Origin of the sequence: Glycomyces buryatensis, assembly GCF_004912275.1 — a bacterium.
GTDB lineage: Bacteria > Actinomycetota > Actinomycetes > Mycobacteriales > Micromonosporaceae > Glycomyces > Glycomyces buryatensis.
On sequence record NZ_STGY01000044.1, the window covers coordinates 1 to 54,973 of the forward strand.

Annotated in this window: 64 protein-coding genes (1 of these 64 cut by a window edge); 24 read left to right on the forward strand and 40 right to left on the reverse strand. The window is 65.9% G+C overall.

Going from position 1 to position 54,973, the window contains the following annotated elements; all coding sequences use genetic code 11:
- Positions 1 to 37 precede the first annotated feature (37 nt).
- The 16 genes from FAB82_RS11350 to FAB82_RS11425 all read right to left on the reverse strand — a co-directional run bounded on the left by FAB82_RS11350 (position 38) and on the right by FAB82_RS11425 (position 11,130).
- Positions 38 to 370, reverse strand: coding sequence for a hypothetical protein (locus FAB82_RS11350; RefSeq protein ID WP_136534659.1), 333 nt, complete (start codon positions 368 to 370; stop codon positions 38 to 40).
- 13 nt (positions 371 to 383) lie between these two features.
- Entirely contained in the window at positions 384 to 1,865 is a 1,482-nt protein-coding gene (locus tag FAB82_RS11355) for a hypothetical protein (protein ID WP_136534660.1), read from the reverse strand.
- Between the two features lie 123 nt (positions 1,866 to 1,988).
- Entirely contained in the window at positions 1,989 to 2,285 is a 297-nt protein-coding gene (locus FAB82_RS11360; protein ID WP_136534661.1) for a YbaB/EbfC family nucleoid-associated protein, read from the reverse strand.
- Complete coding sequence (locus FAB82_RS11365; RefSeq protein ID WP_136534662.1) at positions 2,282 to 2,719, reverse strand: hypothetical protein; 438 nt, start codon at positions 2,717 to 2,719, stop codon at positions 2,282 to 2,284. Before FAB82_RS11365 ends, FAB82_RS11360 begins: the two co-directional genes overlap by 4 nt.
- Positions 2,720 to 2,764: 45 nt before the next feature.
- Positions 2,765 to 3,772, reverse strand: coding sequence for a hypothetical protein (locus FAB82_RS11370; RefSeq protein ID WP_136534663.1), 1,008 nt, complete (start codon positions 3,770 to 3,772; stop codon positions 2,765 to 2,767).
- The gene (locus FAB82_RS11375; protein ID WP_168801549.1) at positions 3,773 to 5,005 is read right to left on the reverse strand and encodes an ATP-grasp domain-containing protein; all 1,233 of its coding nucleotides are present in this window, start codon (positions 5,003 to 5,005) and stop codon (positions 3,773 to 3,775) included.
- Positions 5,006 to 5,503: 498 nt separating this feature from the next.
- A complete protein-coding gene (locus FAB82_RS11380) occupies positions 5,504 to 5,878 on the reverse strand; it encodes a hypothetical protein (protein ID WP_136534665.1) in 375 nt (124 codons plus the stop codon).
- Between the two features lie 33 nt (positions 5,879 to 5,911).
- Positions 5,912 to 6,289 carry a hypothetical protein gene (locus tag FAB82_RS11385; RefSeq protein WP_136534666.1) on the reverse strand — a complete coding sequence of 126 codons (378 nt, stop codon included), beginning with the start codon at positions 6,287 to 6,289 and terminating at the stop codon, positions 5,912 to 5,914.
- A complete protein-coding gene (locus tag FAB82_RS11390; protein WP_136534667.1) occupies positions 6,279 to 6,716 on the reverse strand; it encodes a hypothetical protein in 438 nt (145 codons plus the stop codon). Before FAB82_RS11390 ends, FAB82_RS11385 begins: the two co-directional genes overlap by 11 nt.
- Positions 6,717 to 6,869: 153 nt before the next feature.
- Positions 6,870 to 7,661 (reverse strand): hypothetical protein, encoded by a 792-nt coding sequence (locus FAB82_RS11395; RefSeq protein WP_136534668.1) that lies wholly within the window; start codon positions 7,659 to 7,661, stop codon positions 6,870 to 6,872.
- 1 nt (position 7,662) lies between these two features.
- Positions 7,663 to 8,046: a hypothetical protein gene (locus tag FAB82_RS11400; protein WP_136534669.1), complete on the reverse strand. Its 384-nt coding sequence runs from the start codon at positions 8,044 to 8,046 to the stop codon at positions 7,663 to 7,665.
- A gap of 16 nt (positions 8,047 to 8,062) precedes the next feature.
- On the reverse strand, positions 8,063 to 8,536 hold the full coding sequence (locus FAB82_RS11405) for a toxin-antitoxin system YwqK family antitoxin (RefSeq protein ID WP_136534670.1): 474 nt from the start codon (positions 8,534 to 8,536) through the stop codon (positions 8,063 to 8,065).
- 9 nt (positions 8,537 to 8,545) lie between these two features.
- On the reverse strand, positions 8,546 to 9,271 hold the full coding sequence (locus tag FAB82_RS11410; protein ID WP_136534671.1) for a YwqJ-related putative deaminase: 726 nt from the start codon (positions 9,269 to 9,271) through the stop codon (positions 8,546 to 8,548).
- A 34-nt stretch (positions 9,272 to 9,305) separates the two neighbouring features.
- The gene (locus FAB82_RS11415) at positions 9,306 to 9,836 is read right to left on the reverse strand and encodes a hypothetical protein (protein WP_136534672.1); all 531 of its coding nucleotides are present in this window, start codon (positions 9,834 to 9,836) and stop codon (positions 9,306 to 9,308) included.
- Between the two features lies 1 nt (position 9,837).
- Positions 9,838 to 10,197 carry a hypothetical protein gene (locus tag FAB82_RS11420; protein WP_136534673.1) on the reverse strand — a complete coding sequence of 120 codons (360 nt, stop codon included), beginning with the start codon at positions 10,195 to 10,197 and terminating at the stop codon, positions 9,838 to 9,840.
- 78 nt (positions 10,198 to 10,275) lie between these two features.
- Positions 10,276 to 11,130 carry a hypothetical protein gene (locus FAB82_RS11425; RefSeq protein ID WP_136534674.1) on the reverse strand — a complete coding sequence of 285 codons (855 nt, stop codon included), beginning with the start codon at positions 11,128 to 11,130 and terminating at the stop codon, positions 10,276 to 10,278.
- A gap of 291 nt (positions 11,131 to 11,421) precedes the next feature.
- Between FAB82_RS11425 and FAB82_RS11430 the strand changes: the two genes are divergently transcribed.
- The 6 genes from FAB82_RS11430 to FAB82_RS11455 all read left to right on the forward strand — a co-directional run bounded on the left by FAB82_RS11430 (position 11,422) and on the right by FAB82_RS11455 (position 18,942).
- Positions 11,422 to 11,703, forward strand: a complete 282-nt coding sequence (locus FAB82_RS11430; protein ID WP_136534675.1) for a hypothetical protein — start codon at positions 11,422 to 11,424, stop codon at positions 11,701 to 11,703.
- 84 nt (positions 11,704 to 11,787) lie between these two features.
- A complete protein-coding gene (locus FAB82_RS11435; RefSeq protein ID WP_136534676.1) occupies positions 11,788 to 12,177 on the forward strand; it encodes a hypothetical protein in 390 nt (129 codons plus the stop codon).
- Positions 12,174 to 15,314, forward strand: a complete 3,141-nt coding sequence (locus FAB82_RS11440; RefSeq protein ID WP_136534677.1) for an ATP-binding protein — start codon at positions 12,174 to 12,176, stop codon at positions 15,312 to 15,314. The genes FAB82_RS11435 and FAB82_RS11440 overlap by 4 nt, the downstream gene beginning before the upstream one ends.
- Entirely contained in the window at positions 15,311 to 17,224 is a 1,914-nt protein-coding gene (locus FAB82_RS11445) for a hypothetical protein (RefSeq protein WP_136534678.1), read from the forward strand. Before FAB82_RS11440 ends, FAB82_RS11445 begins: the two co-directional genes overlap by 4 nt.
- Before the next feature lie 3 nt (positions 17,225 to 17,227).
- Positions 17,228 to 17,770, forward strand: a complete 543-nt coding sequence (locus FAB82_RS11450; protein WP_136534679.1) for a hypothetical protein — start codon at positions 17,228 to 17,230, stop codon at positions 17,768 to 17,770.
- Positions 17,771 to 17,865: 95 nt separating this feature from the next.
- Positions 17,866 to 18,942 (forward strand): M23 family metallopeptidase, encoded by a 1,077-nt coding sequence (locus FAB82_RS11455; protein WP_136534746.1) that lies wholly within the window; start codon positions 17,866 to 17,868, stop codon positions 18,940 to 18,942.
- A 113-nt stretch (positions 18,943 to 19,055) separates the two neighbouring features.
- On the opposite strand, the gene FAB82_RS11460 is transcribed toward FAB82_RS11455, so the two are convergent.
- The 8 genes from FAB82_RS11460 to FAB82_RS11495 all read right to left on the reverse strand — a co-directional run bounded on the left by FAB82_RS11460 (position 19,056) and on the right by FAB82_RS11495 (position 26,380).
- Positions 19,056 to 19,334 carry a hypothetical protein gene (locus FAB82_RS11460; RefSeq protein WP_136534680.1) on the reverse strand — a complete coding sequence of 93 codons (279 nt, stop codon included), beginning with the start codon at positions 19,332 to 19,334 and terminating at the stop codon, positions 19,056 to 19,058.
- A complete protein-coding gene (locus FAB82_RS11465; RefSeq protein WP_136534681.1) occupies positions 19,331 to 20,290 on the reverse strand; it encodes a chromosomal replication initiator protein DnaA in 960 nt (319 codons plus the stop codon). Before FAB82_RS11465 ends, FAB82_RS11460 begins: the two co-directional genes overlap by 4 nt.
- Before the next feature lie 235 nt (positions 20,291 to 20,525).
- On the reverse strand, positions 20,526 to 21,404 hold the full coding sequence (locus tag FAB82_RS11470; RefSeq protein WP_136534682.1) for a hypothetical protein: 879 nt from the start codon (positions 21,402 to 21,404) through the stop codon (positions 20,526 to 20,528).
- Between the two features lie 269 nt (positions 21,405 to 21,673).
- Positions 21,674 to 22,357: a hypothetical protein gene (locus FAB82_RS11475; RefSeq protein WP_136534683.1), complete on the reverse strand. Its 684-nt coding sequence runs from the start codon at positions 22,355 to 22,357 to the stop codon at positions 21,674 to 21,676.
- A 60-nt stretch (positions 22,358 to 22,417) separates the two neighbouring features.
- A complete protein-coding gene (locus FAB82_RS11480; RefSeq protein WP_136534684.1) occupies positions 22,418 to 23,374 on the reverse strand; it encodes a hypothetical protein in 957 nt (318 codons plus the stop codon).
- Between the two features lie 117 nt (positions 23,375 to 23,491).
- Positions 23,492 to 23,875 carry a hypothetical protein gene (locus FAB82_RS11485; RefSeq protein ID WP_136534685.1) on the reverse strand — a complete coding sequence of 128 codons (384 nt, stop codon included), beginning with the start codon at positions 23,873 to 23,875 and terminating at the stop codon, positions 23,492 to 23,494.
- A 406-nt stretch (positions 23,876 to 24,281) separates the two neighbouring features.
- A complete protein-coding gene (locus FAB82_RS11490) occupies positions 24,282 to 25,298 on the reverse strand; it encodes a hypothetical protein (RefSeq protein WP_136534686.1) in 1,017 nt (338 codons plus the stop codon).
- Positions 25,295 to 26,380, reverse strand: coding sequence for a hypothetical protein (locus FAB82_RS11495; RefSeq protein WP_136534687.1), 1,086 nt, complete (start codon positions 26,378 to 26,380; stop codon positions 25,295 to 25,297). The genes FAB82_RS11490 and FAB82_RS11495 overlap by 4 nt, the downstream gene beginning before the upstream one ends.
- A gap of 137 nt (positions 26,381 to 26,517) precedes the next feature.
- Between FAB82_RS11495 and FAB82_RS11500 the strand changes: the two genes are divergently transcribed.
- Together FAB82_RS11500 and FAB82_RS11505 are read left to right on the forward strand one after the other, a co-directional pair.
- The gene (locus tag FAB82_RS11500) at positions 26,518 to 26,859 is read left to right on the forward strand and encodes a hypothetical protein (protein WP_211116538.1); all 342 of its coding nucleotides are present in this window, start codon (positions 26,518 to 26,520) and stop codon (positions 26,857 to 26,859) included.
- A gap of 10 nt (positions 26,860 to 26,869) precedes the next feature.
- Positions 26,870 to 27,535 carry a nucleotidyl transferase AbiEii/AbiGii toxin family protein gene (locus FAB82_RS11505; RefSeq protein ID WP_136534688.1) on the forward strand — a complete coding sequence of 222 codons (666 nt, stop codon included), beginning with the start codon at positions 26,870 to 26,872 and terminating at the stop codon, positions 27,533 to 27,535.
- A gap of 109 nt (positions 27,536 to 27,644) precedes the next feature.
- On the opposite strand, the gene FAB82_RS11510 is transcribed toward FAB82_RS11505, so the two are convergent.
- Positions 27,645 to 28,211, reverse strand: coding sequence for a hypothetical protein (locus tag FAB82_RS11510; protein ID WP_211116539.1), 567 nt, complete (start codon positions 28,209 to 28,211; stop codon positions 27,645 to 27,647).
- A gap of 122 nt (positions 28,212 to 28,333) precedes the next feature.
- Here FAB82_RS11510 and FAB82_RS11515 point away from each other — a divergent pair, with 122 nt between their 5' ends.
- Positions 28,334 to 30,199, forward strand: a complete 1,866-nt coding sequence (locus FAB82_RS11515; protein ID WP_168801550.1) for a toll/interleukin-1 receptor domain-containing protein — start codon at positions 28,334 to 28,336, stop codon at positions 30,197 to 30,199.
- Positions 30,200 to 30,449: 250 nt separating this feature from the next.
- Here FAB82_RS11515 and FAB82_RS11520 read toward each other — a convergent pair whose 3' ends face one another.
- A complete protein-coding gene (locus tag FAB82_RS11520) occupies positions 30,450 to 30,746 on the reverse strand; it encodes a hypothetical protein (RefSeq protein WP_136534690.1) in 297 nt (98 codons plus the stop codon).
- Between the two features lie 93 nt (positions 30,747 to 30,839).
- On the opposite strand from FAB82_RS11520, the gene FAB82_RS11525 reads away from it, so the two are divergent.
- Both FAB82_RS11525 and FAB82_RS11530 read left to right on the forward strand, forming a co-directional pair.
- Positions 30,840 to 31,349, forward strand: a complete 510-nt coding sequence (locus FAB82_RS11525) for an SMI1/KNR4 family protein (protein WP_168801551.1) — start codon at positions 30,840 to 30,842, stop codon at positions 31,347 to 31,349.
- Positions 31,350 to 31,524: 175 nt separating this feature from the next.
- Complete coding sequence (locus FAB82_RS11530; protein ID WP_168801552.1) at positions 31,525 to 31,773, forward strand: alpha/beta fold hydrolase; 249 nt, start codon at positions 31,525 to 31,527, stop codon at positions 31,771 to 31,773.
- A gap of 128 nt (positions 31,774 to 31,901) precedes the next feature.
- Here the strand turns inward: FAB82_RS11530 and FAB82_RS11535 are convergent, their stop codons facing one another.
- The 4 genes from FAB82_RS11535 to FAB82_RS27070 all read right to left on the reverse strand — a co-directional run bounded on the left by FAB82_RS11535 (position 31,902) and on the right by FAB82_RS27070 (position 33,857).
- Positions 31,902 to 32,249, reverse strand: a complete 348-nt coding sequence (locus tag FAB82_RS11535; protein WP_136534693.1) for an MFS transporter — start codon at positions 32,247 to 32,249, stop codon at positions 31,902 to 31,904.
- Entirely contained in the window at positions 32,234 to 33,031 is a 798-nt protein-coding gene (locus tag FAB82_RS11540) for a hypothetical protein (protein ID WP_136534694.1), read from the reverse strand. Before FAB82_RS11540 ends, FAB82_RS11535 begins: the two co-directional genes overlap by 16 nt.
- Positions 33,032 to 33,128: 97 nt before the next feature.
- Complete coding sequence (locus FAB82_RS11545) at positions 33,129 to 33,704, reverse strand: hypothetical protein (RefSeq protein ID WP_136534695.1); 576 nt, start codon at positions 33,702 to 33,704, stop codon at positions 33,129 to 33,131.
- Positions 33,705 to 33,707: 3 nt separating this feature from the next.
- A complete protein-coding gene (locus tag FAB82_RS27070; RefSeq protein ID WP_168801553.1) occupies positions 33,708 to 33,857 on the reverse strand; it encodes a hypothetical protein in 150 nt (49 codons plus the stop codon).
- A 237-nt stretch (positions 33,858 to 34,094) separates the two neighbouring features.
- Between FAB82_RS27070 and FAB82_RS11550 the strand changes: the two genes are divergently transcribed.
- The 3 genes from FAB82_RS11550 to FAB82_RS11560 are packed head-to-tail and all read left to right on the forward strand — an operon-like array spanning position 34,095 to position 36,045.
- Positions 34,095 to 34,403: a hypothetical protein gene (locus tag FAB82_RS11550; RefSeq protein ID WP_136534696.1), complete on the forward strand. Its 309-nt coding sequence runs from the start codon at positions 34,095 to 34,097 to the stop codon at positions 34,401 to 34,403.
- 11 nt (positions 34,404 to 34,414) lie between these two features.
- Entirely contained in the window at positions 34,415 to 35,449 is a 1,035-nt protein-coding gene (locus FAB82_RS11555) for a GH-E family nuclease (RefSeq protein WP_136534697.1), read from the forward strand.
- The gene (locus FAB82_RS11560) at positions 35,446 to 36,045 is read left to right on the forward strand and encodes a suppressor of fused domain protein (RefSeq protein WP_136534698.1); all 600 of its coding nucleotides are present in this window, start codon (positions 35,446 to 35,448) and stop codon (positions 36,043 to 36,045) included. Before FAB82_RS11555 ends, FAB82_RS11560 begins: the two co-directional genes overlap by 4 nt.
- 10 nt (positions 36,046 to 36,055) lie before the next feature.
- Here FAB82_RS11560 and FAB82_RS11565 read toward each other — a convergent pair whose 3' ends face one another.
- From FAB82_RS11565 to FAB82_RS11585, 5 genes are all read right to left on the reverse strand, one after another.
- Positions 36,056 to 36,421, reverse strand: a complete 366-nt coding sequence (locus FAB82_RS11565) for a YbaB/EbfC family nucleoid-associated protein (RefSeq protein ID WP_136534699.1) — start codon at positions 36,419 to 36,421, stop codon at positions 36,056 to 36,058.
- 45 nt (positions 36,422 to 36,466) lie between these two features.
- Entirely contained in the window at positions 36,467 to 36,928 is a 462-nt protein-coding gene (locus FAB82_RS11570) for a hypothetical protein (RefSeq protein WP_136534700.1), read from the reverse strand.
- Between the two features lie 195 nt (positions 36,929 to 37,123).
- Positions 37,124 to 37,645 carry a hypothetical protein gene (locus FAB82_RS11575; RefSeq protein WP_136534701.1) on the reverse strand — a complete coding sequence of 174 codons (522 nt, stop codon included), beginning with the start codon at positions 37,643 to 37,645 and terminating at the stop codon, positions 37,124 to 37,126.
- 4 nt (positions 37,646 to 37,649) lie between these two features.
- Positions 37,650 to 38,006: a WXG100 family type VII secretion target gene (locus tag FAB82_RS11580; protein WP_136534702.1), complete on the reverse strand. Its 357-nt coding sequence runs from the start codon at positions 38,004 to 38,006 to the stop codon at positions 37,650 to 37,652.
- 97 nt (positions 38,007 to 38,103) lie between these two features.
- A complete protein-coding gene (locus tag FAB82_RS11585) occupies positions 38,104 to 38,640 on the reverse strand; it encodes a hypothetical protein (protein ID WP_136534703.1) in 537 nt (178 codons plus the stop codon).
- Between the two features lie 186 nt (positions 38,641 to 38,826).
- Between FAB82_RS11585 and FAB82_RS11590 the strand changes: the two genes are divergently transcribed.
- Positions 38,827 to 39,294 carry a hypothetical protein gene (locus FAB82_RS11590; protein WP_136534704.1) on the forward strand — a complete coding sequence of 156 codons (468 nt, stop codon included), beginning with the start codon at positions 38,827 to 38,829 and terminating at the stop codon, positions 39,292 to 39,294.
- 3 nt (positions 39,295 to 39,297) lie between these two features.
- On the opposite strand, the gene FAB82_RS11595 is transcribed toward FAB82_RS11590, so the two are convergent.
- From FAB82_RS11595 to FAB82_RS11605, 3 genes are all read right to left on the reverse strand, one after another.
- The gene (locus FAB82_RS11595) at positions 39,298 to 39,549 is read right to left on the reverse strand and encodes a hypothetical protein (RefSeq protein ID WP_136534705.1); all 252 of its coding nucleotides are present in this window, start codon (positions 39,547 to 39,549) and stop codon (positions 39,298 to 39,300) included.
- Between the two features lie 370 nt (positions 39,550 to 39,919).
- Positions 39,920 to 40,222, reverse strand: a complete 303-nt coding sequence (locus tag FAB82_RS11600) for a hypothetical protein (RefSeq protein ID WP_136534706.1) — start codon at positions 40,220 to 40,222, stop codon at positions 39,920 to 39,922.
- A gap of 97 nt (positions 40,223 to 40,319) precedes the next feature.
- Positions 40,320 to 41,816, reverse strand: coding sequence for a hypothetical protein (locus FAB82_RS11605; protein WP_136534707.1), 1,497 nt, complete (start codon positions 41,814 to 41,816; stop codon positions 40,320 to 40,322).
- A 99-nt stretch (positions 41,817 to 41,915) separates the two neighbouring features.
- On the opposite strand from FAB82_RS11605, the gene FAB82_RS11610 reads away from it, so the two are divergent.
- Both FAB82_RS11610 and FAB82_RS11615 read left to right on the forward strand, forming a co-directional pair.
- The gene (locus FAB82_RS11610) at positions 41,916 to 43,091 is read left to right on the forward strand and encodes a hypothetical protein (protein WP_136534708.1); all 1,176 of its coding nucleotides are present in this window, start codon (positions 41,916 to 41,918) and stop codon (positions 43,089 to 43,091) included.
- 27 nt (positions 43,092 to 43,118) lie between these two features.
- Positions 43,119 to 44,054, forward strand: a complete 936-nt coding sequence (locus tag FAB82_RS11615) for a class I SAM-dependent methyltransferase (RefSeq protein ID WP_136534709.1) — start codon at positions 43,119 to 43,121, stop codon at positions 44,052 to 44,054.
- Here the strand turns inward: FAB82_RS11615 and FAB82_RS11620 are convergent.
- Positions 44,051 to 45,175, reverse strand: coding sequence for a HEAT repeat domain-containing protein (locus FAB82_RS11620; RefSeq protein ID WP_136534710.1), 1,125 nt, complete (start codon positions 45,173 to 45,175; stop codon positions 44,051 to 44,053). The two genes, FAB82_RS11615 and FAB82_RS11620, sit on opposite strands and share 4 nt — an antisense overlap.
- Positions 45,176 to 45,564: 389 nt before the next feature.
- On the opposite strand from FAB82_RS11620, the gene FAB82_RS11625 reads away from it, so the two are divergent.
- The 3 genes from FAB82_RS11625 to FAB82_RS11635 all read left to right on the forward strand — a co-directional run bounded on the left by FAB82_RS11625 (position 45,565) and on the right by FAB82_RS11635 (position 48,567).
- Positions 45,565 to 46,407 carry a hypothetical protein gene (locus tag FAB82_RS11625; protein WP_136534711.1) on the forward strand — a complete coding sequence of 281 codons (843 nt, stop codon included), beginning with the start codon at positions 45,565 to 45,567 and terminating at the stop codon, positions 46,405 to 46,407.
- A gap of 656 nt (positions 46,408 to 47,063) precedes the next feature.
- Positions 47,064 to 47,606, forward strand: a complete 543-nt coding sequence (locus tag FAB82_RS11630; protein ID WP_136534712.1) for a GNAT family N-acetyltransferase — start codon at positions 47,064 to 47,066, stop codon at positions 47,604 to 47,606.
- Positions 47,607 to 47,733: 127 nt separating this feature from the next.
- Positions 47,734 to 48,567: a hypothetical protein gene (locus FAB82_RS11635; protein WP_136534713.1), complete on the forward strand. Its 834-nt coding sequence runs from the start codon at positions 47,734 to 47,736 to the stop codon at positions 48,565 to 48,567.
- A gap of 57 nt (positions 48,568 to 48,624) precedes the next feature.
- Here the strand turns inward: FAB82_RS11635 and FAB82_RS11640 are convergent, their stop codons facing one another.
- Entirely contained in the window at positions 48,625 to 49,494 is an 870-nt protein-coding gene (locus FAB82_RS11640; protein WP_136534714.1) for a hypothetical protein, read from the reverse strand.
- A gap of 200 nt (positions 49,495 to 49,694) precedes the next feature.
- On the opposite strand from FAB82_RS11640, the gene FAB82_RS11645 reads away from it, so the two are divergent.
- The 4 genes from FAB82_RS11645 to FAB82_RS11660 form a co-directional block, all read left to right on the forward strand.
- The gene (locus FAB82_RS11645; RefSeq protein ID WP_136534715.1) at positions 49,695 to 50,132 is read left to right on the forward strand and encodes a hypothetical protein; all 438 of its coding nucleotides are present in this window, start codon (positions 49,695 to 49,697) and stop codon (positions 50,130 to 50,132) included.
- Between the two features lie 4 nt (positions 50,133 to 50,136).
- A complete protein-coding gene (locus FAB82_RS11650) occupies positions 50,137 to 50,730 on the forward strand; it encodes a DUF1707 SHOCT-like domain-containing protein (RefSeq protein ID WP_168801554.1) in 594 nt (197 codons plus the stop codon).
- Between the two features lie 238 nt (positions 50,731 to 50,968).
- A complete protein-coding gene (locus FAB82_RS28370; RefSeq protein ID WP_136534717.1) occupies positions 50,969 to 54,034 on the forward strand; it encodes a S8 family serine peptidase in 3,066 nt (1,021 codons plus the stop codon).
- Between the two features lie 222 nt (positions 54,035 to 54,256).
- Positions 54,257 to 54,973, forward strand: the 5' portion of a protein-coding gene (locus FAB82_RS11660) for an SGNH/GDSL hydrolase family protein (protein WP_136534718.1). 78 nt of this gene lie beyond the right edge of the window; only the first 717 of its 795 coding nucleotides appear in the window; it begins with the start codon at positions 54,257 to 54,259; its stop codon lies off the right edge, out of view.

Consider the following 54,973-nt stretch of genomic DNA (forward strand, 5'->3'; position numbering starts at 1 on the left):
CTCGAGACGGCCCCGTCACATTATTCCTATAAGGACCCTAAAGGTCGTCGCCGGGCAGTTCGGGCATCCGCGCCGCCACCCATTCGTCCACGGCCCCACCGTTTTCGATCGCCGCTTGGAGACCGTTCATCATGCCGTGGAGGGTCCCGCGCAGGTACTGGAGGTTGCGCCAGGTGGTGGCGTGGAAGTCGGCGTACTCGGCCCGCGCGTGCTCGACTCCCCCTGAGCCGGAACCGAACGCGGGCGCATTGGCCAGCGTCCCGGAGTCCAGGGACGGGAGGATCTCACCCTCCAGCTCCTCTAGCAGCTCGCCGAGGAACTGCCGGTAGCGTTCGAGTGCCGCCGGGTCGTACGTGCGGGAGTTCGCCATCTCGCCTTCCTCTCTACGCGTAGGGGTCTTCGTCTTCATCGACGAAGCCCCACAGGCTCTCGTCCTCGACCACGCCGCCATTGCTCCCGGAGTCGCCGGTGTCCATCCCGGCGTCCGGTGCGCCGTCGGTCATCATGCCGAGGTCGATGACGCCGTCGTCGCCGAAGTCCATGGTCTCGACGGCCTCTGCGACGTCGTCTCCGAAGGCCGCGGTCCCTACGGCACCGGCAGCGCCTGCCGCCACACCGATCGCCGCCCCGCCCCAGTTGCGGGGCGATCCCTCGCCTTCACCGGGTTCCTCGCGCCCGTCTCCGACAGGGCCCCAAGGCGAATCATTGTCGGGCTTCACACCCGAGGGCGGTTCCAGCGACGGTTCCTGCGTGGTCTGGGGCCGGGTGATGCCGAAAGGCTGCCGCATCACCGGCGGCTGAAGGTTGATGTAGGCCTGGTCGGCCACCGCCGGATAGCCGCGTTCGATGCGGATGGTCCGCACCGAGCGCAGCGCGTCGTCGCCGTGCCCGCCGCGCTCCTGGATTTCCGCGTCGATCTGGGCGTGCCGGTCGGCGTATGCGCGCCGGCTGCGCTCGACGGCGGCGCTGTAGTGGTCGGTCGCGTCGGCCACGGCCAGCGCCTTCGCCTCCTCGACGGTGATCCCGTCGGTGTCCAGGCCGTCGCGTTCGAGATTGGCGGGGTCGCGGTAGTGCTCGAAGTACTGCGCGACCCGGGCGTCGATGTAGTCGATGATCTCGGTCGCCAGCTCGGGGTCGGCCCCGGCCAGCGCCAGCACGTGCTCGGCGTCCTGGCAGGTGTACTCGATGCAGTTCCCGTTCCACCACGCCGGTCGAATGTGGACGGACACCCAGCTGTGCCAGTCGCCCTCGATCCAGAATCGGGGAGCGGGGAACGGGATCTCGCCGGTGTCGCCGCCCTGGAGCGAGTGAAGGGCGTCTTCAGTGGACTGGAGGGAGGCGACGGTCGAATCGATGTCCCCCAGGACCCCCTCGACCAGGTTGCGGGTTTCGCCGCAGGCGGCCTGGAGGGTTTCGAAGCCGGGGCCGGACCAGCCTTCGGAGAGTTCGGTCAGGCCGGAGCCCAGCCGCTCGGACCAGTCGGCGAGCTTTCCGGCGACCTCTTCGGTCCAGCCTTGGCGCAGGCGCTCCAGCGAGTGCTCGTCGGTGCGTTCGGGCCGGACGGCGGCGACGGCCGAGCGGAAGTCCTGCTCGCTGGGGAAGGCCATGTTCCCGTCGGCACCGGCGACGCGCGGAGCGAGCCGGTAGAGCTGGTCGGCGACGGGGACCGCGGAGAGCAGCTGCTGCCAGTCGTTCTCGGCGGGATGCTCGGTGGGGTTGGTGCAGTCGGCATTGGCGCAGGGTCGGCGCGGCGGGGCGGGGCGACCGGCGGGGTCGCCCTGGACCGGTGGCTCCACGGCGCCGAATCCCATGGACGCGGTTTCGATGCCCGCATACGGTTTCGGCTGGAACTGGTTGTCGCTCATGGAGACGCACCTCGACGTGACGGAGCCAGAGTTCTCCTCAGCGTAGCGACTCCCGGCGGGCTCCGCCATCCCTTGATGGTCCCCAATGCACGACCGGGGCCGGAACGGACTAGGGCCGGCGTCTCACCCGAGTTCGGCGTAGTGCTCGGCGGCGATCGCGGCGGCGGCGTCCTCGGCTTGGCCCTGAGCTGCCGTGATGGCGGCCTGGAGTTCGGCGGCGAGGCTCTCTCGATCGGTGACGCGCAGGATGTTCTTCTCCAGGAAGACGATCCCGACGAGCCTTCCGCGCAGGTTCACGCAGGCCCGGGCGTGTCCCGACTCGGTGAGGTGCTCGAACGTCTCGTGCTCGCGCCGGGCGAGTGCCGCTTCGATGCGCTGCATGACCTCGCGGGCGCGAGGGTCGGCGAATCGGTCGGTCATGGCCGCCTCCTCGATTCGCCTTCCGTGAGGTCGGCGGCCCCGCGCTCCCGCTCCGTCTCGGCGGCGTCCCAGGCGGCCAGCAGCGACGCGGCGAGCGCGTGGTTGCCGGCCCCGGAGGCGGCGACGTCGAACTGGATCTTGCACAGGCGCCCGCTCGAATCGATGGCGATGGCGGTCAAGGAGTTCTCGTCGGTTCCGACGTAGCGGGCCTTGGCGAACTTCTCCAGCACTGCCTGCGCATCGGCGAACTGCTCGGCGAACGCTTCGACGTCGCCGCGGGCGGGCGGGTCGTTCAGGAGTCGCTGGGCGTTCTCCCAGTTCTCGTCGTGGGGAAGCTTCTCGAGCGTGGCGCGGGCTTCATCGATTTGCAGCTCATAGTCATCGGGCACACCCAGGTGCGCCTTGGGTGGTGCTCCGTCGTCTGGGGGTGTCACGGCCGCTCCAAGTTCGCTTCCCGAATCGGGGGGTTCGCTCGAATATTACCGGCGCCCTGCGACCTTTTCCAGATCCCGATCCGCCGGCGGCCGGGGCGGCCGGGCTCCCGTGCCGACCAGCGTTCGGCCCTCGGACGGGTCGTGATCGTCGCGGCCACGTTGGCGCAATCGGGTGATGAGGAGCGGGCCTCCGAACGCGGTCGCCAGCGAGGCATTGATGAACACGAAGGTGAGCAGGTCGAATTTCAGCGGGGAGACCGCCACTGCCGCGATGTACGTCAAGCTCGGCTGGATCGAGTACAGCAGGGTCATGAACAGCGGCGCGGTGCGCTGCATGCCGATCTGCAGCAGGTACAACGGCAGAGCGATGCCAGCCACGGCGACCGCGGCGATGAAACCCAGCCGCCCGGCCGCGACGATCTCGACCAGCTCCGCGGGTCGCAGCAGCAGGATCGCCAGGGCCGCCATCCAGGTCAGGTGGAACCGGTGGGCCATCACGAAGACCGGGCTGATCCGCTCCCGCCCCAGCCGGTAGGACAGCAGCGGGATGGTGGCGAACAGCCCGCCCGCGATGAACGCGACCCCCGTTCCCAGGACGAACGACCGGTCGAACGCGATCTGGCCGATACTCAGGGACCGGCTGGTCACCGCCATCACGAACAGGAGCGCTACGGAACCGACGCACAGCTCGACGACGACATGGCGCCGCTGCCCCTTCGCGAAGCCGATGCAGGACACGACCAATGGCGCCATGCCGATGCCGATGGCCGAAGCCAGCGGGGCGGGGATCAACGAATACGACCAGTACAGCCCCAGAAAGGCCACCGCGGTGGACACGTTCAGATAGACCAGCAGCCGACGTGTGTCCCGGCGCAGCGACTCGGGTCGGGTGGAGCGCCGCACACCGGTGATCACATTGCAGACGACCGCGCAGGAGGCGAAGGCGCAGAACGACAGCAGCATGCTCTCGGTGCCACCGATATTGCCGGTCAGGAACCCATTGCCCGACGCCTGCAGGACCACGGCCGCGACGATGAGCACCACGCCGGGCATCTAGACGCTCGTCATCTCGTACAGGCGCGCCGAGTCCTCAAGTCGGTGTACCCGTTCGACATCGGCTATCACCGCCGTCGGGTCTGGATCGACGAAATAGGCCACCCCCGCGCTGGCAACGTTCAGCAGCCGGTTCACCACTTCGGTGTCCTTTTTAGGCAGTTTAGAGAAACTGTGGAAGGTGCGCATCCGGCGAATCAGGTCGAGGCCCGGCATGGCTTTGATCGAGCCGTCGCTGGGTGTCTGGAGGGAGACGGTGGCCAGACATTGGTGCGGCCGGTAAGGCGCGGTAACCCGGTCCTTGAACACGTTGCCGTCGAGCACCGAATCGGCCAGTAGTGTGGCCTGGCTGTATCCGAACGAGCGGAAGAAGACGTCCGGAGGCAGCACCGGCCCTCCCAAACGGGAGTTGACCTCGATCAGCCTCGGCCCCTCCGCGGTAAAGCGGACCTCGGTGTTGGAGGCGCCCTCGGTGACACCCAGCGCGTCCAGGCACCGCAACGTGTACTCGACCACCGCCTTATCGTCAGAGTTCAATTCCGTGAGCATGCGCAGGCTGCGCCAGACCGGAACTCCATCGAATTCGTCGAAACGGTTGAGCGCTACGGAGCAGAGCGCGTGCCGTCCATTGCGAGTCACCATATTGATGCTGTACTGCGGCCCGGAAAGGTACTCCTGCAAGACCACCGACTCGTTCGTGATCCGCAGCAGATTGGATCGACCCAGGATCGCGGCGACGGCCCGAGCGGCCTGGTCGGGCGTGTCGCATACCGCCAGTCCGTCGCTGCCGCCGCTGGAACTGGGTTTGACCACGATCGGATAGGAGCAGAACGCCTCCAGCGCTGCGGGAACCGCCGACGCTTCGCTGACCACCGCGGTCTTCGCGACCGGGATTCCGCGGGATTCCACTGCTCGGATCATCTTGAGCTTGTCGCGGCGGGCGCCGTCGAGGGCGAGGTCATTGTGCGGGAGCCCAAGGGACGCAGCCAGCCGATCGGCGAGGTCGACGCCCATTTCCCCGCCCGGCAGGACTGCGGTCGTGCCGCGGCGCCGCAGTTCAGCGCGGGTCTGCTCGAACGAACGGTAGATCAGCTTTCCACCCGGCGCCGGGTCGATGTCGTACTGGTGCTGCCATTGAGGCTCATAGATGTGGAAAGTGGAAACTCCGCGTTCACCGAAGGCGTCCGCCAGGTTAATTCCACTGGAGAACAAGTCGACCAATGCGATTTCCATTGAAATTCTACCTCTGTTCATTTCATCACTTCTCACCCGCGGCCATAGGAATGGCCGGTTCGGCGCCGCATCGCAATGGTGCGCAGGCTATTGCCGAATCGTTTCGCGAGCGAGCGAGCGACTGCCGGGTAATGGTGGAGGTGCCGGACCGAAGTCGGCGCGACAGGAGGAATCAGGTCGTTCGGTACTGGGGACCGTGAATATCCATTGGCGATCAACGGGGATCACGGTGACATCATGGAGCGTAACGAGAATGGAGCGCGTCCGCTTGACACGGCGAGAATCGGAAACGTCTTCCTCCCCGATTCAACGGCGTTTCGCCACTCTCCGTGACCAGCGAGCGGCACTCACCAGCGACCTCTCGGTGAGACATCACGCTCGGTAATCAGATCACGATATGATAACGGTTCAGATTCTCCACCGGTTCCGCCTGGCGGGCAAGGGAGAGCGACCTTGGAGATTCTCGACCTCCACCGGCCGACGGCGGCGTGCACTGGCTCATCGAACCTCGACCACGTACAACGTATCGGGGCTCATTCGGTCACCGTAATCCTCGGTGACGATGCCCGCCTCCGCCAGCAGACGCCCGATCCACTCGATGGCTTCCGAATCAGACCCGATGTCGCCCATGACCTCCGGATAGCCGCGGTCCCCGGCGTTGTACGCCGCCCGCGCCGCGGCGCCCCGGGCTGGCGGTGTCCAGTAGAAGAGGATGCCCCGAAAATCATCGTCATTCTCCAGCGAGACGGACACGGCTCTGTGGTCCGGCCAGACGGGGTCGGAGCACCAGGGAATACCGGCCTTATCAAGGCATGCAACCACTGCGGCCTTGGCTTTCTTGAGCTCCTGATAGGAAGCACTCTGCAGCGACATCGATGACCTCCGGTGCGAACGGGCTCGATTCAGTCACGGCGCCCAGACGACTTCAAGCGTGAACGGATCAGCGACATCATCGGTGTCTCTGGTGGGGATGCCGGCCCTCATGAGGATATCGGAGATCCGCTCGACACCTTCCTTCTCCATCTGCGCAGTGCGATCGATACCGAGGTCGTCCCAGGCACCGGTCTTCCAAGCCATCATGGCCTGGGCCGAATCCGATCGAGCCAGGAACCAGTTGATGAACACGCCGCGTTCACCCTCGTCCATCTCAACCGTGACCTGCGCTGCGGCAAGACCGGGTCGATTGAAGCCTTCAAACCACGGAATTCCGGCTTCTCCCAGGCACGCAACAACAGAGGCCTTGACGCGCTGGATCTCTTCCCGCGTAGCGTTCTCAAGCGACACTGATGATCTCAAGCGTGTAGGGATTCATGTCGTCCTTCAATTCCCGGTTCAGAATTCCCGCAGAGTGAAGCACCACGGAGAGTCTCCTCGCCCATTGTTGTTCAAGTGACGTGGCCTGATCAAACGAAGGGTCATCCCACTCACCTGCCTTCCAAGCGGCCATCGCCGATGCCTCTTCGGATCGAGCCGGTCTCCAATAGACGAACACTCCGCGCCCACCGTCATTATTGTCAAGCATTACGTGCGCAGCACCGGTGTCCAGCGGAGGAAGCAAGTCTTCATACCAAGGTATTCCAGCATCGTCCAGTGACGCGGTTACCTTGTCGAATATCCGCTCCAGCTCCTCGAACGAGGCATCCTCTAGTTCATGCATGGCTTCAACATATCGATACATGTGGTCACAGTCCTCGGTGTGCAGCTCACCCACCCGACAGCGTCCCCGGAGCACTGACGACCTCCAGCATGTATGGGGCGAAGACGTTCTCCGCCGCCAGAGTGCGGCGGCGGCCGGGCCGCGACTCATTCGAGTTTCCCTAGCGGGTAGGAATTCCAGGTCTGGCGCGGGCCTGCTTGATCGGTCCTAGCGGATGCCGGTTACACGGAGGGTGTACGGGGAGCAGTTGTCCTGCAAGTCCTCGGTGAGGACGCGCTCCTTCATCAGCGCCACGGCCAGCTCATGAAGCTTGTGCTGCTTGATCTCGCCGGCCTCGGCCAGTGCGGAGTCATCGAGCTGGTTGTCCGCGAACGCCTGCACCACACGGCTGTTCAGCGGCTCGCCTACGAACCAGGACAGGTACACGCCGCGGCCCTCGTCCTCGAGCTGGTCGACGACTATCTCGACCCCGGGTTCAGTCCCGCGCTCCTGCTCCGGGAATACGACGTAACCAGCTCGGCCCAACCGCTCGCCGACCGCGTCGACCGTCGCGGCGAAAGGACCGAATTCGGCCTTCCCGTCGGGGAATCCTTCCGCGTCACGGATCATGGCGCGCAGCACTTCGACTGAGGCATTGTTGAGCAGTGCGAGCTCTCGCAGGTCATCCGCGGTCGGCTCGCCCTCCATGTCGAAGAACTCGGCCGTATAGCTCACTGCACCGGGATCGACACCCGCACGAGTGAGCGCCACCTCCGCGGCAACGCTCGGCTGCCGCTCGCTGTAGATCTCAACGATCCGCGCCGAAGCGCCACGGGAGGCAAGTCGCTCCAGCAACTCGATCTCCACTGGCTTCTTACCGATACTCCGAGCGGTGAGCACAGTCCCGTCGGCAAGCCGAACGGCAGCATAGTTACGTCGCACCGGACTCCACCCCGAAGGGGAGTCACTTTGCCTGGCCCGAAAGGCCACCGCGCTGAGTTCCAGGCTGTCGATCGACATGTCAGTCCTCCTGCATAACTTCCAGGGTGAAGGGATTCATAGGGTCATCAGTGTCCCTGGTGAGGATACCGGCTGCGCTAAGCGCGGCTGCGATGGTTTCCATCCCGTGCTCGGTCTTGGTTCCGACATCATCAATCTCCGGATTATCCCAATCGCCACCCTCAAAAGCCTCCACCGCCACGCACCTCTCGTTGCGACCTGGCAACCAGAAGACGAAGACTCCACGGTCACCAGGCATATCATCAAGGGCGACAATCGCAGCCGCGTGATCCGGCAACCTGTCAGCATCATTAACCCACGGGATCGCGGCAGCCTCGAGCGCACAGGTCACCCGCTCAAAAGTCTGCTTTAGCTCTTCAAGCGGGACGTTTTCCAGGTCCCTCACAGTGCAGCCTCGCCTTTCAATGTTCGGTTATGTCCCCAGCATGTTCAGGACCGAGCACCGGTGGAAGCTGCGGATATCGACTGCGATACCGCTGGACGACTCTCCGACTCGACTCCGAGAGCTGCTTAACAGATGCCGGCCGGGCAGTTTCACCGTCGGGCTCAAAGTCGACAGTCCAGATCGCTACTCCAAACTCGTTGCCAGTCGCCCGAAGCAGAGTCCCGTCGTCCCTGAAAACACGCGAGATGCCATGGAGATGGCCTTTTCGGTACCACTCCTCGAAGACAAGGTCGCCATCCTCGTCGATCTCCCCTGTCGGGCCGTCTCGTACGCCGTCTTTGAAGCTCAGGAACTCGAATCCCCCATCGGACCGCTCCTCGCCGAGCACACCATCGAACAAGTAGTCGCCACGCCAATACATGGAATTGTCATCGATGGTCACGTCATCGCCAGACGTTTCCAAAACTCTGGGATCGTAGTCAGGTTTCATATCACTACTCTATCCTAAGAAGCCGGTCTTATTTCCATACGGCCGGTCCCAGCCGTCCCAAGCACCATCAGCCCCATCGAGCATCTGCGCACAGTTCTCGCAGCATGCCATTCGATCTCCATAACCCTCGGAGCCTTCCTTGTTCACTTTGACGTTCTCGACCATGAATTCACTGAGATCAGGGTCTCTACCGTCACTTCGTGCATCACGTAGCGCTTCGTTCATCCCTCGCACTTCCGCATGTTGGCCGGGCACTCCATGATCGACTTCTATATCAGGGAGATCGGACCCCCTGGGGTTCGGCATGGTCTCGGGCTCCAGCTTCTTCCAACTGGGGTCACCATCGTCATATTTCTTGAACCGCTCCTTGAGTGGCGGTTCAAGAGATTCTTCGGTCACATCCATTTTCGTGTTGTGGTTGTAGTAAATACGACCACTTTCGCGGTCCCAGACGGCACTCATGCACGGTTGACGCCTTCCAGGGCCCCAATACTCCTTGTATCGGTCGTCACTGACCTCTGCGAGCTTCTGAAGCAGCGCATCTCGCAGTCGTGCCCTGTCTGCAGCGGGGTCGCCGGTGGGGGTGAGATGTGTCGGCGCTTTATTGGGGTTGGAAGGTTTTACAGGATCCTTCTTCTTTTTCTTCTTCTTATTGGGATTCTTGAAATCCGCGTATGGATCAGTTACCGATTTGTCTTCGCGACCCAGACTGCCCGAGCCGTTTTTTTCCACCATTTCGAGTTCTCTCTTGAGAGGTCGGAATTGAGGGCTAAGAAGGGCTGAGGCCGATAGCGGTGCGAATGATGCCGTAGGCGGCGGTGTCCTGTGCGATCAAGGCCGCATACATGCTGGCCAGCGCCGCCGTGAAGGCCACTGCACCGGATTGGTAGGCCGCCAGCACCGCTGGAGCGGCCGGGCCTGCCGATGAGACTTGCGACCACTGACTCGGACCCAAGATCACCATCGGGGTAGGCAGGACCCTATAGCCGATCGCCTCCGCCGATTGCTTGGTCGCCTTCAGCGCCGTCACCGTGGCCATCATGGTTGCGCCCATGCTCTCCAGCGCGCCCGCGCACACCACCAGTGCCGCATCACTGCGCCCTATGAAGCCAGCAACATCGCCTCCCCAGCGCACCATCTCCTGGTAGTCATCGCCCTGCCAGCTCGCGCCCATCCCCGCGACTTCCCCTGCATGCTGCGCACCCAAAGTGGTCACCTTCCCGGCCGCAGCCGCAATGGCCGCACCGAGGGACATCAACTGGGCCGGATTGGCGTCAAGCGCCTGCTGAAACGTGGGCATGTCAGGCCCGCACCGACGGTCCGCCATTGATGGTGGGCACTTGGAAACCGCTCAGGTCAGATTCGAAGGGTTTGAAGTCGGCGGCTCCGTCTTCATCGGCCTTGTCCCAGCTACGTGCGACTTTCGTGAGCACGCTGTGGGTGTCAGACAAGTGCTCGTGGAGCTCCTGCATGTCCTCTTTGAAGTCGTCGGCAAACTCCTTCGCCCCATCTGCGCACATGAAGCCGCGGTTGGCGGTTTCCGCCCGCTGGGCCGCGCGCACCACGTCCTGCGGCAGGCTCTTCGCCTCGCTCGACAACTGCTTCATCTTCTGCGCACCGGAAAGTATCCGGGCGCTCTCGATCATCACAATGCCGACCATGGCCGAACCTCCAGAGACACAACGCAAGCACAGAGCGCTCACATTTTATCGTCTGGTCGCCAAGGCAGGGGTACGCGATCAGCGAGTGGCTTCCGCCCCAGCCTGTTGGGTTCCGGTGTCTCCGTTGCCGTTCTCCAGTGGCCATACCGTGGCCTCGACCGAGCCGACAAGTTCCAGCGGGCCCACCAGTGACGCCGTTCGCGCGACGGTGAAGTCGTCCAGAGCGAGCAGGCTGATGCCGCCGCGGCTTTGGGCAACTGCGGCGTAGTAGGCACCGGTGCCCCGGTCCTGGAAGACCCAGCCCGGTCTGGTGTCGGTCGGAATCGTGGGCACGCCTCCCGCCCGCCGCGGGTCCGGCAGGGCGCCGGTGGAAGCGGTGTCGGGCGCGAACGGCGACGTCGGGTAGTGCGGCTGGGGTGCCGAGCCTTCTGGGTCGGTCGGGGTTTCGTTGTAATCAGGCACTTGATACCTCGTGGGATCGCCGGATACAGGGATGGGCGGCGGGTTCATCGGCTGGTCGGGGACCGCGATGAGGGCGCGGACCTCCACCTTGCCGGCGACGGTGTTGACGGCGACCACTCCGATGCCGAGTGCCACCAGGTCAAGGCCCACCGCGAGGAGGACGCGCAGGTTCGGGTCGAGTCCGGTACCGAAGCGCGCCAGAGAGAACAGTGCAACAGCAAGCGCGAACACGACGAGTCCGGCCATCGCACCGGCGAGCGCGATCGGCCGCGAGACCCGCGGGGCGGGGGCGGACGGCCACTTCTCGGCGGCGCGGACACCGCCGAGTGCGATCGCCGAGAGCGCGGCCAGCGCGAGACCGGCGACGGCGAAGGCGATCGCGGCGGCGGTGAGCCGGCCGGCGATGTCGTCGATGTAGTCCACGTAGGGCTCCAGATCGTCGGGCTTGCGTTGTGTCGGTTCGGGCTCCATTGTGCGGCCCGTGCACGCTATCGAGCGTAGGACACCGACCTCCCCCAGTTTAGTGTCGGATTCCCGACATGGAGTGATCGCCCGCAGGTCATTGCGGCCATTGATCGATTCCGATTCACTTGACGATGCTAGGTTCGCGGTCGCGCGTCGAACCGGCGAACGTGCACTCCGTCAGGGTCGCGGCATATGATGAGGGCAGACCCCGTGAAGGGTTGGGAGCCAAGAGACATGAGTGAAACTTGCATAACGTGAGGTCCATGTGACCCGTGTGGCAAGAGATGGGAATGAACGATGAGAGAGACCTTCTGGACCATGGCGGCACACATGTCGCCAGTGGCGTCCGCCGAGATCAATACCAGCGGGATCATCGGCTTCTTCCTCTCGAAGATCGCCCCGATCCTCCTCGCCATCCTCGGCTTGATCTTCATCGCCCGCGCCAATAAGGGCGAGGTCAGCCGCGTACTCACCTCCTCCACCATCGCCATCCTCGGCATCGCCTTCATTGCCGGAGCGGTCGTCCTGGTGGCCGTCGGCGGCGGTCTCGTCGACGTCCTCTTCAGCAACGAGGATTAACCAGCCCCCACACTCCTCGGCGAAGTCCGCTAGCCGAGCCCGAACCATTGCAATACGTACTACCGGCCTGGACGGAGGACGCCAATGCGCTTGCGCACCGACGATGACATCTACCGTGCCCGGCTGCTCTACCTCGGCCCTCCCGGCTACACGCTCCCCGTCCACCTCCCCTACGGCCAGTACGGCGCCTTCGCCGGCCTGCTCGCGCTGTTCATGTTCATCCGCTGGGGCATCACCGGCGACGTCGAGCTCTTCCCCGCCATCGAGATCTCCCTCGCCCTCGTCGCGACCTCGCTGATCTTCCGATACGTCGACGCCGACCGCCCCGCCACCAGCGTCCTGCGCACGCTCCTCACCGACTGGAAGCACACCCGCGACGCCGGGCACGAGCAGCGGATCCCGGCGTTCACCACCCGGTCGATCCGTCTGCGTCCCACACTCGTTGAGTCCGCCCGACCTGAGGAGCGCCTATGAGCGGCGAGGATCGCCGACAGCCCGTCGCCAAGTTCTCGGCGCCCCGGCCCCCGGCGCCGGTGCGCGACCGGGAACGGCACCGCGACGAGGAGGACGACGACACCACGGCGCTGGCCGACGCGATCTTCCGCTCGGAACCGGCGCCGGCGCCCGCGCCGCACCCCCCGACCGCCAACGCCCAGCCTCCGGCCTCACCCCCGCCGACCTCCCACATCTTGGGAGTCCAGCAGGGCACGCCTCAGGACGCCGCCCGACACGCGATGCCACCTGCGTCGCCGACGCCGCCGTCCACCGGTGGTCCACAGAGTTATCCACAGAATCAGGCAAGTTATCCACAGGGGTATCCACAGCGTTACCCACAGGCTCCGACCAGCGGGAATCCACAGAGTTATCCACAACAAGCACCGGGTTATCCACAGGGAACCGGAAGTTATCCACAGGCCGGTAACCAGCAGCGCGGCAGTGTTTCCACAGGTCACCGGAATGACGCCCAAACCGGTCGGAACGGGAAGGTCCCGAGCCAGGACCTCGTCCCGATCAGGCAGGCGAACACCGACGCCGCGACGCTCGACAAGGGCGACGCCAAACCGACCCGCGTCCCCAAACCGGCGAAGAAGGAGAAGGAGCGCCAGCCGCTCCGCGAGCTCTCGCTGACCGAGATCGCCGGGCACGCGACCTTCACGCCCGCGTCGGTCACCGCCTGGTACGTCCTGCCCGGCGTCCGCTGGTCCTTCCGCCCCGATCTGGAGCGCGAAGCCCTCATCACCGCGATCTCGGAGCAGTTCGCCGGCCTCGCCGGGATGCGCATCCACATGCGTCGCACCACCAAGCCGTTCGCCGCCGACGACTGGGCCCGCAACGTCGACCGGTACACCGCCAAGCCGCTGCGCACCGCCCCCGGCGGCACCTCCTGGGCCGAGCACCTGGTCGCCGCTCAGCGGCACCTGCACTCGCTCTCCCACGCCGAGGGCCAGACCTTCCTGGGTATCACCTTCGCCCGCCGGTCCACCTTCGACAACCTGGGCGAGAAGGTCGGCCGCGTCTTCGGCCGCGGCACCAAGCTCTCCGAGCGTGAGCGCATCGAGAAGCGCAGCCAGCAGTTCGACGAGGTCCTCGGTTCCTTCGGGGTCCGCGCTCGCCGCGCCACCACCGCCGATCTCGAATGGCTCGTCTTCCGCTCCGTCGCCCTCGGCATGGAGCCCCCGCGCCTGCTCTCCGGCTCCGCCTCGGACTGGGACACCGGCGACGTCCTCGCCCTCACCGAGTCCATCGAGCGCTACCGCAGCCCCTACGGCTCCACGGTCAAGCTCGTCAACCGCCTCACCGGCGAGGAGAAGCACACCGCCGTCCTGACCGTCGGCCGCATGGAGGAACTGGAGATCCCCCAGCGCCACGAGCCGTGGCTGCACTTCCACGAGCGCTGCCCCTGGCCGCTCGAGATCTCCAGCCGCGTCGACATCCTCGGCCCCGGCGAGGCCTTCCGCGACCTCGACCACCGCCTGCGCCTCATCCGTTCACAGCAGCGCGACTACGACGAGCACGCCATGGACGCCCCGCCCGAGCTCCAGCGCCTCGCCGAGCGCGCCCTCGGCGTCGGCGACGAGATGACCACCGGCCTGCCCATCGACGCCGCCCGCGCCCACGGCTGGCACCGCATCGCCGTCACCGCCGACACCAAAGAGGAATGCCTGGAGCGCGCCCGCACGCTCATGAACATGTACCAGCGGGACATGCGCATCAGCCTCCAGCACCCCAAGAACCAGGACTGGCTCGCCCGCGAGTTCATCCCCGGTGAGCCCGTCGCCGGCACCGGCTACATCCGACGGATGCCCGTCAAGCTCTTCGCCGCCGCCCTCCCCCAGGCCGCCTCCACGGTCGGCGACCAGCGCGGGGACCTGATCGGCCGCACCGCCGGCACCAGCCGCAGGCCCGTCTTCCTCGACCTCCACTTCGCCACCGAGGTCCGCGAGAAGTCCGGCCTGAGCGTCTTCGTCGCCGAACCCGGCGGCGGCAAGTCCACGCTCATGGGCGCGCTCGGCTACCTGGCCGCCAAGCGCGGCGTCCAGGTCACCCTGCTCGACCCGTCCGGTCCGCTCGCCCGCCTCTGCGACATGCCCGAGCTCGCGCCGCACTCGCGCGTGCTCAACCTGACCGGCTCCGAATACGGGACGCTCGCGCCCTACGCGCTCATCCCCTCGCCCAGACGCGAGCACTACGCCGATTCGCCCGACGGCCAGCGCGAATACGACATAGCCGTCTCCAACGCCCGCTCCGAGCGGCGCATGCTGGTCCAGGACATCTGCGCCATGCTCCTGCCCCCGCAGATCCAACGCGAGGCGAGCACCGCCAGGCTGCTGCGCCACGCGGCCCGCCACGTCCCGGCCGAAGAGGACTCCGCCCTCGAGGACATCGTCGAATCGCTCCAGGACGCCGAGGACCACGTCACCGGCGACGGCGCCGAACTCGCCGCGCTCCTGCTCGACACCGCCGAGATGCCGCTCGCGAAGCTCTTCTTCGGCAACGCCGACAAGGGCGTCCTCGAGGACGACACCGCGCTCACCGTCATCACCATGTCCGGTCTGCGCCTGCCCGACCTGGCCATCGAGCGCGAGTACTGGAGCGCCGAAGAGGCCCTGGCCTTGCCAATGCTCCACACCGCCCACCGCCTCGCGGTGCGCCGCGCCTACGGCGGGGACATGAACCGCCGCAAGCTCGTCGGCCTGGACGAGGCCCACTTCATGGAGGGCTGGAAGTCCGGCCGCAGCTTCCTGGTCCGCCTCGCCCGCGACTCCCGCAAGTGGAACCTGGCCGCGCTCGTCGCCAGCCAGAACCCCAAGGACATCCTGAGCCTCGACGTCCAGAACCTCGTCTCCACCGTGTTCGTGGGCCGCATCGCCGAGGACCGCGACGTCGCGGAGGAAGCGCTCAAGATGCTCCGCGTCCCCACCGGAGTCGGCTACGAGAACGTCCTCGCCTCACTCAGCGAGGTGGCCGCCGAAGACACCGAACGCCTCCGCTACCGCGAGTTCGTCATGCGCGACGTCGACGGCCGCGTCCAACGCATCCGCGCCGACTTCAGTTATGTGAGAGGACTACTCGACTACCTGAACACCACGCCCGGGGAGGAGAAGCGGTGACCAGACCCCTCAGACTGCTCCTCGTTCTCTTCGCCGCCGCCGGTGCCCTGGTCTTCATGCCGAGCGGCGCCAATGCGCAGAGCGCTGGCGACGAATGCACCGACTACGAGTGGCACACCTACTGGAACGACTGCGTAGACGAACTTCCAGAAGGCCAGGAACTCGACTGCGAGGTGGCACCGCAACCGGCCACCCCCCAATCCGGCATGGCCGGCTGGTTCGCCGAGCCCGCCAACCTCGACAAGAGCGAGGGCATCGGCACCTACAGCCGCTACGGCTACGCCGGTTACCAATTGCCGATGTACGGCGCGCAGGAAATGAGCATCGGCGGTTCCTGCGTCGATTCCCCGACCATTCCCAATGGCGCCGACACCGCCAATGCACTGGCCAATATGGAATTCAACGTCTCCCTCGCCACGGTCGGCGCCGCGAACTCGATGCGCCAGGCCGCCTGGGAGCCGGACCGCATGTGGGGCTGGTCGAACGGCTTCATGGAGACGGTCTCGAAGGTCATCTTCGACCAGGTCTTCACCGTCTTCGGCGCGGTCACCGTCGGCGTCATCGGCATCTACCTCCTGTGGCGTTCCCGCCAGGCCGACATGAACAACGCCGTGACCACCGTGGCCTGGGCCGCGCTGATCCTGGTGCTGGTGACGGCGGTCGTGCGCTGGCCGGTGCAGGCCGCGCAGTACACCGATGAGGCGCTGAAGATCGGCATGAACCTCAGCACGACGCTCATCAGCGACGATGCCGCTGAGGGTTGTGAGCGCCACGAGAACCTCACTCGAGAAGAGTACGAGGAGCTCAAGCGGAACAACCGGGTCGACCCGACCTACTGCATCGACACCCGGACTGCGGCCGTTACCGCTTCAGACACCGTCTCCAGCGAGGTCCTGTACCAGAACTGGCTCCGGACCATGCTCGGCCAGAGCGAAGAGGTCACCTTCGAGAGGTCGAACGGCGAAATTGTCGAGGAGAACGGCGACCCGGTCGTGCGCGACTCGAACACCGCCTACAAGTACGGACCCGCCCTCTTTGCCGCGCAGGCGTTCTCCTGGACGGAATCGCAACAGGCAGAGCAGTCGGCCGGTGAACGCAACGACCTCATCGAGCAGAAGCAGGAGCTCTGGCGCAACCTGGTAGCCCAGATCCAGCAGGAAGACCCGGAGGCCTACTCGCACCTGAAAGGCGAGCGTGCCTGGGAGCGGACCGGCACCGGCCTGCTCGCCCTGCTCACCGCGATCATGTTCGCGCTCTTCGACATCACCGCTTCGGTGCTCATCATTCTGGGCTTCATGATCGTGCGATTCGCGATCGTGGCACTGCCGATCATCGGCACCATTGCCCTGCTCCGACCGGCCGGCGGACCCTTCAAGCGACTGGTCAATACCGTTCTCGGTGCGGTCATCAACGTTGCCGTCTTCTCGATCGCCGCCGTGGTCTATATCTTCGCGGCCAGCCGTATCCTCGGCACCAGCATGCCCATCTGGATGCAGGTCGTCCTCATTGGAATGCTGGGCGTGGCCGCATGGATGCTATTGCGGCCCTTTAGAAGGATCGCCGGTCTCGCAGCCGGTGGCGGCCCGACCGATGCGCTTCTGGGAAGACGCGGCGGCGGAGACAATGACTCCGGCAGTTCTGGCGGCCCAGGAGGTCGGGGAGGCGACGGGAGCAATGGCCGCCCAGAGGGCACCTCCGGTCCGATCAATGACCTCAATAGGAACGTCGAAGAGCTCCGCCCGGCCGAGACCGCCGAGAACATTCGGGACATCCGCGACCAGACCGAGCCGGTACCCGGTCAGCCCTCCGGCTCCGGAGCCACCACCCCCGAGTCCGCTTCCAGCAGCAGCGGAAGCAGCGGCGGGGGTGGAGGCGGCACCGACGTCTACCGACCACCCCAACGGGAGTGACCCATGAATCGCGCCCTCCGGATCATCTTCTCCCGCTACGGCATCGTGGTCATCATCCTGGTGCTGGTACTCGGCGCGATCGCGCTCGCCTCGGACAATGGACGGACCCCATTGACCGGAAACGACGTGGAGACCGACGACTCGACCGAGTCCTCCGAGCCATCGGACGAGATCACCGACGACGACGGTTTCTACACCGAGGACTGCGAAGCCGATGACTGCTATGCGGCCGAAGAGCTTCCGCAGGAGGCCGTGGACCGGGCCGTGGAATTCGCCGAAGCCTGGCTCAATCCGAACGGTCTCGACCCCGACGCCTGGTACGACTCGATCGCTCCGTTTCTGACCACCGATCGCGCCGAGTTGATGGTGGGCGTCGACCCCGCCACGCTCCCCGCCCAGAGCATCGACGGCGACGCGACGACCGAGGCTTCCAAGGTCAGCATCCCGATGAACACCGGCACCTTGATACTCACCATGGCCGAAGGCTCCAATAGCTGGACCGGAGGCGACTGGCTGGTCTCCGCCATCGACTGGGAGGCATCATGAGCACCATCCCCGACGGCGAAACCGAATCCGGGCCGGATGCCAACTCCGAGCTCGACGAGCCCCGCAGGCGCCTCCCCAAACGGCTTCGCCCCTTCATGTGGACCATTGCGGTCTTGACGGTGTGCTGCCTCGGGGTGGTCGTCTCGGTCGTGCAGCTCCTCTCGGACCAGGACGACGGCGATACCGGCAACCTGCTCGCCGCCGGCTGCGGTTCCGATATCGTGATCGATCCCGGGGCCGAGTTCCCCCGAATCGGCGACTACAGCTCCGACCAGGTCAAGAACGTCGCCATCATCATCTCGGTAGGCCAGGAGATGGACCTGCCGAGCCGCGCCTGGATCATCGCGGTCGCGACCGCGATGCAGGAATCGCGACTGACCAACCTCGGTCACCTCGGCGGCGCCAATGACCACGACTCCCTGGGGCTGTTCCAGCAGCGGCCGTCCTCGGGTTGGGGAACGCCGGAGGAGATCCAGGATCCGGTCTACGCCTCGACCAAGTTCTACGAGAAGCTCCAGACCGTCGAGAACTGGGAAACGCTGCCGCTTACCGTTGCCGCCCAACGAGTTCAGATCTCCGCGTTTCCCGATGCCTATGCCAAGCACGAGCCCGTCGCGGTCGACATCGTCAATACCCTGACCGGTGGCGGGGGCCGGGTTTCGGCGGTCTCCACCGACATGGGGACCTGCGCGCAGATGGGCGAGTTGTCGGCGGCGGGCTGGATCAGTCCGACCGAGGGACCGATCTGGTCGGGCTTCCAGACTCCGGAGCGGCCCACGCACAATGGGGTGGACATCGGGGCTCCGCGGGACGCCAAGGTCGTGGCGGCGACCGCCGGCACGGTGATCACCTCGGAGTGCAATGCCAGCCAGGGCGGTCAGCCGTACTCATGCGATGTGGACGGCGGCGTCGATGTCATGGGCTGCGGCTGGATGGTCAATATCCTGCACGCCGGTGACTACATCACCCGCTACTGCCACTTCGGAACAGCGCCGGTGGTGAAGGAAGGCGACGTGGTCCAGGCCGGGCAGCTCCTCGGGTATGTCGGATCTTCCGGTCACTCGTCGGGCCCGCACCTGCACTACGAGGTTCACCTGAACGCCGACCGCAGCCCTGCCGGAGCGGTCGATCCGGTCGCCTTCATGAACCAGGTCGGCGCCCCGCTCGAATAGCACCCCGCTTCCGAGCAATCGACTCCCACACTCGCATAGCGTCCCTCCCACGGAGGAGAACCGGGGCCGACCGCTCCCCACCGAGCGGTCGGCCCCTCTCTGAGGGGTGGGATTCAGCCGGAGCACTCCCGCACGATGGTGGCCCACACTCGGACCGCCTCGGCGACAATCGCATCGCAGTGCTCCCGACCCCATTCCACGTGGAGCGGAGCGCAGACCCGCAGCCCGGGATCGTCGGTATCGAGGCGGATGACCGACCCGAGCGCTTCGGGATCCTCACCCGGCAGGGTGATTCGCAGGCGGGCTTGGAAAGGGATCGTGTCGAAGCGCAGGAGCTTTCCGTCGATCCAGCTTCGGGCAGTGGCAGTGGTTTGACCGGTCTGGGCCGTCATGAGGCCACCGCCCCTCCGAGTCCGCGCGTGGTGTCGAAGGCCCGTTCCCATTGGGCCATATGCGGGCTCGTATCCGCATCGGTCCGGTACGGGAAGGGTGGAGTCCGCCAACGACGGAGACCACCGTGTCGTTCGGTATTGCGTTCGCCGCTTTGCTCCGAACGCTGGTGACGCTCGGATGGCCGAGCGCCGTGTGCACCGTGCTTCGCCGCCCCGATCACCCGCAATACGAAGGCCCACACCGCCAACCACGGCCGGACACACCGCTCCATTGCCGCGACGGGCTTGATGGAGTGCGCCTCGTAGAGCGGCTGGGAGTCGATCAGGTATCGATCCCAGGCGTCCTCGCGGAGCTTATTGAAGCGGTGCGGAGGTTCATCGTCGCCGAGTCGGCCGAGGCGAGCGGGCCTATTGTTGCCCGGCTGGTCGGGGTGGCGAGGTTTGTTGTCACCCACGAACCGCAATGGCTCGGTGCTGTCCTCCCAGAAGCGCTGGCGCGCAGGCGGGCGCGGGGACGGAGAGGGACGCCGCTCGTCGGCCGCTTCGGGGGCGGGGTCGACGGGCGGACGGTCCTGTCCGGAGTCCGCCACCGGCGGAGGCGGATCGGGGAGTTCCCCGCGCCTGTGACGGCCGGTTCGGGGGTCGGGACGCCAACCGGGCGTGCCGAAGGCACCGGGGTCGGCGGGATCATGCGGTTTGCCGCCGATCTCCCAGGTGTCACCGGGCCGGTGACGGAGATGCGGAGGCTCGTAGCGCGGAGAGCGCGGGTCGGAGTCGGGGATCGACGGGTCGTAGCTGTCGGGGTCGTAGCGTCGGGCCCCAGGGGTTTCCTCCGGGGCAGACGGGTTGTGAATGCCCTGTTCAGGGTAGGCGTAAGCAGCGGCATCCCGATCGAAGTCGGCCGCGTGATGTCCGTTTCCGGGCACGCCGGAATAGCGTATGGTCGTAGTTGCCATCGGAGCTTGCTCCTTTGGTGGAAGTGCCGCCCGGTGGATCAGGTTTGGCGATTTGGGCCACCGGGCGGCGTCGTGTAGACGGCCATATTCAGCTAATGAAGTTACGCGCACGCCCGCCGAAGTTTCCATCAGTCCCACCCAAGGAAACCTGGCGGGCGCGCGCAGTTACATGGTGAGTGTCGATCGCGAGGTTGTCAACCATAAGTGATGGCGTGTCGCGAAACTTGTGGAATGTTCAGTCCTCGGCAACGTCGAGTAGACCGTCGACATCCTCCAGCGAATCCACGCAATCCCCTTGCACACCAACCGTAAACGCGAACGCTTCGACGTTGAACGCCTTGAGTTCCGTTTCAACATTGACCATTGTGATTGGTGCCTCAGCATCCTCGACGAGCGTCGTGTCGAGCACCTCACCGGTGGCGTCGCTGTTCAGAGCTTCCCACTCTGCGATGGCCGAGATGAGGTCATCGGGAGTGGGTCCTGTGTAGGTATCGCACTGGTACTCGGCAGCGGCCTCCGAATCACGAAGCCTCACAACGGTAGCGATGAAATCCGAGGCGAGGGCTTCCGGATCGACCTCCGAGCCAGGCTCGTCGGTTGGCTCCGGTTCCAGTTGCACTGCATTGTAAACACAGAAGGAGTCGCCGTCCTCCTGGACGGTGACGGTGAATTCCTCGGGCCGCTGTCCTCCCTGAGAGATGTAGGTGACCGTCGCAGCTATGGAAATACCATCAGCGGATGCGACCGGGGCGTCGGTGGAGACATCGATATCGGAGATCCCACCCAGCTCTTCTCCGTATGTCTCTCGGATGACGTCGAGGTCGCCCGCCGTTAGCTCCGGGGAGGCGCCATCACAGAGCGTGTCCTCGGCCCGCGAGGCATCGTTGTTGGAGCCGAACCGCAAATAACGCGCGGCCGCGTTGACCGCATCGGTCGGGGCCTCATCCCGAGGGTCGGTGTCCTCAGTGCTCCCGCCGGAAGCGAATCCGGGAGCAACCCAGCCGCCGAGGGCGAGCAGCAGGACCCAGCCCCCGACAAGCGCACCGACCCGTGTCCAGGTCCGAGCAGGCTCAGGAAACTCCGCCTCCTCAACCTCCCCGCGGCCGCCGCCCATCCCGGGACCCGCGGCTCCGGCAGGAGGGCGCTGGAAACTGCCGCGACCGGCCCTCCGCCGCCTGAACACCCGCCGAACACCCCTGCCAAACCTCATACGAGCAACTTACCGTCCCACCCCAACCCCCACAACACTCCGCCTTACTTGTCGCGGAAGCAATCCGGATAGTTCTCAATCGAGATCCCCTACCCAGAGACCCCACCGATGAAGCTTCCAGTCTGCCATCGGTGTTGCCGGGTGCATCCGTTCTCCGGGGACTAGCAGGAGGGTCAGTCTGCTGAAACCGAGCTCAACTGCTCAAGGACCGCAGGTAGATAACTTTTGGTCATCCATTCATTCAAGACCTCTGCAGAAATTAGACAGTCGGTTCCCAGATCGGTAGAATCACAATACTTATGATAAGTCAATGGCTGATCGTAGTAATCCTGCTCGGCGGTGACCCGAATGCTAAGCCCAACCGCAAAATCCTGAGTCTCGCCCCATGCCCCAACAATATAGAGTTCTCTGTTGCGAAACAGGCCATTCAATAGGTACACCTCACCATCGCTCCAGTCAGACGAAATCGGATCGATTGACGATGTGAGCACCTCATTCATATCAGCTTGCCCGCTTGACTGAAATCCGCCAAGGTTGTCATATGATGCGCTTGCACCTCCTGGCTCTACCGAATCACCGGTGAATACCCGCGCAGTGAAATCAATGCTGCCAACTTCCTCCTCCCCCTCAAGTAGAGCGATCTGATTGTCGCAGCCAATGAAATCTTTCTCAGATTTCTCAGACCAGCTCTCCGTAAGACCTTCTCCGAAGACAACATCGGATGCATCGCTAGTATTGAGCAATTCACAAGGTTGTACCTGATCGATGATCTCCGAAGTGTCATTACCTTTGTCGGTCGTGTCATTCGATCCGAAGCATGCGCTCAGAGCGAATGAAATCAACACCACCAGGGTCAATCCAAATCGGTGCGATGGCAACCGCCGAGACCGCTCAGATCGGAGCATATCTATGAACATTCAGTAGACCTCCCCTTGAGTAAGACCGCTGTAGTCTGAGTTGATCTCTTCGGCCAGGGTGACAATTTCGGCCCTCCCATCGGTTAGTGCAGTCTCAGTCTTGTCCAGGCAATCTTGGAGTTTAGTTGCCAAGGATTCGAACGTATCCGAATCCAATCCGACACTGTACTCATTCTCCAGATACTTTCCTTTGAAGTCACTGAACCAATTCGAGTTCCACTCACCACCATCGTCAAGGCCGAAGTTCTCGATGATCGACATGGCTCCATCGAGATAACCCAACGGAGTGAACGCGGTAGCTCCAATGTAAAGATTCTCCAGAATGAAACCATGCCCCTTCTGCACTTCAATCAGCTCCTCCGCAAGTTTAGAAAGTTTCGCCCCCAAACTATTTCGAGTCTCGGCCTGAATTGAAAATTCTGCGGTTGTTACCTGGACAATCTCCCGGAGGATCGTTCTCTGAGTTCGGGCAGTTTCACGCGTGTGCCCGAATGCCAAGAACGCCTTTTCATTGTCAGCACCTCCTTCCCATTGCTCTTCCTCGTTCTCACCAACGAAGAGCGCGGATATCTTTTCGAAACTGCTGCCTTCCTGCTCTTCGATGAATTCGTCAAAGCTGGCCTTGAATTCAATAATACGGTCGAGCGAATTAGTCACGTCCAGGAGTGCATCGGGATACAGAAGTCTTGATAGCGTTTCCGAAGACTTATTGAAGCGGTAGGACGAATCCTGGCTAGCCTCATCTCGGATTGATTTCAAGGTCGATTCATCGGCGCCATACGTTATAGGACAGTTCGTAATTTCGCTCCAATCCTCGGTGGGCGTGTACGGGGTGTCGTCCCTGTAGTTGAAATCTTGTGTCGACGTCTTCCACTCTTCAATGGTGGCGCACCATACGTTCTCCCCTATTTCCGGAAAACTCTCAAGCACCAGCTCTCGTGTTCGAACTTCCACCATTGGCCGTTAGAACTGAAAGAGGACTTCCTCAATCTGCTCCGGTGTGATTTGAATACAGCTTGCCACTTCGGGACCGAAAGTAGACATGGGTGGTATTGCGTCCTTCCGTACGGAATATCAGTAGTTGTCATCCAACTCGGTCAATAGCTCCGTCAGTTCAACTTCGGTATCTTCTTCCGCCGTTCTCATTGACTCCGCAGTTTGCTCCATCGCAGTGCCGAGGTTCTCCAAGTTCGTCGCCGACTCGCTTAGCGCCGTCTCCAACCTCTCATAGATAGTTCTCCATGCCCGTCCGACGGCGGATGCTCCAGCAGGCTCCACTGGACCCCCGCCCGAGCCCGGGCCGACATTCGAAGTAACCGTTGCTTCCTGAAACATGGAGTCACGCGCTTTCCCCGCAGTTTGAGCGCCTTGCGCCAAGTCCCAATACGCGTTAGCCAAATTAGGCAGTACGTCGGTTCCGATTTCTTCGATTTCGTCGATACTGTAGGCGCGAGCCATCAAGATCTCCTATCGCTTGTGAGCGGGTGGCTGGTACCCGGTGATTCGTGAGGCATGGCGATGCAGTGCCCAAGCGGACGTAGGCCCGGTCAACGGCAGCGGGATGATACCGAAGGGCCTCATACGAACCTTCCGTACTGGTGAGGAATTCTCGCTCTTCGATGGCCCACTCTAGAGACTGGTGGCCAGCACTGGGGATCATGATCAGCGCACAAATCCATATTTATCGATGTGAGGTCACCGTCTGTGATGCGATGCCCCCTTCCCTGCCCCACGGTCGATGTCATGTCCGATTTCCCACTACTGTCCGTAATGCGTAACAATTCGATAACCGGTGGGAGCGAACCGATCGGCCCTGGCGCCATGGCGGTGTGGCCGCCTACCCGTCTTGCGAACGCCCTTCCGATCAGGTGGCGGGATAACCGGTCAGCCAACCACAGTTTTCGACGCTCGAGTTGCCTTCGAAGGCGAAGTGCCCATCGGCTCCGAGCGTGATGTCGTGGGCCGAGAATACGATCGTGCAGTACCCCTTCAGCTCCGACGCGGCACTCTGTCCAATGAGCGTGCCCCGTGCCGTGAGCGCGAGCTCCGCGTGAACGGCCGGCTCGACGGTCCAACCGCTGACTCCGGTGTCGATGGTGACCTCCAGCGATTCCACGCTCCACCGCTGGTCGGTCACCTCCTCGTAGCGATCATCGTCGACTTGCAGTTCATCGTGGGACGGAACGCCGAGGTCCGCGCACACAGGCTCGGCCTCGTGCCGGACGATGCAGGTGTCGAGCAGCGCGGCCGCGTCCTCGGTCAATCGCTCTTCTGCGGCCGCCCTCTCGTTCTCGGCCAGCTCTTTCAGGGCCTCCCCCAGATCCAGGTGCCCCATCGGGTCCGTCGGGACCTCCAGCGTGCCGAACAGCGGGAACTCGACGGAATTGATGCCCGGGTAGGCCACCAGCTCGCTGTTCACCGGGTCGGGAACGATCGCTTCCCCGTTGAACTCGACTTCTTCGATCCATTCAAGACCACCGTCGTACACATCAGCGGTGTCCCAGGCGATCTGTGCGGGCTCACCGGTGAAGTCGTCGACGACGAAGACCAGTACGTGCTCAGTGGAATCCGTTCGCACCGTGGCCCAGACCCGCCCGTCGTCGCGGGTGCGGTGCTCGACGCTCACGACCTCCCAGTCCCCGGGCGGCAGGATCGGGCCCGCCTCCTTGTACTGCTCGTCTATGTATGTCGAGGCGCGAGCCGTGTCACCGTTCTGGAGCGCCTCCAGGTAGTCGGTGACGACTGCGGTCTTCGGGCTGGGTTCCGGCGGCTCGGCCCGCGCACCGTCGCCGAGTTGGAAGAGCGCGAACACCATCGCCGCCAGCGCGGCGATGCCGGCTTCGACGCCGATGAACCAGCGCTTGCGGGTTCCGCCGCTCACTCGATCACCTCACACGTCTCGGCCTCATCGGCGGTGGGTGGGTAAGACGTCATGCCGCCGATGAGCTCGACCTCGTTGTCTGCATTGATTACCAGGTCGGGCCCGCCGAGTTCGAACGGGCAGTCCACTGTGAAGTTTCGGCGCACGCGGGACTCGGTGTCGCCGTCCTGGATGAGCACGGTGCCGGTCACGCGGACGGTCCCGCTCTCCTCGGTGGCGGCGGAGAACCCCGAGTAGCCGCTGTCACCGGGTTCGAGCCCGAGCACCGGGTAGTCCGTGACGGTCCATTCGACGTCGGCCACGTCGAATTCGAAGGGTTCGGGCCATGCGACGGCGTACTGGCCGAACGGGCAGATGCCCGACAGGGTCATGTCCGCGGCCGTCCGGCAGCCGTCGAGCGCGGTGTTCACCGCGGCCTGAGCCGCTTCGGTGTAGTCGTCCAGGTCGATCGGGGGCGTGGTCTGCTCCTCGGAGATCTCGGTGCCGGGGAAGACGGCGACCCGCTCGCCCGAACCGTTGAGGTCGTACACGCCGGGGAGCAGCGGAATCCCGAGAGGGGAGCTCGGGCTTTCCACGACGAGGTCGTTGATTCGGATGTAGTTGAGGGGTGCGGACTGAAAGGGCGCGTTGACGATGGGGTTCTCAATGTAGAGCCCCTGCTCGTCCTCCCGAACTTCCAATGTCCCGGACCCGGTGACCCCGTCGAAGACGAACGTGACATAGACGTCCGTGCTGGTCCCGTTCGAGTCGACCTCGTGCACACCCTCGAACGACCAGTCTCCGCCGATCGCGTCGGGCACGAAGTAGGTTCCGAAGTCGTTGTGCGAGTGGATGCTCATCATCCCGAGGGCGCGGTCAATATCGCGATCCCTGATGGCGTCGAGGAATTCCGTGACGACCCGTTCGGGGCTGTTCTCCCTGCCTGCTTCGACGGCGCTCTGGCCGAGATGGATGACCAGGCCCAGGGTCAAGCCGAGAATGAGGATCAGCCGCACTCGGGCCGCCTCCCGCTGGGCTCGGGTGCGCTGCGGGCGGCGTCCGGGAGGGAGATCGTCGAGCTCGGACGTATTGCGACGGGTCACGATTCATGAGCATAAGTCATCAATGGCGGGGGCAGTGGCCGCCGACTCGTCGGCCCGGCAGAGCGGATCACGGCACGGAAGAGGCGCCTCCCATACAATCGGCACCACGGTCCCGAATCCGATCCGGAGGAGCCACGATGCCGAACGAAGCGCGGCCTCCCAGGCGCTACCCCAAACCCTTCGCGGTGCCCGAACGGCTCGAATACCTCATCGGACCGACCTCAGGCGTCATCGAGCTTCCCCGCCATCTCGACTGGTCAGGTCGCCCGCAGTACGACCTCGGCCAACCGGGGCGGATCATGGACCTGTATCGCACGGTAATCGCCGAGGCAACCCGCCCTACGGACCTCTATAGCTTTCTCGACGCCAGAACCCTCTTGGAGCTGTGGCCGAGGATGTGGATCCCCGCCCATATCCGGCAGGCCTGGGAACACGCCTTCCCAGAGCTGTTGCGCGCCAGGCTCGGACACAAGCCATAGACTCCATGGCGTGGACCCCCATCACCGCCGTATCACTGAGATCGCCTTGTCCGTCGCCGCCGAGTACGGCTTCGCGCTGGCCGGTGGCTACGCCGTTCAGGCTCACGGCATGGGCCACCGCCCCAGCGGCGACGTCGACCTGTTCACCTCTTGGGAGCAGCGCACCGTGTTCACGCAAGCCGTCGCGAAGGTCGTCCAGGCACTGCGCGCCCACGGTTACCAGGTGAGCACCGACGTGCGCGGCGAGACATTCGCGCGTCTTTCAGTGCAGGCTCCAGATACAGTCGAACCCGACAAAGTGGAGCTCGCGGCGGATTGGCGGGCCCACCCACCGGTCACGCTCAGCATCGGGCCGGTCCTGCACCCGGACGACGCCGTCGCCAACAAGATGTGCGCATTGTTCGGCCGCGCGGCTCCGCGGGACTTCCTGGATGTGGACGCCGCGATCGCGAGTGGCCGCTATACGCGGGAGCGCCTGCTGGAGTTGGCCGCCGAGGCCGATCCCGGATTCGACCGTCGCATGTTCGCCGATGCGCTCAACTCGCTCAAGCAGATCACCGACACGGCTTTCGCCCAGTACGACGTCGAGGCGGCCTCCCTCACCGAGATTCGTACCCGCTTCGCCGCCTGGGCCGAAGCGTTGTCCGCCACCGGCACCGAACCCATTCCGGACTAATCTTCGGTGGGCTGCTCGGTCGCCTCGTCCATGGCGTCGGCCGATTCGCTGCCGTCTTCGAAAGCACCGTCTGCCAGGCCCCGCCGAGGCGGCCCTGCGAGGGCCCGGCTCAGCCCGGGTCACTGTCCCGCTTCCAATCCCCCCCCCGCTGATTCGGTGGTTCCAGTGGTCGGAGGTCTTCAGCGAGGAGCGATTCGACGCCCGCGACTCGACCCAGGAGGATGGCGATGTCGGTCAGCAGGCGGCGCGTGCGATCGATCTCGGACCGCAGCTCATCGATACGTTCCCAACCCCGTTCATGGGTGACGGTGTCCACATGGGGCGGGCGCTGCTCCTCGTACGAGGTCAGCAGCGGATGCCACTTCGCCAGGACCGGGCGGATCACGTCGTTGAGCATGACGACCGCTATGCGCCCGAACGTGATCCGCTCATCGCTGCCGCGTGCCACTGCCGGGCCGTACTGGCGCAGAATGTGCCGGGTGATCCCGAACAGCTGGTAAAAGGAGGTGAGCGCCTCACGGGCCTTGCCCTCATCACGGTGAAGCGGCACCGTCGAGATTCGGGTGATCAGCTCGACATATAGCTCCCAGGACGCGTCGCGCTCGGACTGCTCCGGTTCCCACGTGCCCTCGATACCGCCCACGAACGGTATCTTGAGGCTCACCTTGACCTGCACGGACTCGGCCTCCTCTCATCGGCGCCTAGAATGTGGCGTCAGACGCCCAGCATAGCGGGGCGGCGGGCCCGGCCAGGATCTCGGCAAGGTTCGGATCGCACGTCAGGACTCGAAGGGGCACAGTGGCATCCACAGCGAACGAGCCCATCTGGGACGTGTTCGTCAGCTATGCGCGCGCCGACCGTGACGACGTCGAGGGCGTCATCGGCGCCCTCCGCGCCAGGGGGATGCGCGTGTTCGTCGATGACCCCGAGATCCCCGCATTCACCAGCATCACCGCCGAAATACGCGCCGCGCTGGCCGGCTCGAAACTGCTGCTGCCGTTTTTCTCCCGCAAATACCTCACGCGCATGGCCTGCCGCTGGGAACTCGACTACGCGCTCCGCGCCGGCTACGCCGAAGGCAACCCGTTCGGACGCGTCGCCGCGGTCAACCCCGAGCCCGACATGGACCACATTCTGTACGTGGAGCTGCGCAGCACCAGACTCTGGGAGCTGCCGGACTCGCCGATGGAGGCGCGACGTCTGGCCGACGACATCGCTGGCCGCCTCGCCGCCCTCGACGGCCCGATCGGTGAACTGCCGGCGTCCGAGCGCTTCCCCTCCCCGGCGGCGTTCTGCGGCCGGGATCTGGAACTGCACGAACTCAACGCGCATCTCGGTCTCAACGCGGGCCAGCGCGCCGAGGCGATGAGCCGTTCTCCAAAGGCGCGCACGGCGTTCGTCGTCGGCGCTCCCGGCATCGGTAAGTCGGCGTTCATCGGCGAATATCTGCACCGGTTCGGGGAGCAGTTCGCCGAGGTCCACCACTGTGCTGGTCAGGTTCCCGCCGATCACCCCCTCGGTCTGGTCGTCATTGAAGACCTCCGAATCGAGGATGCCCCGAGGGTCCGACAATGGCTGGCCGACCAGCCCACGACCTGCACGGCGATCCTCTCCGCGCGCGAACACCTCCACGTCCCGGCCAGCCCGGTCGTGCTCGACGGCCTCGACTTCGAGAGCACGCTCGCGCTGCTGTCGGCCTACCGGCCGGTCGAGGCGGGGCAAGCCGAACCTGCGCGACGCCTGGCCGAGGGCACCGGTGGGCACCCGCAGACTGCGCATGTCGTCGGACACCTGCTCCAGACGTTCGCCGAGCGCCCTTACGAGAGCGTTCTTCGCGAATGGCACCGCCGCGACGCGGACGCGATCGGCGAGTTCGCCCGCCGGATGAGCACCCTCCAGGACGGCTACCCCGCCGATTTCAACGCCGGACTGGTCGCGGCCTTTCCGCCCGAAGACAGCACGGCCCGATCGGCACTGCGGGTCCTGGCCGCGATGCCGCCGCTCGCCGCCCGCACCGACCTCCTCGCCGAGGCTCTGATCGCCCTGGGGCATCCGGAGCGCCCCAGCGAGGCACTGGAGACGTTGCGGCGCTGCGGACTTGTGGCACACGGTCGGCTCGGCCCGGTCGCCGCGCGCGTGGCCGAGCGGCACGACACTGATCCGGTCGCGTGGAGTGTGGCGCGCACCGCGGCCGAGGCGACATACGATGGGCTTCTCCACACGGGTCGGCGGATGGAGAGCACCGTGAGCAGACCAAGCGACGAATCGACCGAGATCGCCTTCCAACTGCAGATCGAGCTGTCCACTCGGATCGCGACACAGCCGCTGCCGGACGGTCAAGGCCTGTTGGGCGAGGCGCTGGCGTCGCTCAAGAGCGTCTTCGACGCCGCCCGCGACGCCCTGAAGCAGTTGGGTTCGACCGGCCACCGGGACGAGGCCGCGCAACTGGCGAACAAGCTCTGCGAAACATTGCGGCCCTTCCTGACCGAGTGGCACCCGCGCTTGAGCGACCACGCCTCGACCCGCCCTCCTGGAGTCGGAGTGCTCACCCATGAGAACGCCTGGGAGCACGCCGCCGAGCTCCGCGCCGAACTTCCTGGCCTACAGGAGTCGCTGGCGGAAATCCTCACCCGCCTCCGCGGTCTCACCGGTTCCGACCTGTGATACTCGGGCGGCGGGCGGCCGTCCCTTCCTCGGCCGCCTCCTCATCCGCAGTGGGCTCTTCAGCCGAGGACGACTCCGAAGCTCCGGGACTCGCCGTCGCGCCTCCGGATCGGGTTCCCTACAAGTCGTTGAGATAAGAAAGGCACGACGTGCCTGACCAGTGATCTGGCCAAAGACGCAACTGGCTCGTGTCTGATGCCCTTGCAAGGATTTGTCAGTTCTGGTCGGACGACCGATTCCGCAGGATTCGTTAGGCGCCGTTGGCGAACCCTGCGATCGAATCCTTCTGGAACTCGATGATCGCGCGGGCTCGCGCGTTCGTCTGTTCGAACACGTCGGTGACCTGTTCCTCGGTTTCCCTGAGAAGCGACCCGTCATAGCATTTCAGCAGGATGTCAAGCACCTCGCGAGCGTCCAGGTCGTCCTCGTCAAAGCTGAAGCAGGAGATGGAAGCCAGGAGGAAATGCGACACCCCGGGTTCGACGGCGTTCTCATACTGGTCGTCAAACCTGTCGACATGACCGTCCGGCATTTCAGGGATCATCATGCGGTCCTTCCCCGGAACGGCGTAGCGCGAACGCCTGGTGCTTTGGAAGTAGTTTGAACAATCTCCTCACGTCTAGAGAAAAAGGGGCACGACGTGCCTGAGCGGAATTCCTGGCCCGTGGTGCTCGGGCTGACGATCAAGGCCAAGCTCGTGTTGCAAGAGCGGGATCTTGAGGACGCCGACGATGACACCTTCCCGCGCTTCAAGCTCTCTCCCGAGGAGCTGCACGCGCTGGAGTCGGAGCTAGGGGAGCCGTTTCCGCAGGAGTTCCGCGACTTCCTGCTGCACGCCAATGGATGGGAGGGCGTCTACTACGACCTCGACCTGTTCGGCAGCCCTGAGCTGCAAGGCGCCGGTCGGTGGCGGATCGCCCAGGAGCTCCTCGATGTCTATACCTCGGAGGGGGTCATGGAAAGGCTCGACCTCGACCCTCGGGGGGTCATTCCGGTCGCGGCCGGCGACGGCAATGATCTGGTGCTGCTGATTCGGCGCGGTTGGAAGCACGAAGGCGAGGTGTCGTGGATCCTCGGCGGGGAGGAGTTCATTCGCGCCGAGGACTATAAGGACTTCGTCGAGTTCATCATGTCGCAACTCCAGCTCTGACTTCCCAGCATCGACCCGGGTTCTTCTGTGCCCCTGGATGTTCAGGTGTCGGCAGCGCCGCCGTTACACGCTTTGGTGCTCAAGGCGGGCTTCGGCGTCCGCTTCATCAACGGGCTGACCCCTGAGCAGGTCGAGCAGTTCACGGCGGACCTCGCGGGGGTCCGTCCCCGGCGGCGTGGTCGGCCAGGCGCGACTGATCCGGTCAGGCGACACGACCGGCGACCTGGCCGCCGTCAAGGCCCCGACGCTCGTCATCAACGCGACCGGCGACCTCCTGGTCGACCCCGCGAACTCCCGCGTCCTCGCCGCGGGCATCCCGAACGCCGAGTACGTCGAGATCGACGCCGGGCATGTCCTGATGGCCGAGCAGCCCCAGGCTTGGGAGGACGCGGTCACGGGCTTCCTGGCCGAGCACGGGCTGTAGCAGGCGGTTCCGACCGCGACCGGGACGGCCCGAAGCAGTGGTGCCGTCCCGGTCGCGTGCCGGCGGCGGTGCCAGGCCGGTGTCATCCTGGCGGCCGGCCCGCCGCTCCCGTACCGGGCCCGTCGCCCTCACGCGCGTCGGACGCGCGGGCTCAGTGCCAGATTGAGCAGCACCGAGATCCCTTGCGCCGCCAGCGCCCACGCGAAGGCCTCCTGGATACCGACGCTCGGAACCAGGTGCAGGAACAGCGCCCCCAGCAGGGCGAAGCCGGAGGCGAGGGCGATCTGCTGGCTCGTGGCCATCGCGCCGCTGGCGACCCCGGCCCGTTCGGGCGGAACCTCGGCCAGGATCACGCGGAACAGGACCGGCAGGTGGAGTCCTTGTCCGAGTCCCATCAGCGCCAGTCCGGGCGCCATCGCGAAGGCGGCTTGAGCGCCGACCGGATCACGGGGTCGACGGCTCAGCGGTTGCACCACTGCTTCATGTCCTCGGTCGCCAGGAGCAACACGATCAGCAGGCTGAGCAAGAGTCCGAGGCAGTCGCCCGCGGCAACCATCCCGGCCGAAGCCTCACCGCCACCGGCCGTGTACACCGTCACGAGTACCACTCCCAGTCCGATGCTGACGCCTTCCAAGGTAATGGCGGTGGTCCGCGCCCAACGTCTCCGAAGGGTGATCTGGACGGCCAGGACCGCCCTGACAATGACCATGACGAGGAGGAGACCGTTCACGATGGTCAGGGCCTGGATAACCGAAGTCGGCATCTCCGGTTCGGGCTGAAACGAGAACGCGGTTCCCGGGCCCTCGGCCAGATCCGACAGCATTCCGCTGAAGATGAGGAAGCCGCAGGTGCCGAATGCGACCTGGAGCCAGAGGTTCGCCACCGCAATCTTTCCCGCACCGGACATGGTCTCGAATGTGCGTGCGCCCCAGCGTTCCGGGGCGAGGCCTTGGAGGACGTGGAGCGGATCCCGTTGCTCGAGATAGCGGAAGCGGATCTGTTCGCCTATGAAGGGCTCGCTCGGTTCGGCGATGAAGCCGCGCTCGGTCCACTGCTGCGCCTCCACGGCGACCGGCTTCCCGTCGACCTCGATGCGCCAGGTGGCATTGCCGCCGGTGATGGTGGGCAGTTCGAACGTTTCGCGGATGTGCGAGATCGCTTCGCCGAGCGTCATACCCGCTTCGAGTTCGAAGGTCGTCCGCTGCGGCGCGGTGTCGTCGCTGGGATGGACCGGATCGCGGTCCGTTATGACATGCATGTGTTCCAAGGGGATCGGGGCAATCAGGTTCGATCCTAGGCTTTTCGCGCCACTCCGAGGGTGCACGTCGCAGTCTCGGCGACCGGTTCGGGCACGGCTAATACTCCTTGGAGCGGCTGCGACGCTTTGACGGTTGGTCGCGGATCGATCGGAGGCGGTCCTCGAAGCTGCGGCGCTCCTTGTCCTTGCGACCCTGGAGGATCTGCGCCTGGCGGTGTCGCGGCTGACGGTGGAACCAGCGCTTGTAGATCGACCCCGCGACCACCCCGGCGAGGAACGCCACGAGCGGCGAGATCCACAGCGGATTCAGGATGGCGGCGAGCGGCGGCCCCTGGCCCTGATCGTCCATATGCGATAGTGCGGCGTCCCAGAGCTGCGCTACCAATGCGACGGCGCATGCGATGCCGAAGACCGGGAACGAGATATGGAGCGAGTCGATCGACTCTCCATGCCGTTCGATCTCCCACCTCCGAATCCGCTCGTCGGACTGTTCGGATTCGGCCTGGTGCGCCTCGGCCCGCCGCACCTGTTCCTCAACGGAGAGTCCAAGATCGGGATCGGGGTTGATCCGCGCGGCCAGAGCAGCGGCGACGAAGGTCGCGAGCGCCAGAATCACGATGACGCCGACGGGCCCGGCAACGGCGACGAACAGCGCGGTCAGATGCGGGCTCACCGTCTACCGCCTCCCCGCGCGCCGCTTGCGCCGACCCCGCCACGCCCCGACGGCCGAGACCAGGACGATCCCCGCGCCGACGACACCTGCCGCGGCCCACATGGCGAACGCCAGCCCCCAGCCGGGAACCGTCCATATCTCGTTCAGGTCCACGGCATCAACCGCATCCGTACGGTCCGACCGGCATTGTTCCTCCAGGGGCAGTGAGGTATCGGGGCAACCTCCGCATGCTACCGCCGCGGCCCGAACCGGCCCTGCCCACCGGTCCCCCGCCGTCGGGTCCGGTCCCGCTGCGCGGCTATGGAGCGGGCCACTTGCAGGTCGCCTCGGACGTTACCTCCGAGTAAACTCGAACACGAGTTTCACATCTTCAAACCGGCGAGAGGTCCTATGAGCAACGGATTCGGGGTCGTACCAGGCGATCTCAGCGGCGCTTCCACAGCGTTGAAGGCCCTCGCCGGAACCGCCGACTGCTCGCAGCAGGTCAGCAATGGCGGGCGGACCACCGGCGCCGCCAATGTCGGCTACATGACCACCCAGGCGATCAACAACTTCACCATGTGCTTCAAAGAGGTCGGGGAGGCGATGGAGAACCGCCTCAACGACCACGCCGAAGCCCTCGCCGAGTGCGCGCAGACTTACGGCGACACCGACGATGACGTGGCCAACCCCTTCAACACCTACCTGAGCGATCTCTAGCGAGGAGTCCGATGCCCACTTACATCCAGGCACTGGCCTCGAAGCCCAAGAAGATCGACGACTTCGGTGACGCCGTCAAGAAGGCCCAGGACGACGTCAAGGACACGGAGTCGGACTACCGGAAGGTCGCGAAGGACCTGAAGCGGACCTGGACCGGCGACGCCTCCGACAAGTTCCAGCAGGCGGCGCACAATTCGAACCGGACCATCGGCCAGATCGCGAACCAACTGGGGAACACGCAGATCGCGGCCGATGTCGGCAGCATGCAGATGCACGCCACGGTCCAGATGATCAGCAATGTGAAGCGCACCGCCGAGACCGCGGGCTACGTCGTGACGCCGGCCCCCATGGCGATCATCGGGCCCCGCCAGCAGGCGCAGATCGCGGCGGCGACGCTCCCTCCCGCGCAGGCCGCCCTGATCGCCGGTTTCCAGGTCGGTGCGCTGATGATCAATGGCCAGCTCTACGCGATGATCACCATGCTGACCATGGAGGACGTGGGCACCGCCGCCAGGATCCACATGTCGGCGGTCGTGATGCGCACCTTGGCCGTCACGCTCGGCGGCGGCAATAAGGCGCTGCTGCCGCCCCGCAAGCTCAAGGACGACCCCTACAAGCGCGGCAACTTCTGGAAGAAGACCAAGACGGACGCCTGGGATCGCAGCAGGGACCAGACGGCCGATCGGCAGCGGAGGGACGGGCGGCCGGTGGACGGCCTGGTCTACGATCCGAACGATGCGAACTACGATCGCGGCGACCTCGAGTACCGGCCCAGCGACGTCGGCCACCCGGCCGGATGGGAGTTCCGGGACCAGGCCGCGGCCGGCAGGCTGTGGGGCGTGGACCGCAACAGCTTCAACCGCGACTACAACCACCCCGACTTCATCATGGAGGGTCGCCCGGAGAACCGGAGCCACCAGTTCGAGGCCGACGACCCGAACCGGGTGAGCTCGTGGGTGCCCTACCACTACGGCAGATACGGTGAACCGCCCGCGCCGACGGTGTCGAACATCAACTACAACCAACTCCGACTTGGAAACGCATGAGCACAATACCCGACCCCGACCCCGACCTGACGGCGGTAGCCGACGCGATCGCCGTGGCCTTCGGGGGCCGCGCCCCGAACTCGGTCGACGCCCACATGAACGAGCCCGAATCGCACAGCGTGATCATGCTGACCTTCGCGGATGTGCCGCGGGCGGGCGTGGTCTCGTACGCCACGCTCGGACTGTCGGCGGCGCCGCTGCTGGTGCCGGGGCGCGAGGGCGGCCCGCGGCTGGGCGTGGAGCTGCTCGGTGCCTGCGATGCCGCGTATCCGGACTTCGGGGGCGTCTTGTCCACGACCGCTTTCGGGGTGCTCGACGGCGGGGCGATGTTCCCCGGTCAGCTCGTCACCAAGGCGCTGCCGATGTACTACCCGGGTCTGGAGATGGAGCACCTGCTGTACATCAACCCGATCTCGTGGTCCGGTGGGCCGCAGCCGATCGAGCTGCCGGGACGGGCCTACGTGTGGTTGCAGGCGGTGCCGATCTCCGAGGGCGAACTGCGCTTCGCCTCGGTCAACGGGTCGGACGATTTGATCGAAGTCCTCGCGGAGGCGAACGTGGACGTCGCTGATCTGAACCGGCGCACGACGATCTGACCGGCTCCGGTCACGCCCGAGTGACCGCTTCGGCGATTTCGCGCCGCCGCTCGTCCGCTTGGGCCCGGGCGTCGCGGAACGCCGCAGTCAGTTCCTCGGCGACGGTCTCGCGGTCGAACTGCCGCATGAGTTCCTTGTGGCGGAACTCGACACCGCGAGGCCGGAGGTCGATGCCGACCGTGACGGTGGCGATGCGTTCGGGCGAGCGACCGATGAACGCCTCGTCCGCATGCTCGGCGTATGCGGCTTCGATCCGGGCGAGGTTGGCCACGAAGGCGTCGCCCGCCTCCTGGCTCGCCTGATTCATCTCCTCCAAGCTGAGTTGGCGGCCCTCGCGCATCGCGCTCTCGGTGGTGGGGAAGTCGTCGGCGTCCATGAGTCCTCTGTGATCACTCGATCTGTCTGGCGGGGAAGTCTGCCGCTACTGCGGGTTGAGCCGTTCCGCGGCGGCGGACAGCTCGGCCTCGGCGGCGGCGAACGCCGCGACCACCGCGGCGGCGATGGTGGGCCCGCTGCACCGAAGGGCGCCGTCGAGCAGCTCGGTGCGGGTGACGGTGCAGGCCACATCGATGGTCACCGCCACGATCTGGTCGGGATCGACACCGCGGTATTCGGCCCGGTTGAACGCGTCCATCGCGCCCGCCAACCGCTCGAACTCGGCCCGCTGCGCGGCGAAGAACGCTTCAGTGGGGGTTCCCTGGAGCTGCCGCATGGCCGCGTCGATGTCCATGCCCTGTTCGCCCAGTTCCCGGAGGGTGTCAATGGACTCGCTGATGCGCTGGTCGAGCCCCGTCGGGTCGAAGTCGAGCAGGGACGCCAAGTCACCCAGCGGCCCATCGGCCTCCGAGCGCGGGTTCGGTTCTTCGCGCGGTGACGTCGGCATCGCCAGTCTCCCTGTGGTCGTCGGCGGTATTCGGCTGAGGAGCGGGTACCGGTAGATCCTAGCCGGATTCGGCACTCGGCCCAATGCGCGCGATGTCGCACCCCGCGGGCACCCTCGAGAACGGGGGGAGCTCCGATCCGACACACCCGACCCCGGGGAGCGCCGGACAGGGGCGCGACGCCGACCGGGCCGGGCTCACACTCCCAGAGCGGTTCGGATGACGCCGTTGGCGGCAGTGTCGTAGGCGATGAAGGCCGTGTACATGCCGACCAGCGCCGCGGTGAAGGCCGCCGCCCTCGCCTCGTGGGCGGCCAGCAGCACTTGGCCGGACGGGCCCGCCGCGGCGATCTGGTTCCACTGGCCGGCGCCGAGGACGACCAGCGGCGCCGGCAGGACCTGGTATCCGGCGGTCTCGGCTGCCCGCACGGTCTCCCGCATCGCCGCTACCGCGGCGATCATGCGGGCGGCGTTGGCCTCCAGGGTGACGGCCGAGTCGATGAGCGCGACCTCGCTGCGTCCAATGTAGGCCTCGACCAGGCCTGCCCACCTGGCCAGGCCCTGGTAGTCCTCGCCCTGCCAGGCCGCTCCGAGGCCCGAGACGGTGGCGCCGTATCGGGCGCCGACGCCGGTGATCTCGATGGCCGCCCGGACCAGGCTGTCGGCCAACGACATCAGCTGTGCGGGGTCGGAGTCGAGCGACTGCTGGAAGGTCGGCATCGCATCACTTTGTCACGGGCGGACCGAAGTCGATGGTCGGCACCTTGAACGTGCGCAATGCCAGTTGCATCGGCCAGAAGTCGTTCGCGGCGTCCTGGTCGGCGTAGCCCCAGTGCAAGGCGGCGTCATCGATGACCTCCTGAGTGTCGTCCAGGTGCTCCGAGAGCTGCTCCATATCGCGCCTGAAGTCCTCGGCCAATTCCTGCGCGGCGCCGGCGCACATGAGTCCGGAGTTGGCCTTCGTGGCGCGTTCGGCCGACCCGTCGAGTTGGTGCGGCAGATCCTTTGTCTCGGCGGCGAACTGCCGTATCCGCTCGGCCGCGCTGCGAAGCCGGTCGCTCTCCACGATGATTCGGGCCATCAGTACGTTCCTCGGCAGGTGTCGTAGTCGTCTTGGGGGAGGTGGTCGCGTTCGTATTGATGGTTCCACGAGACGCGGGCGGTGATCGGGCCGAGGTTCAGCGGTCACACCAGGCGGCCATGGTCTGTGACCGGAGCGCGGCGATGATGGCGGCGCCGAGGATCACCCCGAGCCAGCCGGTGCCCGCGTTGACCGGCGCCAGATCCATCTCCTGCGCCAGCTCCACGGCGAGCGCGGCGGCGAGGCCGATGATCTCCAGAGTGAGGACGGTGTACCTCGCCCAGCGCTTGCGGCGGGTGAGTTTGACGGCGAGGACGATCTGCAGCACCGTCCAGCCGGCTATGGCGAGCCACAACGCGAACGTCCATGGCTCCATGCCGAGGATCTCACCTGGCTGCGAGGTCCGGCCTTCGAATCCCTGCCGGTCGTACACGTACTGTGCGATCGCCGCAGCGATCCCGAGAGCGACCATGTATCCGGCGATCGCGATGCGCAGCCACATGACGAGCACGGCGAGGCGGCCGGTGCCGGGCAAATTGCCGAACCGGGGGGCGAGGTGCGGCGGGTCGGCGATCACCATGCGGGCCGACGGCGGGCCCTCGTCGGGCGCGGGGGTTTCCGGGTTCTGGCTCATGAGCGGTCCAAGGGGGCGGGGGGCGGGTCATCTCCGACGTTAAGGGGAGGGCGCCATCGCCGGGGCCCGCTTCTCGCCCGCGATTGTCCGAAACCGGCGCCGGTCCCGCTCACTGCGAATAGCATTCGGGTGGTTCGACCACGAGCCGCACGAGAGGGCTTACTCCGCATGAGGCACATTCGCGCATTGACATGGATCACGATGACGACGGCGGTGCTGTTGTCCCCCATCGCAATCGGTTCGACCTCGGCCGCCGAGCCGCCCGGAACCTACGTCGATGCGGTCCTGGCCACGGGCGGCAAGCAATGCGAGGCGGTCGACGTGCCGGTGACCGCGGCCCCGCCCGCGACCTTGACGATTCCGGCCGATGCGGTCGAGCTCGAATGCACCAGCTCCATCAGGTACACGTTCGACTCCGATGCCGAGCTGACGTTCGATGACGCGGCGGGCACGGCGTCCGCGGCGTCGATCCGGATCGTCGGCACCTGGTTCGGCGTCTCGTGCACGTATGAGGCCACCGACCTGTCGCTCGAGCGACAGGGCGACACCCGCGAATACCTGGGCGGGCCTTACACCGCCGGGAAGGCGAGCGGGATGTTCCTGTGCCCCAGGGACGTCAAGCTCGACTCGGCGGCGATCACGTTCCACCAGTAGGCGTCAGTATTCGCCGCCGTCGCCGCGGCGGCGCTTGTCGCGCTTCTCCTGCTCGTCCTGTTCGCGCATGACGCGTTCGGCCGCTTCGATTTCGCGGCGCTCCGCCTCGATTTGCCTGCGCTCGGACTCGCTGAAGAACTGCTTCGCGAGTTCGGGGTCAGGTGGGTCCGGGCGTTCGAGCTCGCTGGAACCGTTCTTCTTGATGAGGATGAACAGCGCCGCGAGGACGGCGATGATGAGGATCGTCCAGATCATGTGGCGCCCCTTTCCTGGTCCAGCTGGTCCTCGAGCTTTTGCCCGTCATTGAGTTCGGTCGCCGAGTATTTGAGGATCTTCTGGTGGCGGGCGAGAATTGCAGCCCGGTGAGCGCTCCGCCGGCATTGACGGTGACGGCCTCGTCGTCGCTGCTGACGGTCGTGGAGGACTCGGCGGGCAACGCCTCGGCGCGCCCGGCCTGCTCCTGAATCGCCGCCACTCGGTCCTCAAGAGACCGCGTGATCTCTTCGGGAGTGCGCATGGAAGCCCTTCGCATCGGAGCCTGCAATCACTTCCGAAGCTAATGACCCGCAGTGAATCAGCGGTGGACGGGCTTTGAACATCGGCGGGTGTCGGTATTGACGCAGATTCATTCCCTGGTGAGACGATCGCCCACACGCGGCAACACATCGTGCCCGTCCTTATTCGTGGCGAAGGGGAAGTAACGGAAGTAGATGCGCTCGCCTTCAAAGGGTTGGCCTGGATAGTTCGTGTGCCGCCGATGAGTCAGGAGTCCCGTAACCACTGCGACTGTCCTGCCGTCGACTTCGGCGACCCACACCGCATTGGTTCCCAGCGAGGAGGCCTCGCAGGCCAGCGCGACGGCCTCGCCGATCGTCGCGCCGTCTTCGAGCTCGATGGTCACAAGGTGGGATTCGACGTCATCGCCCATGCACATTGATTCGCGGTCGACTTCGATTCGCATGGCACTCCAAGGGGTTCGGGGGTACGACCCTGGATTCTAGGACTCCTGAGGGCTCGGCTGGTCCTCACCGCCACAGGTCGCTGGGCCAGATGTAGAGGCCGTCGACGCGGTCGGCGTCTTCGGCGTCGTAGTGGCTGAAGCGGGCCCAGACCTCGTCTCCGGTGAAGGTGAGGTGTTGGGCGGGGAAGCGGTAGGCGTCGCCGGTGTCGAGGTCGATGACGCTGGCTTCGCGTTCGAGGGTGTATTCGTCGGGCGCGGTGAGGACCCACATGGTTCGGCCCACGACCTTGACGGTGTCGGTCGGGTTGATCGGGACGGTGGATTGCCATTCGGCCTCGCCGGTGGCGCGGCCTGTGGCGGTGAGGTTGTCGCCGCCGAGACCCCATGCGGCCGTGACGACGATGTCGTCATTGAAGCCGAGGACCTGGGCGGCTTCGGTTCCGGTCCAGACGGACTCGTCGGTGGCGGTTTCTACGACGGCGGGGAACCCGTCGATGTCAGCCGCGAGGCGGCCGCCGACGGGCTCGGCCATGGGCAGCGTGCCGCATTCGTACTGGTCGATGGTGGGGCGCGTGGCAGTGAGGGCTTCCCAGGCCGGTTCGGCGTCGCCGATCGCGAACTCCGCCACGGGACTGCGGCATCCGTCGGAGGGTTCGGGGTCGGCGGCGCCCGCGGCGATCATGGAGTCGCCCTCGATCGCGGCCCATGCGGCGTCGAACTCGGCTGCGTCGCCGACCTGTTCTCCGCTTTCGGTGTCCATAACGGACAGTCGCGGCTCACCGTCGACAAGGGATCTTACGGGGAGTTGTTCGCCGAGCGGACGGTCCGGTCCGCCGGGCGCGAGCGGGCCGGCATCGGTGCCGGCCTCGATCGTCCACCGCTCGGCGTCCGCTTCGTTCTCGGTGTCCACGGCGATGTCGGCCGCCGTCATGTCGCACGGCCCGACTTTGCCGCCGTCGAAGGTCTCGCAACGGCTGACCACCACCGCGTCCTTGTACAGCGCATGATGGTTGACCTGGTCGTAGTGCCACAGCTTGGCGCCGCTGACGGTATTGACGGCGTAGACCTGATGTTGTTCGTAGGAGCCGGGGGCATCGGTGTCCTCGGCGACCACGACGAGCGCGTCCCCGACCTCGGTGACGTCGAGTACCTTCTCGGAGACGACCTCGAACAGCGGAGGGGCGAAGGCGGACTCTTCGGACAGCGATTCCCAGGTGAGCCCGCCATAGGTAGCGCTGATCACCCGGTCGTCGGAGAACCAGACGTACTCGTCTCCGTAGGTTTCGTCGGTGAGCGACCGCTCGGGATCACCGTCGAAGTAGGGAAGTTCGGGTGCCGCGCCGAGCGCCCAGGCCTGGTCGGAGAACTGGGCGAGTTCGGCTATGGAACCTTCGGGCCAGTCCTCTGAATCCACATTCGAATCCAATTTCGACCACGTGAATGCGGCTGCGGGAGAAAGCAGGAGCGCCGTCACCACCACCGTGCACAGCACCCGAACGGGCCTGGGCCAGCGCCGGTACTCGGTCCTGAGAGCGCCGGGTCGGGACGGGGATTCGCTCATCGTTTCTCCAAGGGGCTGAGGGCGACGCGCACACCTTACTGGTAGTCGGCAAGTAGCGCGCCGCTATTACGCTGTGCGGATCCGACCCCTTGGAGCACGATGACCGCCCCCGAAACCAACCGCCGCCGCAGGTCCGGGCCGGCCTGGTGGATCGCCCTGATCCTGTCGCTCGCGCTCGTCGGCGTCGCGTCGTGGTCGGTCGTGCTCCGACCGGACGCAAAGGACGTGGTGCGCGAATACCTCGAAGCCATCCTCGATCGCGATGTGGAAGGGGCGCTTGCATATACGAATGCCCGTACTCGTGACGACCTCGACACCGGATCGGGCGAGGCACTGTCCAACGCGTCGCTCTACAGCGGCGCACAGGACTTCGACGCCGACCAGTCTCGTCTGCTGCACCCCGACGCGATCAGCACCGGCTGGGAGATCCTCGACATCGGCGAGCCCACCGAGGGTCCCGGCTCCTACATCGGGTTCAACACGCCCATCATCACCGACTCGCTCGAAACGGTCGAGGTCGTCATAGGGCACGAGGGCGGCACCGCCCGGTTCACGTTCGCGCTGGCGACCCTCTATGACAGGCTCACGATCGTCAACGGGCTGGTGGCGGTGCCGTTCTCCCCCAGTCCGAACCTGTTCGTCCAGACCGGCGACCGGCTGGTCGAATTCGACGACGCCGACGCATTGCCGGTGCTGGCGATGTTCCCCGGTGTCTACGAGTTCACCGTTCCCGGGGGCACGGCCGGACCGGTCGCGATCGCGCCGGGCGAAGGCGGCAATTCGCCGATCCAGACGGCGCTCCCCCAGGTGCCCGATGAGCAGCTCCCGGCGGCCGAGGAGGCGCTGCGGGCGCTCATCGACGACTGCGTCACCTCGGATCACGCCTCGCACCACGCCTGCCCGTTCGGCACCGAGGGCGAGTTCACCGCCGGCGGCCAGACGTACGGCCTGTGGGGCGGCGTGCGGTGGACCCTCGAGAAGTACCCCACGTTCGAGTTGGACTTCTCTTACGGAGCCGAAGGCTGGTACCTCCAACCGGAGTTCACCGACCCGGGCCGGCTCACCGTCAGCGAGACCGATTCGACGGATGAGGGAGAGGTGCTGGTGACGGCCGAGTGCGAGTTCTACGACGACGACCTGTACGTCTACTTCCATCCGGACGGCGCCGCCGAGGTCACCTGGGGTCCGCGGGGCACCGCCGATGAGGACTTCGCGTGGGTCCAGGAGGAGACCTGCGCCGACACTGCTTCAGTCGAACCCGTTGCGGGCGACTGACGGTCCCGTTCGCGGTAGCTTGGGGGCATGAGTGACGGAGCGAGCGAGCACCAGCACGAAAGCCACCCGGGCCATGGCGGCCACGGTCACGGCGGCCATGGAGGACACGGCCACCACGGCGGGGCCTCGATCGACTTCGCGGCGGAGGCCGAGCGGCTTCGCAAGCGCGCCGACGCGAGAGCGCCGGTCGACCGGGCCCTGATGCTGCGGCTGTCCGAACGCGACGACCGCGTATTCGTCGACGTCGGCTGCGGGGCGGGCGGAATGGCAATGGCCTTCGCGCAGACGCATCCCGACGCCCGCACGGTCGCCGTCGACGCCGAGCAGGCGCTGGTGGACCTGGCCGGCGAACGCGCCGCCGCCGCCGGTCTGTCCATTGTGACTGCGGTGGCCGATGTCGACCGGCCCGAGCACCTGGCCGACATCGTCGGCGCTCCCGCCGACCTGGTCTGGGCGGGCGGGGTCATCCACCACACCACCGACCAGCAAGCGGCCCTTGACACCCTCGCCGGACTGCTCGGACCCGGCGGGCGGCTCGCGATCGCCGAGGGCGGGCTGCCCGGACAGTTCCTGCCCTGGGACGTCGGCGTCGGGCGCCCCAGCCTGGAACTGCGCCTGGCCGAGGCCGGATCGCAGCGCATGGCCGCCGAACACGCCGAGAACGGCGCGGCCCGCCGCCCCTACGGCTGGAACGTCGCCCTGGAGAAGGCCGGGCTTCACGACGTTCGGGTCATCAACGACGTCACCGACATCCCCGCCCCACTCACCGGCCCCGACCTGGAGCCCGCCCTGCACTCGCTGGCGGCGCAGGTCGGCTGGTTCGAACAGTTCCTCGACGCCGAGGACCGCGACGCCTGGGCCGCCCTGCTCGACGCGGACGGCCCCGACTGGCTCGGCAGCCGCCGCGACCTCTACCACCTGGAGATCCGGTCGTATTACGTGGGCACCAAAGCGAACGGCTAGTCGTCGGGGTCGAGGGTGCCCGTCTGAGCCTCCAGCTGGAAGAGCCGGTCGAGCGCCGCCAGGCCGTACACGTCGTCCAGCTCCTCGGCCCGCGCGAAGTCGCTGAGCAGGTCGAAGCCGTCGCTCACGCCGAGCAGGCCGAGCCGGTACGCGGCCTCGATGCGGCCCCACCACGAGAAGCGCCCGTCGACCGCGAGCGCCGAATAGGCCTCGACGCCGCCGTCGTGGTTGATCCCGAGCAGCGCCTCGGCCGCGTCGATCCCAAGGTGGTGGTCCATGCTGGACTCGACGCCCTTGAGCAAGCGCCACAGCGCACTCTGGGCGTCGAGGACATTGTCCTCGGCGAGCTGCTCGGCGCAGATGATGCGCAGCCGGGCACTCACCAACGGCGCCATCGCCAAGTGACGCAGTGCCATCGCCGCCGAGTCGGGGTTGACGCGGCGCAGCATGTTCGCCGCGCCGTGGCGCACGTACTCGCTGACGGCATTGTCGGTGACCAGCTGCATGAGCGCGATCCCGGCTGGACGCAGCTCGCAGTCGACCAGGGCGCTGGCCGCGTCGAGCCGGTACTTGTCGTCCACGTCGCGGTCGGTGGCGATGGACTCCAGGGAATTCGCGGCAGCTTCGACATTGAAGCGGGTCATGTGCTCTGCGGCTTCCAGCCGCACTTCCACGTCCACTTCGGATGCCAGGGCGACCGGGCCAAGGCGCATGGCCATGTCGCGGCCGCCGAAGTCGATCAGGTCCTGGATGAGCTGGATGCGCAGATCGGGGTCGATGCCCTCGTTCTTGATGCTGGCCACCAGGTTCCGCATGGCCCGCTCGCGCCTTTCGGGACCGGCGGCCTCGGAGGCGGCGGCGGCGTCGATGGTCTCGGCGACCTCGAACTCGGCCTCGCCGGGCCAGAACGACTGCGCGCGACCTTCGATCGCCTTGGGCGGCAGCGTTTCGGTCGTCTTCATGCGCGCGAACTGGCGGCGGCGCTGCCAGTGGCCCGTGGCCCAGGTGGCGGCGAGCGCGGGATAGAGCAGGCCGTAGCCCCAGGCACGGTTGATGCCGTACATCTCTACTACGGGGACGGGTGCGAGCACGCTGGAGAACCGGATCGTCCACAGCCTCATTGATTGGACAGTCGCCATACGTTGAACCTCGGGTAGATGGTGGTTCTATCGCTGCCAGAACGTGACGGTACGGCTCTGCCTCGGGCGCCGATGTGGGCGGCGATTCGAGGCGGAGTCGCATTACGGCCGATGGTTTCTGCGGATCGGGCTTCGAGTGCCGGGGGCATAGATCTTAGTCCCCCGAGGCAAACGGGTGTCGCACCGGGTGTGCGACAAGGAGCATGGGGGCGGATTGAGTCCGTCCAGTGGGGCTGACGGGGCGTATCCGCATTAGGAGCGATTCTCGTGTTCACCCCTTGTCGGGGAGGCGCTGTACGATCGAGGGCACCCCGGTGAAACATGTTCACCGCGTCCGTGAGCCCATCAAGCAGACGAGGCCCCAGAGAGCGATGACTTACCCGCCACCCGGCGGCAACGACCCGCAGCATTTCCAGCTGCAACCCGAGCCGTCCCAGCAGCCGAGCGACCCGTACTCGCAGGGGTACAACTCCGCTCCGCCTTCCGCGCCCAACTACTTCGACCCCAATGCCCCCCAGTACGGCCAGCAGCCCCCGCCGCCGCACATGACCCCGCCGGTCGGCGTGCAGCCCGGTTACCCGCAGGGCGCGCCCTCGGCTTTGCCCCCGCAGCTCCCGCAGCAGAAGCACGGCGGGAACCTGGGGATCATCCTGGTGATCGTCGTGGGTCTGGTGGCCGTGCTCGGAGTGGCCGCGGTGATGCTGATCCCCGGCATCCTCGATGAGGGCGAAGACCAGGGCGGCGGCTCGACCGTCGAGTCCGAGAGCCCCTCCGAGGAGGAGTCCGAGGAGCCCTCGGAGGAGCCGACCGAGGAAGAGCCCACGGAGGACGAAGAAGAGGAAGATCCGGCCGACGACTTCGACACCTGGGGTACGGCGTCCAGCTCCGAGGACTTCGACGTGAACTCTCCCGAGGGCGCGGCGATCGCCTGGAAGTGGGCGTATGACACCGGCGATGCCGAAACGATGGAGTCGCTGATCTGCTCGGACGCCTCTGACTATCTGGTGTGGCAGTACGAGCACATCGAGGAGTACGGCGGTTCCGATCCCGGATACCCCGTGTGGGGCATGGCCCGCGAGGTGGACGGCGCGTACGAGGCCTGGGCGGGTTGGACTTACACCGACGCCAAGCCCACTGAGGACGACCTCTCTCTGGGTTACATCTACGAGGTGGTCGAGGAAGACGGCACCTGGAAGGTGTGCGACTACAGCTGACCGAGCGGCGCTTCCGGGGTTCGAATCGAGGCCCGCACGTCCGACCGGCGATGCAGACATCGGTTTGAACCACCTGTGCCACAACGACATGAGTGATGCCAGCCAATAGGTAAGAGAACCCAACATCTCGACTCTTTTCTGTACAGTGAGGGGAAATTGCATTCCCCCCCCCAGAAAGGACTCAGATGCGAACCTTCACCCGGGAAATCGCTCTTCTGGCGAGCACCCTCCTCGCAGGAGCGGCAATCGCCCTCGCCGTCGGCTCCCCGGCACAGGCCGGCACAAGTGACTGCGTCGATTATCTTGAGTCACGAGGCTATACAGGGAAAACAATCGAGAAGGGGTGCAGCCTGGCGCACACCGAAAGCGTTAGTGCGTGCTGGGACTACCTTAAACGCGCAGGTGTTCCGTCAACCACAGCCAAGACCGCGTGCACCAAAGTATGAGGTGTATCAAGTCGATTCGGAGCTCGTTGGTGATCTGATCACTGAGAACTTCATCGGATGCCACCCCTGCGTGCAGTAGAAAGCCGCGCTGGTGACGCCAGGTGGCGTCACCAGCGCGGCTTTCTACTGCACACGTCCCGGTCAGCCTTTCGCGTGCAGGCGAACCCATATCGGTTGACGCCGGTCGGCCCGGCCGGGTAGGAAGTCTTCATGCTTAGAGGAACCAAGGTGGGCCTCAGGGCCCGGCACGAGGACGACATCCCGATCCTGCGGACCGAGCTCTACGACGACGTGGCCGGCTCCTCGCGGGCCGAAGGCGGGCCATGGCGGCCGATAAAACCCGACGCGAACGATCCGCGGCTCGTGGTGGACGACGAGAATCCAGGCGTCGTCTCGTTCTCCGTAGTGGAGCTGGAGGGCGGCACGCTGGTCGGCACCGCGAATCTGTGGGGCATCGACAACCACAACCGGTGCGCGCACATCGGCCTCGGGCTGCGGCCGTCGTGCCGCGGCAAGGGCTACGGCACCGACGTGGTCGCGACGCTCTGCCACTACGGATTCGTCGTGCGCGGCCTGCAGCGGCTGCAGATCGAGACGCTGTCGGACAACGTCGCAATGCTGCGTTCCGCTGAGCGCAATGGATTCGTCCGCGAAGGCGTGCTTCGGTCCTCTTCCTGGGTGATGGGCGAGTTCATGGACGAGGTGCTGCTCGGGCTGCTCGTCCAGGACTGGAAGCCGGACTCGACGGGCTAGAGACGTGCCCCTGGGACCGCGGGCACTCACTGGCGATATTTGCGGCTTTTGGCGCTTATGCCGGAAGTTATCCACAGGCCAGAAAAAAGTTTTGGACCCCGGGTAGTCACTCGGTGACCCTTGAGGCATGACTCAGATGCCGAAGTACCGAACCGCCACCGCCACACTCGAGAGGTCCCAGTCGCCGACCGGCGCGGGCCTGAACAAACGCTTCGAGGCCCTGACCGAATCCGATTTCTACGCCGTCGCGACCGGCCGCACCGCGGCCTGGATCCACGGGTTCGACGTATTGCCGCCGGGAGCGGACGAGCGCGAATGGCCGCTCGAGTACGCGCGGGAGCTGCCCCGCGAGGAGTCGACCGTGATCGACGGCCTCCCGGTGACCAACCGGGCCCGCACCCTCATCGACTGCGCCGCGGACCTGCCGCGCCTGGAGGCGGTCGCGGCGGCCGACCAGTTCCTGCGCGCGGGGATCGATTCGCGCTCCCTGTCCGCCGCCCTCGATCCGCTGCGAGGCGACCGGCTGCGCCGCGCCAACGCGACGCTGCTGGCGGCCGACCCGCGCGCCGAGTCGCCGATGGAGTCGTGGACGCGCTGCCTCCTCGGCGACGCGGGATTCCCCGCGCCGGTCCCGCAGCTGCGGGTGCGGGCACCGGGAGGACGCACCTCGTTCCTCGACCTGGGCTGGGAGGCATGGAAAGTGGGGGTCGAATACGACGGCATGGCGACCCACGTGGGCCTGGAGGCCGAAACGAGCGACCATCGCCGACATCAGGCACTGCGGGGCTCGGGCTGGAGAGTGGTGGTCGTGACCGCCTCGGAGGTGATGGAGCACCCGCGCCCCTGGATGATCGCTCTGCGCGACACCCTCCTCGCCAGAGGCTGGAACCCCGACCTCTCCGAACTCCACGACCTCAATGCCCGAATCGAGGCGGTGACGGTGGCCATGCACGCTAACTGAGGGGCGTCGAAGGCGGAGCCGGTTGCCGGTTACCAGTTCCGCCTTCAGGAGGCGATCTCACTCGATGATGTCGGCGACCGTCGGCACCGTCGCAGCCTTCTTGATCCAGGCGCGAAGCTGGCCCGGGTCCTGGCAGCGCTCGATGCGGCGCCGCTGGTTCTCACTGATCGACAGGTTCCTGGCCTCGACGAAGTCCAGCAGCGCCTCCGACAGGCCCTGGGCCTCGCCCTCGGCTTTACCTCGGGCTTCGCGGTCCAGCAGCAGCTTGCTCTGGTACGGGTAGGTCTCGTTCTGCATCATGGCCTCCAGAATGGTGCGCGGCCGCTGTTCAAGCTGGCCTAGCATGTAGTCAGCGTATCGTGTGGCCCGTTCTTCGGGAAGGACCGAGAGTTCTTTGAGAGCCGCGGTGAGCAGCGGATCGATATCGGAATCGTGCTGGTGGACGAGTGAGCCGAGCACCATGCGCTCGGCGAGCACGCCGGTCCCGGAGACCGTCGTGTGCCTCGGATAGTTGTCAGGCCCGAGCACCAGCGGACGGAGGATGAAATCCGGATGCCCGGTTTCGATCGGCGCCCGCGCCCAGGACGCGACCGCGGTACCGGGGCAGACCACCACCAGCACTACCGGAGCTTTGATGCGATGGCGGATGTTGGCCTGGTAGGCGGGCCAGGAGAACCGTTTGCGCGAGTCCGTGCCGCGCTGGACCTCCACGATGATGCCCAGCCGGTTGCGCCGACCGGCGCGACAGAGCACCACATTGTCACAGTTGAGGTCCCGGACCTGCGCGTCGGTGGCCGACTCGGAATAGGGGACGACCTCATCGTGGTCGGGGATGGGGACACCGAGAAGATCCCCGGCGAGCTCGACTGCGAAATCCGGTCGAGATCGGCACAACTTCAATGGTGTGTCGTGTTCGTGTGTAGTCACCGTTCCCATGCTGCACGGACACAGCGACACCCCCAGGCCTCGTAACCCGCCGCTAGATCCCGTTAGAGATGAGCTTCACTCCCAGAAGGCCGCGAAGAAAAGCGGGAGCGGTGCCCCCGGCCCGTCCACGATACGATCGGGACGAGCATTGTTCGAGTCCCCATAACCATGCGGTCGGGGCGGTCGGGTGGGAGTGGCACGTGTCGGAAGGGTCCTTCACCGGGTTCGCGCACCCGGCGGTGCCCACCGCCGAGGAGATCCGCACCTGGGCACTCGATCCGATCTCGGTCGCGCCCGATGGCCGCCAATGGGATCTCACCCTCGCCACCGATGATCTCGCCGAGACCTGGCTGGACCTCGCCGCCGACGCCACGTGCCCGAAGCGCTCCTTCGCGCTGCACGTGCTCTACATCTACTCCGGCGACGCCGTCCGCACCAAGTTCCGCGTGCACCCGCGCAAGCGCCTCGACAAACTCCTCGACAAATCACGAGAGATCCGCGACCAGTATGTTGAACTGTGGGCGGCCAACACCCAAGCGCTCATCCGCCAACCCGACCTGTTCGACTACGACGAATGGTGCAACGGCGGACTCGTGCGCAGGCCGCGCCGACTCAACCCGGCTCCATCCAGAAGGTAAACAGATGTCCACGCCCGACCCGAACATGCGGATCTCCAACACCGAACGAGAAGCGATCATCGCCCGCCTCCACGCCGCCACCGAGGAGGGCCGCCTCGACCTGAACGAGTTCGCCGAGCGCTCCAGCCAGACCTACGAGGCCAAGACCTACGCCGAGATCGAAGGCCTCCTCGCCGACCTGCCCGCGACCGGCGGTGAGCTCGTGGCCCCCACCCCCGCACCCGAGTCGCGTCCGGCCCCGGCGGAGTTGCGCCTCAATCCCACCGCCTCATCCGTTGAGCGCAAAGGCGAATGGACCGTCCCGGACCGCACCGTGGTGAACGCCAAGGCCAGCTCCGTCAAGCTCGACTACCGCCACGCGACCATCAATCTACGCGACATCGCCGTCAAGATCGACCTCAAGGCCTCCTCGCTGGAGCTCGTCCTCCCCAGGAACGCCTACGCCGTCGACGAGGACACCGACCTGATGGCCAGCTCCGCGAAGAACCACTGCTCCTTCAAGGGCGACACGAACATTCGGTTCACCGTGTCCGGCTTCGCCAAGGCCAGCTCGGTCAATATCCGCTATGAGCGCCGTTTCCTCTGGTGGCGTTGGTAGTCCGTCTACTCCCTCAGGCCCCGACGATCACATGAGAGCCGCCGAAGGCCCACGCGAACGTCCAATGTAACGGCCACATAACAGTATTGACCGATTGTCACATTCTTCCCATTCCGGGGTTTACACCGAACCACGCTCGCAATAGGCTCCTTTTCGTGCGCCACATCACGGTGAAGCTTGCGAACCGTGATGAGTACTGAACCCAAACGGCGCGTCCCCCTTGAGAGGAGCTCATCGAATGGGATCTTCGTCCCCCCGATTCTTCCGAAGGCGCCGGGTCCCCCGCGCCAGAAACGGAACCCGACTCACCCTGGCGGCCCTGACCGCCTCCGCGGTGGTAGCCGGCCTCACCACGGCCGCCGGACCGGCCTCGGCCGAGCCCGCCTCGCTCCCCGAGATCACCCCCGACTACTACAAGGAAGCCCCGGCCCAGGACGTCGAGTACACCGACGGCTACTACATGGTCCAGCTGGCCGCCGACCCCATCGCGACCTATGAGGGCGGCGAAGCCGGCCTCGCCGCGACGGCGCCCGACGAGGGCGACACCATCGACTTCTCCGCGAACGAGGTCGAGGAGTACCGCGATCACCTTGCGTCCGAACGCGATCAGGTCATCGACTCCCACGACGTCGACCCGGCCGCCGAGTACGACACGGTGTTCTCCGGTTTCGCCGCCGAGCTGACGGCCGCCCAGGCCGAGGAGCTCGCCGCGTCCGACGGGGTCATCTCGGTCGTCCCCGACGAGATCTACCAGCTCGACACCGCCACCACCCCGGACTTCCTGGGCCTGGAGGGCGAGGACGGCGCCTGGAACGAGCAGTTCGGCGATCCCGAGCACGCCGGCGAAGGCGTCATCGTCGGCATCCTGGACACCGGTGTCTGGCCGGAGAACCCATCCCTGGCACCCCTCCCCGAGCCCCGCCCCGACCAGGACGTCATCGACGCCAAGTGGAACGGCGAGTGCGTCGAGGGCGAGGACGAGGACCCCGCCAACAACATCACCTGCAACAACAAGCTGATCGGCGCCCGCTGGTTCGACACGCGCGGCGTCTCGGCCGACGGTTACGCCTCCCCGCGCGACCAGAACAGCCACGGCACCCACACCGCCACGACCGCGGCGGGCAACTACCAGACCGACGTGACCCTGGACGGCGAGGAGTTCGGGACGGTCTCGGGCATGGCCCCGGCCGCCCGCGTCTCGTCCTACAAGGTCTGCTGGGGCGGCTGCGCCGGCGCCGACCTCGTCGCCGGTATCGAAGCGGCCGTGAACGACGGCGTCGACGTCATCAACTTCTCGATCGGTTCGCTCGGCACCAGCGAGTTCGTCAACTCGGTGTCGATCGCGTTCTTCAACGCCGCCGCCTCCGGCGTGTTCGTGGCGGCCAGCGCCGGCAACAGCGGCCCGGGTTCCACTGTCGACCACCAGGAGCCGTGGGTGACCACGGTGGCGGCCTCGACGCACGACCAGACGTTCCGCTCGGAGTTCACCTACGGGGACACGACGGTCAAGGTCGGCGCGATCCAGGGCGCGGGCGAGTATGGCATCAAGCTGGGTGCCGATGCGGCTCTTGACGATGCGGACCCGGCGGATGCCGCGGCCTGCAATGCGGATTCGCTGGATCCGGCCAAGGTCGAGGGCTTCGCGATCGTGTGCACCAGGGGGAACCTGTTCACGGACATGGCGAACGAGGTGGCCGCCGCGGGCGGTGCCGCGCTGGTCGTCCGTGACGTGGAGGACCTGGGGGCCGGCTCGGTCGTCACGTCGCAGGCGGTGCCGACGATGCACATCGGTTACACCGACGGGCTGGCGCTGGTCGAGTGGATCGAGTCCACTGAGGACCCGACCTTCTCCGTGACATCATCGGTCCGCCAGGAGCAGAACGCGCCGTCGATGGCGGCGTTCTCCTCGGCCGGTCCGGCGCTGTCGGCGGGTCAGAACCTGCTGAAGCCGGACGTGACGGGCCCGGGCGTGGAGATCCTCGCCGGGGTGACGCCGGAGACGAGCCGCGGCAACGACTATGCGGCGATGCAGGGCACGTCGATGTCGAGTCCGCACATCGCGGGTCTGGCGGCGCTGCTGGCGTCGGCGAACCCGGAGTGGTCGCCGATGGCGGTGAAGTCGGCAATGATGACGACGGCTTACACCACTGACGCGGCGGGCAATTCGATTCAGCGCGGCGGCGCGGACGCGACGCCGTTCGACTACGGGGCCGGGCATGTCGACGGCGCCGAGATGTTCGACCCGGGCCTGGTCTTCGAGTCCTCGCCGGAGCAGTGGATCCAGTACATCTGCGGCACCGCCGAGGCGTTCAAGATCGGGACGACTTGCGACGCTTACGGTTCGATCGAGCCGAGTCAGCTGAACTACCCGTCGGTGACGGTGTCGGAGCTGACCGGGGTGTCCGAGGTGACTCGTACGGTCACGAACGTCGGTGACAAGAAGGCGACGTACAAGCCGACGATCAATGCCCCGGCGGGCTTCGAGGTCGAGATCGACAAGAAGAAGCTGAAGCTGTCTCCGGGCGAGTCGGCGACGTACACGCTGACGATCACGCGCACCGATGCCGCTTATGAGGAGTGGGCGTGGGGTGATGTGACGTGGACGGAGAAGAAGGGCAACAAGACGCTCCACGAGGTGCGTTCGCCGCTCGTGGTGAGGCCGGTGGAGCTGGGTGCGGCCGATGAGGTGACGTATTCGGGCGCTTCGGGTTCGGAGTCGCTGGCCGTGACCGCGGGCTTCGACGGCACGCTCGGCGCTTCGGTGTCGGGCCTGGTGGCCTCTGAGGTGTCGACGGCGACGCTGACCGATCCCGACGCGTCGGGGTTCCCCTCGGATGACCCGGTGGAGAGCTCGCACACGGTGTCGTACGAGTTCACCACGCCGGCGGATGCCGCGCTGGTGCGGTTCGCGACTTTGGATGCGGACCATCCGGAGGGGACCGACCTCGACTTGTTCGTGTACGCCAAGGAGGACGACGGTTCGCTGACGCTGGTGGGCAACTCGGCTTCGGGCGGCTCGAACGAGACGGTGACACTGCCGGGCGGTTACACGTTCGTGGTGTTCGTCGACGAGTGGGACGGTCCGTCGCCGCTGGAATCGGTCCTGCACACCTGGGTCGTTCCGGGTTCGGACGAGGGGAACCTCGCGGTCGACCCGGCCGAGCAGGACGTGACCGTCGGTTCCACCGCCGAGGTGGGCCTGACGTGGTCGGGCCTGGAGGCGGGCGTGCGCTATCTGGGCTCGGTCGACTTCAACGAGGGCGGCGAGCCGGTCGGTTCGACGATTGTGAACATCACGCCCTAGTCATTTAGGGCCGCAACGGATGACGAAGTGAGCGTCCGTCCGTCGCGACACCGATCCGCCGCAGGGCGGCCCCGGTGTCGCGATCGGGCGGGCGCTCGTCGTTTCAGGGGGCGGGGCGGGTGCGAGGTTTATCGCAGCGCTCCCACCTGGCCGTTCACCGCCGTATAATTCCTGCATAGCCCAGTAATTCGATATGTGCCCACATAGTCCGCTGGAGTGCCCGTGAAGCGCCGATACATGCCCGTAGCGCTGTTCAGCGTGGCCGCCTTGGCGATCGCCGGCCTGGGCTTCAACGCATTCCAGCGCTCGCACCCCGACATCACCGCTTCGGCGGACGCGGCGGAGGTCGCCCCTGAGGGTTCGCCGCCGGTCCCGGCCGAGGCCGTCCCCGGCAATACGCTGCAAGCGCCCGTGTCGATCATGCCGCTCGGCGACTCGATCACCAGCAGTCCCGGCTGCTGGCGGGGGAACCTGTGGGACCGGCTTGTCGAGGCCGGGCACGACATCCACTTCGTCGGGTCGGAATCGGATCCGTGCCCGCCGAGCGCGGTCGAGGAGTGGCACGAGGGCCACGGCGGCTACAAGGTCACCGATTCGGTCGCGAACGGCTATGTGCGTTCGTGGCTGGAGCTCAACACCCCCGACGTGCTGATGATGCACTTCGGCACCAACGACATGTGGCGCGAAGTGCCGGTCGAGGCGGTCATGGACGCCTACACGCAGGTCGTGGCCGACCTGCGCGAGCTCAATCCCTCTGCGGTCATCCTCATCGCCCAGATCATCCCGCTGCATCCCGAGGGCTGCGACGGCTGCCCCGAGCGGGCGATCGCGCTCAATGCGCTCATCCCCGGCTGGGCGGAGCGACTGACCACCGAGGACTCACCGATCTGGGTGGTCGACCAGCACACCGGGTTCGTCCCGGCGACCGACACCTCCGAC

Bases quoted from the DNA above. Each gene is read 5' to 3' on its own strand.
- FAB82_RS11350 (WP_136534659.1), bottom strand. From the start codon at position 370: ATGGCGAACTCCCGCACGTACGACCCGGCGGCACTCGAACGCTACCGG.
- FAB82_RS11355 (WP_136534660.1), bottom strand. From the start codon at position 1,865: ATGAGCGACAACCAGTTCCAGCCGAAACCGTATGCGGGCATCGAAACC.
- FAB82_RS11360 (WP_136534661.1), bottom strand. From the start codon at position 2,285: ATGACCGACCGATTCGCCGACCCTCGCGCCCGCGAGGTCATGCAGCGC.
- FAB82_RS11370 (WP_136534663.1), bottom strand. From the start codon at position 3,772: ATGCCCGGCGTGGTGCTCATCGTCGCGGCCGTGGTCCTGCAGGCGTCG.
- FAB82_RS11375 (WP_168801549.1), bottom strand. From the start codon at position 5,005: ATGGAAATCGCATTGGTCGACTTGTTCTCCAGTGGAATTAACCTGGCG.
- FAB82_RS11380 (WP_136534665.1), bottom strand. From the start codon at position 5,878: ATGTCGCTGCAGAGTGCTTCCTATCAGGAGCTCAAGAAAGCCAAGGCC.
- FAB82_RS11395 (WP_136534668.1), bottom strand. From the start codon at position 7,661: ATGTCGATCGACAGCCTGGAACTCAGCGCGGTGGCCTTTCGGGCCAGG.
- FAB82_RS11405 (WP_136534670.1), bottom strand. From the start codon at position 8,536: ATGAAACCTGACTACGATCCCAGAGTTTTGGAAACGTCTGGCGATGAC.
- FAB82_RS11410 (WP_136534671.1), bottom strand. From the start codon at position 9,271: ATGGTGGAAAAAAACGGCTCGGGCAGTCTGGGTCGCGAAGACAAATCG.
- FAB82_RS11415 (WP_136534672.1), bottom strand. From the start codon at position 9,836: ATGCCCACGTTTCAGCAGGCGCTTGACGCCAATCCGGCCCAGTTGATG.
- FAB82_RS11420 (WP_136534673.1), bottom strand. From the start codon at position 10,197: ATGGTCGGCATTGTGATGATCGAGAGCGCCCGGATACTTTCCGGTGCG.
- FAB82_RS11425 (WP_136534674.1), bottom strand. From the start codon at position 11,130: ATGGAGCCCGAACCGACACAACGCAAGCCCGACGATCTGGAGCCCTAC.
- FAB82_RS11430 (WP_136534675.1), top strand. From the start codon at position 11,422: ATGAGAGAGACCTTCTGGACCATGGCGGCACACATGTCGCCAGTGGCG.
- FAB82_RS11435 (WP_136534676.1), top strand. From the start codon at position 11,788: ATGCGCTTGCGCACCGACGATGACATCTACCGTGCCCGGCTGCTCTAC.
- FAB82_RS11440 (WP_136534677.1), top strand. From the start codon at position 12,174: ATGAGCGGCGAGGATCGCCGACAGCCCGTCGCCAAGTTCTCGGCGCCC.
- FAB82_RS11450 (WP_136534679.1), top strand. From the start codon at position 17,228: ATGAATCGCGCCCTCCGGATCATCTTCTCCCGCTACGGCATCGTGGTC.
- FAB82_RS11455 (WP_136534746.1), top strand. From the start codon at position 17,866: ATGTGGACCATTGCGGTCTTGACGGTGTGCTGCCTCGGGGTGGTCGTC.
- FAB82_RS11460 (WP_136534680.1), bottom strand. From the start codon at position 19,334: ATGACGGCCCAGACCGGTCAAACCACTGCCACTGCCCGAAGCTGGATC.
- FAB82_RS11465 (WP_136534681.1), bottom strand. From the start codon at position 20,290: ATGGCAACTACGACCATACGCTATTCCGGCGTGCCCGGAAACGGACAT.
- FAB82_RS11470 (WP_136534682.1), bottom strand. From the start codon at position 21,404: ATGGGCGGCGGCCGCGGGGAGGTTGAGGAGGCGGAGTTTCCTGAGCCT.
- FAB82_RS11480 (WP_136534684.1), bottom strand. From the start codon at position 23,374: ATGGTGGAAGTTCGAACACGAGAGCTGGTGCTTGAGAGTTTTCCGGAA.
- FAB82_RS11485 (WP_136534685.1), bottom strand. From the start codon at position 23,875: ATGGCTCGCGCCTACAGTATCGACGAAATCGAAGAAATCGGAACCGAC.
- FAB82_RS11500 (WP_211116538.1), top strand. From the start codon at position 26,518: ATGCCGAACGAAGCGCGGCCTCCCAGGCGCTACCCCAAACCCTTCGCG.
- FAB82_RS11520 (WP_136534690.1), bottom strand. From the start codon at position 30,746: ATGATGATCCCTGAAATGCCGGACGGTCATGTCGACAGGTTTGACGAC.
- FAB82_RS11540 (WP_136534694.1), bottom strand. From the start codon at position 33,031: ATGCATGTCATAACGGACCGCGATCCGGTCCATCCCAGCGACGACACC.
- FAB82_RS11550 (WP_136534696.1), top strand. From the start codon at position 34,095: ATGAGCAACGGATTCGGGGTCGTACCAGGCGATCTCAGCGGCGCTTCC.
- FAB82_RS11555 (WP_136534697.1), top strand. From the start codon at position 34,415: ATGCCCACTTACATCCAGGCACTGGCCTCGAAGCCCAAGAAGATCGAC.
- FAB82_RS11560 (WP_136534698.1), top strand. From the start codon at position 35,446: ATGAGCACAATACCCGACCCCGACCCCGACCTGACGGCGGTAGCCGAC.
- FAB82_RS11565 (WP_136534699.1), bottom strand. From the start codon at position 36,421: ATGGACGCCGACGACTTCCCCACCACCGAGAGCGCGATGCGCGAGGGC.
- FAB82_RS11570 (WP_136534700.1), bottom strand. From the start codon at position 36,928: ATGCCGACGTCACCGCGCGAAGAACCGAACCCGCGCTCGGAGGCCGAT.
- FAB82_RS11575 (WP_136534701.1), bottom strand. From the start codon at position 37,645: ATGCCGACCTTCCAGCAGTCGCTCGACTCCGACCCCGCACAGCTGATG.
- FAB82_RS11580 (WP_136534702.1), bottom strand. From the start codon at position 38,006: ATGGCCCGAATCATCGTGGAGAGCGACCGGCTTCGCAGCGCGGCCGAG.
- FAB82_RS11585 (WP_136534703.1), bottom strand. From the start codon at position 38,640: ATGAGCCAGAACCCGGAAACCCCCGCGCCCGACGAGGGCCCGCCGTCG.
- FAB82_RS11595 (WP_136534705.1), bottom strand. From the start codon at position 39,549: ATGATCTGGACGATCCTCATCATCGCCGTCCTCGCGGCGCTGTTCATC.
- FAB82_RS11600 (WP_136534706.1), bottom strand. From the start codon at position 40,222: ATGGGCGATGACGTCGAATCCCACCTTGTGACCATCGAGCTCGAAGAC.
- FAB82_RS11605 (WP_136534707.1), bottom strand. From the start codon at position 41,816: ATGAGCGAATCCCCGTCCCGACCCGGCGCTCTCAGGACCGAGTACCGG.
- FAB82_RS11610 (WP_136534708.1), top strand. From the start codon at position 41,916: ATGACCGCCCCCGAAACCAACCGCCGCCGCAGGTCCGGGCCGGCCTGG.
- FAB82_RS11615 (WP_136534709.1), top strand. From the start codon at position 43,119: ATGAGTGACGGAGCGAGCGAGCACCAGCACGAAAGCCACCCGGGCCAT.
- FAB82_RS11620 (WP_136534710.1), bottom strand. From the start codon at position 45,175: ATGAGGCTGTGGACGATCCGGTTCTCCAGCGTGCTCGCACCCGTCCCC.
- FAB82_RS11625 (WP_136534711.1), top strand. From the start codon at position 45,565: ATGACTTACCCGCCACCCGGCGGCAACGACCCGCAGCATTTCCAGCTG.
- FAB82_RS11630 (WP_136534712.1), top strand. From the start codon at position 47,064: ATGCTTAGAGGAACCAAGGTGGGCCTCAGGGCCCGGCACGAGGACGAC.
- FAB82_RS11635 (WP_136534713.1), top strand. From the start codon at position 47,734: ATGACTCAGATGCCGAAGTACCGAACCGCCACCGCCACACTCGAGAGG.
- FAB82_RS11650 (WP_168801554.1), top strand. From the start codon at position 50,137: ATGTCCACGCCCGACCCGAACATGCGGATCTCCAACACCGAACGAGAA.
- FAB82_RS28370 (WP_136534717.1), top strand. From the start codon at position 50,969: ATGGGATCTTCGTCCCCCCGATTCTTCCGAAGGCGCCGGGTCCCCCGC.